Origin of the sequence: Limnohabitans sp. (genome assembly GCF_040401495.1) — a bacterium.
Lineage (GTDB): Bacteria > Pseudomonadota > Gammaproteobacteria > Burkholderiales > Burkholderiaceae_C > Limnohabitans.
This window is the reverse complement of the sequence record NZ_JBBAOI010000008.1, coordinates 1-54324: the sequence shown is the minus strand read 5'-3', so window position 1 is coordinate 54324 and position 54324 is coordinate 1. Positions and strand designations below refer to the sequence as shown.

The 54324-nt window shown below is 50.8% G+C and carries 63 protein-coding genes and 1 pseudogene (1 of these 64 only partly in view); 20 read left to right on the top strand and 44 right to left on the bottom strand.

Features of this window, described 5'->3' with window-relative positions; all coding sequences use genetic code 11:
• Nucleotides 1-654 carry the 5' end (the start) of a tRNA adenosine(34) deaminase TadA gene (gene tadA / locus AC9UEO_RS07495; RefSeq protein ID WP_509531641.1) on the bottom strand. The gene continues 732 nt to the left of window position 1, outside the view, so 654 of the gene's 1386 nt are visible here — the first part of the coding sequence; the start codon lies at nt 652-654; its stop codon lies beyond the left edge, outside the window.
• A gap of 59 nt (nt 655-713) precedes the next feature.
• On the opposite strand from tadA, the gene AC9UEO_RS07490 reads away from it, so the two are divergent.
• On the top strand, nt 714-1058 hold the full coding sequence (locus AC9UEO_RS07490; RefSeq protein ID WP_509531638.1) for a hypothetical protein: 345 nt from the start codon (nt 714-716) through the stop codon (nt 1056-1058).
• 32 nt (nt 1059-1090) lie between these two features.
• Here the strand turns inward: AC9UEO_RS07490 and AC9UEO_RS07485 are convergent, their stop codons facing one another.
• Together AC9UEO_RS07485 and AC9UEO_RS07480 are read right to left on the bottom strand one after the other, a co-directional pair.
• Nucleotides 1091-1525 carry a hypothetical protein gene (locus AC9UEO_RS07485; protein ID WP_509531635.1) on the bottom strand — a complete coding sequence of 145 codons (435 nt, stop codon included), beginning with the start codon at nt 1523-1525 and terminating at the stop codon, nt 1091-1093.
• Nucleotides 1526-1555: 30 nt separating this feature from the next.
• Nucleotides 1556-2065 (bottom strand): hypothetical protein, encoded by a 510-nt coding sequence (locus AC9UEO_RS07480; RefSeq protein ID WP_509531632.1) that lies wholly within the window; start codon nt 2063-2065, stop codon nt 1556-1558.
• A gap of 126 nt (nt 2066-2191) precedes the next feature.
• On the opposite strand from AC9UEO_RS07480, the gene AC9UEO_RS07475 reads away from it, so the two are divergent.
• From AC9UEO_RS07475 to AC9UEO_RS07465, 3 genes are read left to right on the top strand one after another with little or no spacing between them, the layout of a single operon-like run.
• The gene (locus AC9UEO_RS07475; protein WP_509531630.1) at nt 2192-3229 is read left to right on the top strand and encodes a thiamine pyrophosphate-dependent dehydrogenase E1 component subunit alpha; all 1038 of its coding nucleotides are present in this window, start codon (nt 2192-2194) and stop codon (nt 3227-3229) included.
• The gene (locus AC9UEO_RS07470; RefSeq protein WP_509531628.1) at nt 3226-4266 is read left to right on the top strand and encodes an alpha-ketoacid dehydrogenase subunit beta; all 1041 of its coding nucleotides are present in this window, start codon (nt 3226-3228) and stop codon (nt 4264-4266) included. Before AC9UEO_RS07475 ends, AC9UEO_RS07470 begins: the two co-directional genes overlap by 4 nt.
• Nucleotides 4263-4514 carry a biotin/lipoyl-containing protein gene (locus tag AC9UEO_RS07465; protein WP_509531625.1) on the top strand — a complete coding sequence of 84 codons (252 nt, stop codon included), beginning with the start codon at nt 4263-4265 and terminating at the stop codon, nt 4512-4514. Before AC9UEO_RS07470 ends, AC9UEO_RS07465 begins: the two co-directional genes overlap by 4 nt.
• A gap of 8 nt (nt 4515-4522) precedes the next feature.
• Here the strand turns inward: AC9UEO_RS07465 and AC9UEO_RS07460 are convergent, their stop codons facing one another.
• Genes AC9UEO_RS07460 through AC9UEO_RS07450 form a run of 3 tightly spaced genes read right to left on the bottom strand, consistent with a single transcriptional unit; the run spans nt 4523 to nt 5691 of the window.
• Nucleotides 4523-5206, bottom strand: coding sequence for a class I SAM-dependent methyltransferase (locus tag AC9UEO_RS07460; RefSeq protein ID WP_509531623.1), 684 nt, complete (start codon nt 5204-5206; stop codon nt 4523-4525).
• The gene (gene infA / locus AC9UEO_RS07455) at nt 5203-5460 is read right to left on the bottom strand and encodes a translation initiation factor IF-1 (RefSeq protein ID WP_509531620.1); all 258 of its coding nucleotides are present in this window, start codon (nt 5458-5460) and stop codon (nt 5203-5205) included. The genes AC9UEO_RS07460 and infA overlap by 4 nt, the downstream gene beginning before the upstream one ends.
• Before the next feature lie 24 nt (nt 5461-5484).
• Complete coding sequence (locus AC9UEO_RS07450) at nt 5485-5691, bottom strand: cold-shock protein (RefSeq protein WP_509531617.1); 207 nt, start codon at nt 5689-5691, stop codon at nt 5485-5487.
• Nucleotides 5692-5893: 202 nt separating this feature from the next.
• Here AC9UEO_RS07450 and AC9UEO_RS07445 point away from each other — a divergent pair, with 202 nt between their 5' ends.
• From AC9UEO_RS07445 to AC9UEO_RS07435, 3 genes are read left to right on the top strand one after another with little or no spacing between them, the layout of a single operon-like run.
• Nucleotides 5894-6361 carry a CoA-binding protein gene (locus AC9UEO_RS07445; RefSeq protein WP_509531615.1) on the top strand — a complete coding sequence of 156 codons (468 nt, stop codon included), beginning with the start codon at nt 5894-5896 and terminating at the stop codon, nt 6359-6361.
• Between the two features lie 6 nt (nt 6362-6367).
• Nucleotides 6368-7648: an O-acetylhomoserine aminocarboxypropyltransferase/cysteine synthase family protein gene (locus AC9UEO_RS07440; RefSeq protein WP_509531612.1), complete on the top strand. Its 1281-nt coding sequence runs from the start codon at nt 6368-6370 to the stop codon at nt 7646-7648.
• 58 nt (nt 7649-7706) lie between these two features.
• Nucleotides 7707-7997, top strand: a complete 291-nt coding sequence (locus AC9UEO_RS07435; protein WP_509531609.1) for a hypothetical protein — start codon at nt 7707-7709, stop codon at nt 7995-7997.
• Nucleotides 7998-8017: 20 nt separating this feature from the next.
• Here AC9UEO_RS07435 and AC9UEO_RS07430 read toward each other — a convergent pair whose 3' ends face one another.
• Nucleotides 8018-8800 (bottom strand): hypothetical protein, encoded by a 783-nt coding sequence (locus AC9UEO_RS07430; protein ID WP_509531606.1) that lies wholly within the window; start codon nt 8798-8800, stop codon nt 8018-8020.
• A gap of 35 nt (nt 8801-8835) precedes the next feature.
• Between AC9UEO_RS07430 and AC9UEO_RS07425 the strand changes: the two genes are divergently transcribed.
• Nucleotides 8836-9477 carry a 2-hydroxychromene-2-carboxylate isomerase gene (locus AC9UEO_RS07425; RefSeq protein ID WP_509531603.1) on the top strand — a complete coding sequence of 214 codons (642 nt, stop codon included), beginning with the start codon at nt 8836-8838 and terminating at the stop codon, nt 9475-9477.
• Between the two features lie 5 nt (nt 9478-9482).
• On the opposite strand, the gene AC9UEO_RS07420 is transcribed toward AC9UEO_RS07425, so the two are convergent.
• The 3 genes from AC9UEO_RS07420 to AC9UEO_RS07410 form a co-directional block, all read right to left on the bottom strand.
• Nucleotides 9483-10166 (bottom strand): cytochrome c3 family protein, encoded by a 684-nt coding sequence (locus tag AC9UEO_RS07420; protein WP_509531600.1) that lies wholly within the window; start codon nt 10164-10166, stop codon nt 9483-9485.
• Nucleotides 10163-10741: a hypothetical protein gene (locus tag AC9UEO_RS07415; RefSeq protein WP_509531597.1), complete on the bottom strand. Its 579-nt coding sequence runs from the start codon at nt 10739-10741 to the stop codon at nt 10163-10165. The genes AC9UEO_RS07420 and AC9UEO_RS07415 overlap by 4 nt, the downstream gene beginning before the upstream one ends.
• A gap of 151 nt (nt 10742-10892) precedes the next feature.
• Nucleotides 10893-11813 carry a delta(1)-pyrroline-2-carboxylate reductase family protein gene (locus tag AC9UEO_RS07410; RefSeq protein ID WP_509531594.1) on the bottom strand — a complete coding sequence of 307 codons (921 nt, stop codon included), beginning with the start codon at nt 11811-11813 and terminating at the stop codon, nt 10893-10895.
• A gap of 73 nt (nt 11814-11886) precedes the next feature.
• Here AC9UEO_RS07410 and AC9UEO_RS07405 point away from each other — a divergent pair, with 73 nt between their 5' ends.
• On the top strand, nt 11887-13539 hold the full coding sequence (locus AC9UEO_RS07405) for a flavin-containing monooxygenase (protein ID WP_509531591.1): 1653 nt from the start codon (nt 11887-11889) through the stop codon (nt 13537-13539).
• On the opposite strand, the gene AC9UEO_RS07400 is transcribed toward AC9UEO_RS07405, so the two are convergent.
• Genes AC9UEO_RS07400 through AC9UEO_RS07375 form a run of 6 tightly spaced genes read right to left on the bottom strand, consistent with a single transcriptional unit; the run spans nt 13524 to nt 18955 of the window.
• Nucleotides 13524-14234 (bottom strand): ABC transporter ATP-binding protein, encoded by a 711-nt coding sequence (locus AC9UEO_RS07400; protein WP_509531588.1) that lies wholly within the window; start codon nt 14232-14234, stop codon nt 13524-13526. The genes AC9UEO_RS07405 and AC9UEO_RS07400 overlap by 16 nt on opposite strands.
• A complete protein-coding gene (locus tag AC9UEO_RS07395) occupies nt 14218-14982 on the bottom strand; it encodes an ABC transporter ATP-binding protein (RefSeq protein WP_509531586.1) in 765 nt (254 codons plus the stop codon). The genes AC9UEO_RS07400 and AC9UEO_RS07395 overlap by 17 nt, the downstream gene beginning before the upstream one ends.
• On the bottom strand, nt 14982-15776 hold the full coding sequence (locus tag AC9UEO_RS07390; protein ID WP_509531583.1) for an SDR family NAD(P)-dependent oxidoreductase: 795 nt from the start codon (nt 15774-15776) through the stop codon (nt 14982-14984). The genes AC9UEO_RS07395 and AC9UEO_RS07390 overlap by 1 nt, the downstream gene beginning before the upstream one ends.
• On the bottom strand, nt 15773-16744 hold the full coding sequence (locus AC9UEO_RS07385; protein WP_509531580.1) for a branched-chain amino acid ABC transporter permease: 972 nt from the start codon (nt 16742-16744) through the stop codon (nt 15773-15775). Before AC9UEO_RS07385 ends, AC9UEO_RS07390 begins: the two co-directional genes overlap by 4 nt.
• Entirely contained in the window at nt 16741-17646 is a 906-nt protein-coding gene (locus AC9UEO_RS07380; RefSeq protein WP_509531577.1) for a branched-chain amino acid ABC transporter permease, read from the bottom strand. Before AC9UEO_RS07380 ends, AC9UEO_RS07385 begins: the two co-directional genes overlap by 4 nt.
• A gap of 34 nt (nt 17647-17680) precedes the next feature.
• Complete coding sequence (locus AC9UEO_RS07375; RefSeq protein ID WP_509531574.1) at nt 17681-18955, bottom strand: ABC transporter substrate-binding protein; 1275 nt, start codon at nt 18953-18955, stop codon at nt 17681-17683.
• Nucleotides 18956-19105: 150 nt separating this feature from the next.
• Here AC9UEO_RS07375 and AC9UEO_RS07370 point away from each other — a divergent pair, with 150 nt between their 5' ends.
• From AC9UEO_RS07370 to pgi, 5 genes and pseudogenes are all read left to right on the top strand, one after another.
• Nucleotides 19106-19393: a hypothetical protein gene (locus tag AC9UEO_RS07370; RefSeq protein ID WP_509531571.1), complete on the top strand. Its 288-nt coding sequence runs from the start codon at nt 19106-19108 to the stop codon at nt 19391-19393.
• Between the two features lie 207 nt (nt 19394-19600).
• Entirely contained in the window at nt 19601-20008 is a 408-nt protein-coding gene (locus AC9UEO_RS07365) for a BLUF domain-containing protein (protein ID WP_509531568.1), read from the top strand.
• Nucleotides 20009-20025: 17 nt separating this feature from the next.
• Nucleotides 20026-20157 (top strand): hypothetical protein, encoded by a 132-nt coding sequence (locus AC9UEO_RS07360; RefSeq protein ID WP_509531703.1) that lies wholly within the window; start codon nt 20026-20028, stop codon nt 20155-20157.
• Nucleotides 20105-20263: pseudogene (locus tag AC9UEO_RS07355) on the top strand (alpha/beta hydrolase); the annotation flags it as partial. The gene AC9UEO_RS07360 and the pseudogene AC9UEO_RS07355, both read left to right, overlap by 53 nt.
• A gap of 54 nt (nt 20264-20317) precedes the next feature.
• The gene (pgi, locus tag AC9UEO_RS07350) at nt 20318-21901 is read left to right on the top strand and encodes a glucose-6-phosphate isomerase (protein ID WP_509531565.1); all 1584 of its coding nucleotides are present in this window, start codon (nt 20318-20320) and stop codon (nt 21899-21901) included.
• A gap of 6 nt (nt 21902-21907) precedes the next feature.
• Here pgi and AC9UEO_RS07345 read toward each other — a convergent pair whose 3' ends face one another.
• On the bottom strand, nt 21908-22891 hold the full coding sequence (locus tag AC9UEO_RS07345) for a Bug family tripartite tricarboxylate transporter substrate binding protein (protein WP_509531563.1): 984 nt from the start codon (nt 22889-22891) through the stop codon (nt 21908-21910).
• Nucleotides 22892-22957: 66 nt separating this feature from the next.
• On the opposite strand from AC9UEO_RS07345, the gene AC9UEO_RS07340 reads away from it, so the two are divergent.
• Nucleotides 22958-25243, top strand: coding sequence for a cytochrome P450/oxidoreductase (locus AC9UEO_RS07340; RefSeq protein ID WP_509531560.1), 2286 nt, complete (start codon nt 22958-22960; stop codon nt 25241-25243).
• 11 nt (nt 25244-25254) lie between these two features.
• Here AC9UEO_RS07340 and AC9UEO_RS07335 read toward each other — a convergent pair whose 3' ends face one another.
• From AC9UEO_RS07335 to AC9UEO_RS07305, 7 genes are all read right to left on the bottom strand, one after another.
• A complete protein-coding gene (locus AC9UEO_RS07335; protein ID WP_509531557.1) occupies nt 25255-25617 on the bottom strand; it encodes a c-type cytochrome in 363 nt (120 codons plus the stop codon).
• 93 nt (nt 25618-25710) lie between these two features.
• Nucleotides 25711-26991: a PQQ-dependent sugar dehydrogenase gene (locus AC9UEO_RS07330; RefSeq protein WP_509531555.1), complete on the bottom strand. Its 1281-nt coding sequence runs from the start codon at nt 26989-26991 to the stop codon at nt 25711-25713.
• 239 nt (nt 26992-27230) lie between these two features.
• Nucleotides 27231-27875: a response regulator gene (locus AC9UEO_RS07325; protein ID WP_509531552.1), complete on the bottom strand. Its 645-nt coding sequence runs from the start codon at nt 27873-27875 to the stop codon at nt 27231-27233.
• 140 nt (nt 27876-28015) lie between these two features.
• Nucleotides 28016-29665, bottom strand: a complete 1650-nt coding sequence (gene guaA, locus AC9UEO_RS07320; protein WP_509531549.1) for a glutamine-hydrolyzing GMP synthase — start codon at nt 29663-29665, stop codon at nt 28016-28018.
• A gap of 24 nt (nt 29666-29689) precedes the next feature.
• Entirely contained in the window at nt 29690-31159 is a 1470-nt protein-coding gene (gene guaB, locus AC9UEO_RS07315) for an IMP dehydrogenase (protein ID WP_509531545.1), read from the bottom strand.
• Nucleotides 31160-31232: 73 nt separating this feature from the next.
• Nucleotides 31233-31562 carry an RnfH family protein gene (locus AC9UEO_RS07310; protein WP_509531543.1) on the bottom strand — a complete coding sequence of 110 codons (330 nt, stop codon included), beginning with the start codon at nt 31560-31562 and terminating at the stop codon, nt 31233-31235.
• On the bottom strand, nt 31559-31993 hold the full coding sequence (locus tag AC9UEO_RS07305; protein ID WP_509531541.1) for a type II toxin-antitoxin system RatA family toxin: 435 nt from the start codon (nt 31991-31993) through the stop codon (nt 31559-31561). The genes AC9UEO_RS07310 and AC9UEO_RS07305 overlap by 4 nt, the downstream gene beginning before the upstream one ends.
• A 71-nt stretch (nt 31994-32064) precedes the next feature.
• Here AC9UEO_RS07305 and smpB point away from each other — a divergent pair, with 71 nt between their 5' ends.
• Complete coding sequence (smpB, locus tag AC9UEO_RS07300) at nt 32065-32538, top strand: SsrA-binding protein SmpB (RefSeq protein ID WP_509531692.1); 474 nt, start codon at nt 32065-32067, stop codon at nt 32536-32538.
• On the opposite strand, the gene AC9UEO_RS07295 is transcribed toward smpB, so the two are convergent.
• The gene (locus AC9UEO_RS07295) at nt 32539-33228 is read right to left on the bottom strand and encodes an ABC transporter ATP-binding protein (RefSeq protein ID WP_509531539.1); all 690 of its coding nucleotides are present in this window, start codon (nt 33226-33228) and stop codon (nt 32539-32541) included.
• 32 nt (nt 33229-33260) lie between these two features.
• Between AC9UEO_RS07295 and AC9UEO_RS07290 the strand changes: the two genes are divergently transcribed.
• A complete protein-coding gene (locus tag AC9UEO_RS07290; RefSeq protein ID WP_509531537.1) occupies nt 33261-33863 on the top strand; it encodes an arylesterase in 603 nt (200 codons plus the stop codon).
• Nucleotides 33863-34945 (top strand): tRNA 2-selenouridine(34) synthase MnmH, encoded by a 1083-nt coding sequence (mnmH, locus tag AC9UEO_RS07285; protein WP_509531535.1) that lies wholly within the window; start codon nt 33863-33865, stop codon nt 34943-34945. Before AC9UEO_RS07290 ends, mnmH begins: the two co-directional genes overlap by 1 nt.
• Here the strand turns inward: mnmH and AC9UEO_RS07280 are convergent.
• From AC9UEO_RS07280 to AC9UEO_RS07235, 10 genes are all read right to left on the bottom strand, one after another.
• Complete coding sequence (locus AC9UEO_RS07280; RefSeq protein WP_509531533.1) at nt 34930-36165, bottom strand: aminotransferase class I/II-fold pyridoxal phosphate-dependent enzyme; 1236 nt, start codon at nt 36163-36165, stop codon at nt 34930-34932. The two genes, mnmH and AC9UEO_RS07280, sit on opposite strands and share 16 nt — an antisense overlap.
• A gap of 2 nt (nt 36166-36167) precedes the next feature.
• Entirely contained in the window at nt 36168-36692 is a 525-nt protein-coding gene (locus AC9UEO_RS07275; protein WP_509531531.1) for a phosphoribosyltransferase, read from the bottom strand.
• Between the two features lie 23 nt (nt 36693-36715).
• The gene (locus AC9UEO_RS07270) at nt 36716-38089 is read right to left on the bottom strand and encodes an adenylosuccinate synthase (RefSeq protein WP_509531529.1); all 1374 of its coding nucleotides are present in this window, start codon (nt 38087-38089) and stop codon (nt 36716-36718) included.
• An 11-nt stretch (nt 38090-38100) separates the two neighbouring features.
• Nucleotides 38101-39258, bottom strand: a complete 1158-nt coding sequence (locus AC9UEO_RS07265) for an ATP phosphoribosyltransferase regulatory subunit (protein ID WP_509531527.1) — start codon at nt 39256-39258, stop codon at nt 38101-38103.
• Between the two features lie 39 nt (nt 39259-39297).
• Complete coding sequence (locus AC9UEO_RS07260) at nt 39298-39486, bottom strand: DUF2065 domain-containing protein (protein ID WP_509531525.1); 189 nt, start codon at nt 39484-39486, stop codon at nt 39298-39300.
• Nucleotides 39487-39500: 14 nt separating this feature from the next.
• The gene (hflC, locus tag AC9UEO_RS07255) at nt 39501-40403 is read right to left on the bottom strand and encodes a protease modulator HflC (RefSeq protein ID WP_509531523.1); all 903 of its coding nucleotides are present in this window, start codon (nt 40401-40403) and stop codon (nt 39501-39503) included.
• 10 nt (nt 40404-40413) lie between these two features.
• A complete protein-coding gene (hflK, locus tag AC9UEO_RS07250; protein ID WP_509531521.1) occupies nt 40414-41784 on the bottom strand; it encodes an FtsH protease activity modulator HflK in 1371 nt (456 codons plus the stop codon).
• Nucleotides 41785-41848: 64 nt separating this feature from the next.
• Nucleotides 41849-43018: a GTPase HflX gene (hflX, locus tag AC9UEO_RS07245; RefSeq protein ID WP_509531519.1), complete on the bottom strand. Its 1170-nt coding sequence runs from the start codon at nt 43016-43018 to the stop codon at nt 41849-41851.
• A gap of 21 nt (nt 43019-43039) precedes the next feature.
• Nucleotides 43040-43291: an RNA chaperone Hfq gene (gene hfq, locus AC9UEO_RS07240; protein ID WP_509531517.1), complete on the bottom strand. Its 252-nt coding sequence runs from the start codon at nt 43289-43291 to the stop codon at nt 43040-43042.
• 66 nt (nt 43292-43357) lie between these two features.
• Nucleotides 43358-43882: a DUF2062 domain-containing protein gene (locus AC9UEO_RS07235; protein WP_509531515.1), complete on the bottom strand. Its 525-nt coding sequence runs from the start codon at nt 43880-43882 to the stop codon at nt 43358-43360.
• A gap of 144 nt (nt 43883-44026) precedes the next feature.
• Between AC9UEO_RS07235 and AC9UEO_RS07230 the strand changes: the two genes are divergently transcribed.
• On the top strand, nt 44027-44986 hold the full coding sequence (locus AC9UEO_RS07230) for a TerC family protein (protein WP_509531513.1): 960 nt from the start codon (nt 44027-44029) through the stop codon (nt 44984-44986).
• 23 nt (nt 44987-45009) lie between these two features.
• Here the strand turns inward: AC9UEO_RS07230 and AC9UEO_RS07225 are convergent, their stop codons facing one another.
• Nucleotides 45010-45891: a LysR family transcriptional regulator gene (locus AC9UEO_RS07225; protein WP_509531511.1), complete on the bottom strand. Its 882-nt coding sequence runs from the start codon at nt 45889-45891 to the stop codon at nt 45010-45012.
• Nucleotides 45892-45990: 99 nt separating this feature from the next.
• Between AC9UEO_RS07225 and AC9UEO_RS07220 the strand changes: the two genes are divergently transcribed.
• Complete coding sequence (locus tag AC9UEO_RS07220; protein WP_509531509.1) at nt 45991-46704, top strand: Bax inhibitor-1/YccA family protein; 714 nt, start codon at nt 45991-45993, stop codon at nt 46702-46704.
• 7 nt (nt 46705-46711) lie between these two features.
• On the opposite strand, the gene der is transcribed toward AC9UEO_RS07220, so the two are convergent.
• From der to AC9UEO_RS07180, 8 genes are all read right to left on the bottom strand, one after another.
• Entirely contained in the window at nt 46712-48046 is a 1335-nt protein-coding gene (gene der, locus AC9UEO_RS07215) for a ribosome biogenesis GTPase Der (RefSeq protein WP_509531507.1), read from the bottom strand.
• A gap of 15 nt (nt 48047-48061) precedes the next feature.
• Entirely contained in the window at nt 48062-49189 is a 1128-nt protein-coding gene (gene bamB / locus AC9UEO_RS07210; RefSeq protein ID WP_509531505.1) for an outer membrane protein assembly factor BamB, read from the bottom strand.
• Entirely contained in the window at nt 49186-49851 is a 666-nt protein-coding gene (locus AC9UEO_RS07205; RefSeq protein ID WP_509531503.1) for a YfgM family protein, read from the bottom strand. The genes bamB and AC9UEO_RS07205 overlap by 4 nt, the downstream gene beginning before the upstream one ends.
• Before the next feature lie 24 nt (nt 49852-49875).
• The gene (hisS, locus tag AC9UEO_RS07200; RefSeq protein ID WP_509531501.1) at nt 49876-51171 is read right to left on the bottom strand and encodes a histidine--tRNA ligase; all 1296 of its coding nucleotides are present in this window, start codon (nt 51169-51171) and stop codon (nt 49876-49878) included.
• A gap of 21 nt (nt 51172-51192) precedes the next feature.
• Complete coding sequence (gene ispG / locus AC9UEO_RS07195) at nt 51193-52455, bottom strand: flavodoxin-dependent (E)-4-hydroxy-3-methylbut-2-enyl-diphosphate synthase (RefSeq protein WP_509531499.1); 1263 nt, start codon at nt 52453-52455, stop codon at nt 51193-51195.
• Nucleotides 52456-52472: 17 nt separating this feature from the next.
• Nucleotides 52473-53582 (bottom strand): dual-specificity RNA methyltransferase RlmN, encoded by a 1110-nt coding sequence (gene rlmN / locus AC9UEO_RS07190; RefSeq protein ID WP_509531497.1) that lies wholly within the window; start codon nt 53580-53582, stop codon nt 52473-52475.
• A 22-nt stretch (nt 53583-53604) separates the two neighbouring features.
• Complete coding sequence (gene ndk / locus AC9UEO_RS07185) at nt 53605-54030, bottom strand: nucleoside-diphosphate kinase (RefSeq protein WP_509531495.1); 426 nt, start codon at nt 54028-54030, stop codon at nt 53605-53607.
• A gap of 50 nt (nt 54031-54080) precedes the next feature.
• Nucleotides 54081-54324 (bottom strand): hypothetical protein (locus AC9UEO_RS07180; RefSeq protein WP_509531493.1); only part of this gene is annotated, 244 nt, incomplete at its 5' end.

Below are 54324 nucleotides of genomic sequence, written 5' to 3'. Positions count from 1 at the left end.
CCACGCAGGGTTGCCATGTAAACACAGCCAAGTGACTGGGGCGTCCTTGGGGCCTACATCGAGGTAATGCAGTCGCAAGCCATTCAGGCTGGGCAAGTCGTTCATGTAGTTAGGCGGCCAAGGGTAGTCGGGCAGATCAGCAAAGCAAGCTTCAGGGGTGCGCAGAGCGTCGTCTCGCAAAGGCCAAGACAAAGCTTGTTTTTGGGTGGCTCGTTGCGATTGGAAAAACGCTTGCAGCAATGCGGTGGATTGATGTGCCAACACCCCGCCGAGCTGCTGCGTGTGGTGGTTGAGCTGCGCTTGGGCGAACACATTCAGCACCGAACCCGCTGCACCTGTTTTGGGTTCTGTCGCACCCCACACCACCCGAGGCAAGCGTGCATTCAACATCGCGCCCGCACACATGGCGCAGGGCTCTAGGGTGACATACAAGGTGCAGTCTTCCAAACGGTAGTTGCCCAAGTGCTGGGCTGCGGCACGCAGTGCCAACACCTCGGCATGGGCGGTAGGATCGTTCAAACCAATGGGTGCGTTGTGCGCTTGTGCCACCACTTGGCCTTGGTGAACCACCACTGCGCCCACTGGCACCTCGCCTTGGGCAGCGGCCAGTTCTGCTTGCGCCAATGCCAATTGCATGAAGTGTTCGTCATTCATGCGTGACAATGTAACCCATGCATTTAACTTTTCCTCGCACCTTTTTTGGGCTCGCTCTGGTGTCAGGAACGCTGCATCTCGCATGGGCTGCCAATCCGCAACCGCAGCTTCTCTATGCTTCGCAAGACAACTGCAAACTGATACGTGGCTACAGCCGCAACGACTTGGAGGGTGTGGCCAAAGAGTTTGGTGTGCCAGTCAGTAAAGTCAGCTACGTCAAGCCGGTTTGGGGCAAAGGCCCCGAAGGTCGGCCCCAATGCATGATGGTGTTCAACACACCCAAGGGAAAAATATCTTGCACAGTATTCAATATATTGAAAACCGATTTTGTGTTTGGGCAAGCAGTACCGGTCAAGGGAAATCCCGCTATTTGCATGGCACCATTGGGCACGACCAAGCCCTGATCAAATCGCTTACCCATTGTGCTTGGATGAACCTATTTCACACAATAAAAATTAACTTGTGCGAATTGCACTTCCGCGTGTGAACGAACAGGCGTAGGGTTGCGAGTGTCAGGCGACACCACTTGCCTGTCTGGCAAGGCCCAAAATAGATGGTCGAGTGATACACCACCGTTCCAGTCTCCCAAGATGGACAAATACTCATATTCTTTTTCTGTTGGCAAGCGAGCTTGCACCATCTGACAGGCTTCTTTGGCAATGCTTGGGTTGGGCGCTTGGTTGATGGAAGAACCCGGCGCCCCAACCAACACCAAGATGCGGTTGCCCATGATGATCATGGTGGGGAAACTGGTTTTTTGAAAATGCCTAACCATCTGCAGGCCGATTTTTTGCATCACACTCTCGGGCCTGCCTTGGTCTTGAAAACTGACCGACTCTCCCTTGGGCAAGACCACGTGGATGGTGACCAATACATCGCCCCTACAGCCCGGTGCATAACTTTAGGTTCCCCATACAAAGCCCTTGACTTTGCTGAGCATGGCCTCATTCGTGGTATCAAAGCGCTGGTTGTTTTTCACACCCTCCAAAATTTGGGAAGCGCTGCCAGGGTTGGCGAACTCCAGTCGCGTGTTTTGCGGATTGATATTTCGAGACAAGGAATTAACCGAGGCTTTCAGCGTGGCCTCTAGCGTGATGTCCATGCCCACGCCTTCGGTGGCCAAGGCCCTGTTTTTGTCTACCAACTCATCCATTTTTTTAATTGCGTACACCGCCTCAGGCGCATTCACCCCCAAAGAGATCAAGCCTTTCAAATGCCCCATGGCTTGGTTCACCATTTCATTGCGTGAACTGCCATAGGCATCTTGATACTGGCACAGGTCTTGACCGCGTAAAAAGAATACCGTCGGCCATAAAGTTAATTTTTCTACCGCCCATGCATGAGGAATGCATTGCATCAGCATGATGAACACACAGATGGCGGTGCCGCGTGGCCACCTGATGAAATTCATACGCTTACTCAAACTATTGTTGTTATGTGAATAAGCATAACTGTGATCATCATGCTTTGATTGATACAGATCAATTGCAAAGCACATAAGTCTCCTACATTGATCTCACCCTAACTGGAGAAGACAATGCAAATAGGCAAAGAAAAACTGCTGTGGATGCTTGAGAAGATGCACCAAATTCGTTTCTATGAAGAAACCATGGCGGCGGTCTATATGGAGGGGAAGTTACCGCCTGCCATCCAAAAGGGCTTGGCATTTGACATTGGCGCAGGACCTGTTCCTGGCGAAATGCACTTGGCAGCTGGTCAAGAGCCTGTCGCTGTTGGTGTTTGTGCCCATTTGAACGATGACGATACGGTGGTTGGTACACATCGCCCCCACCACTTTGCTATTGCCAAAGGTGTTCCCTTAGACGCCATGACGGCAGAAATGTTTGGCAAAGTTACAGGGTTGGGTAAGGGCAAGGGTGGTCATATGCATTTGTTTGACAACGCTCATAAATTCAGTTGCAGCGGCATTGTGGGTGCCAGTATGCCGATTGCCTGTGGTGCCGCACTGGCCGCTAAAAAAATGGGCAAGAACTGGGTATCGGTCGCGTTTTTTGGCGAAGGTGCTGCCAACCAAGGCTCATTTCACGAATCCATGAACTTGGCAGCGCTGTGGAAGTTGCCCGTGATTTTTGTCTGTGAAGACAACCAATGGGCTATCTCAGTACCCAAAGCCAAAGCCACCTCGGTAGATTGGGTCACAGACCGCGCCGCAGGCTATGGCATACCCGGCATTCGTGTCGCTGAAAACGATGCACTGCATGTGTTCGAGTCGATCGCCCCTGCCATCACACGAGCTCGGCATGGTGAAGGCCCTAGCTTGATTGAGGTAAAAACCGATCGCTACTTTGGTCACTTCCAAGGCGACCCAGAAACCTACCGTCCCAAAGACGAGGTCAGTCGCTTGCGTGTCAACGACCCGATTCCCAAATTGGCGCAAATGCTCAAAGACAAATCCTTTCTCACTGACCAAGAGGAAGCAGCTTTGGTCAAAAAAACCCACGAAGCGGTTACACAGGCATTCGAGTTCGCCAGAACCAGCGCCTATCCGCAAGCGGCAGACGCCCTGTTAGACGTTTTTGTGCAAGAGCATTCCCACAACTGGACACCAGCATGAAAACCAACCGCATATTGACCATGGCACAAGCCATCTCTGAGGCGATGGCGCAAGAGATGACGCGAAACGCTGACGTGTTCGTGATGGGCGAAGATATTGGCAGCTATGGCGGCATCTTTGGCGCGACTGGCGGATTGCTGGATAAATTTGGCAAAGACCGCGTGATGGACACGCCCATTTCCGAAACCGCTTTCATCGGGGCCGCCACAGGTGCAGCCGCAGCTGGTTTACGACCGATTGTCGAGCTGATGTTTGTCGACTTCTTTGGTGTTTGCATGGACCAGATCTACAACCACTTGGCTAAAATCACCTATATGTCGGGTGGCCATGTGAAGCTGCCTGTTGTCCTGACCACTGCCATTGGCGGGGGCTACAGCGATGCGGCGCAACACTCGCAATGTTTGTACGCCACGTTTGCACACATGCCAGGGCTGAAAATAGTCGTACCTTCCAACGCCTACGATGCCAAGGGCTTGATGATTCAAGCCATTCGTGACGACAACCCCGTGATGTTCATGTACCACAAGGGCATCATGGGTTTACCGTGGATGTCTTACTTGAGCGGCAGCAGCAACGCTGTCCCTGAGGACAGTTACACCATTCCTTTTGGGCAAGCCCATGTGATGAAAGAAGGGACAGACCTCACCATCGTCAGCATCAGCCAAATGGCGCAGAAATCAATGCTCGCCGCCAATGAGTTGGCCGAACAAGGCATTCATGCGGAGGTGATTGATTTGAGAACCCTTGTTCCCATGGACACCGAGACAGTGCTGAAGTCCGTTCGCAAGACAGGACGGTTGTTGGTCGCCGATGAAGACTACCTCGGTTTTGGTTTAACGGGTGAAATTGCAGGCTTGATTGCCGAAAACCTTGACACCATCAAGCTGAAAGCGCCCATCAAACGCTTGGCTGTCCCCAATGTACCCATTCCCTACAGCCGCCCCATGGAACAGTTTGTCATTCCCCAAGTGGGGGGCATCGTCAATGCTGCACTCAACTTGATGGACTCCATCACCTTGCAAAAGCAGGTTGCATGAGCGCAGTTATTTTGCTCGATGCGGCATGGGATGGTGTGGCCCCTGGGGTAGAAGCCTTGTTAGACTCATGGGCTGTAGGTGTGGGTGTACCTGTCGTGAAAGGACAGACACTCGCAACCGTGGTCTTGGTCAAGGCCTCCATAGATATCGAAGCGCCGGCCAATGGGCACTTGAGCGCTATCTATGTGAAAGCCGAAGAGTCATTTGTTGCAGGCAAGGTGTTGGCAGAATTTCAAGCGAATAGCTGAACGAGTATTCAATTGCGCTGGTAATTGAGCAAACTGCCTCGGTAAGGCGTCAGATCGCTCAGAGGTAAAAGAATATCGCTTTGCTTCAGTCCAAAGCCATGACTCGCCATGCATTTATTGAAGGCACTGCGTTGACCTCGGTTGGGGTCAATGATCAGCACTTGGGCATGGCTTGCGGCATGTCGCTGTATAAAGTCCGCCAGTTGCGCGGGATGGTTGCGCTCATACAGCACATCGCTGCCAATGATGAGATCAAACTCACCCAGTAAGGGGTTATCACGTTCCCAGTGACCTCTTTGGTAAGCCATCACGGGCAAGGCGTTCAAGACTAAATTGGCTTGTAAAAAACGCTCAGTGTAGGGGTGGTAGTCCGACGCGGTGACATTGCCCAAGCGCCTATGAATCACCAAACTGGCCAAGGCCAAGCCGCAGCCAATTTCAAGAATACGTAAATTCTCTAAAGGCCAAGTCTGCATGAGATCGGCCATTTTTTGCGCAGAAGGCCACACCAAACCAAACAAAGGCCAAGTGGCGGAGGACACACCCAGTGCCAAGGCCTCACCAAAGGGGTCATGCCATTGTTGTTTGTCTAGCAGGGAGCGAATATTCAAGTCTGCGCCGCCTGCAATAGCGACCATTTCGCGCTTAACCAAATAGCCCAAACCGCTTGAATCGGTTGGGCTTGAAGTCAAAATCGGCGTTTTCTGGGACCGCTGGGTCCTTTGCCTTCAATGTGTCGAAAGGTAATGCGACCCTTGGTCATGTCGTAAGGAGAAAGCTCCAATGTGACCTTGTCGCCCGCCAAGATGCGTATGTGGTGCATGCGCATTTTTCCGGCGGTGTAGGCCACGAGTTCGTGGCCGTTGTCCAAAGTGACACGGTAACGCGAGTCGGGAAGCACCTCGCGCACCATGCCGGACATTTCCAGCATTTCTTCTTTGGACATCTTCCGGCCTAAAGCGTCTGGCGCTTAATCGGCGGATTTGATGTTAGAAGCTTGCAAGCCTTTGGGGCCGGTGGTCACGTCGAAGCTGACGCGCTGACCTTCTGCCAAGGTCTTGAAACCTTGATTTTGGATTGCTGAAAAATGAGCGAACAAATCTTTGCCGCCGTCTTCGGGAGTAATAAAGCCAAAACCTTTGGACTCGTTAAACCATTTCACTGTACCTGTTGCCATGTATTGCATTTCTTTAAAAAAAAGGGAAGCCCCCCTCGGGGTCGAAGGTCAAGAAGGCGATGAGACGAAGGGAGAAATACCGTGTAAGGGGCAGAACTAGAAACGCGCTACAACGACAAAAACTTGATATCGAAGCAAAGGACTATGCCTTGTATTTGGAAATAAAGCAAATTTATTCTGTTTTTGGGCTAATATGACTCCTATGAGCGACATTCGAACTCTGCGCCACGTTTTGAACCAGCACCGTACTTTGGCAGTTGTCGGCCTCTCAGCCGACTGGTTTCGTCCCTCTTACTTTGCTGCCAAGTACATGCAAGAACACGGTTACCGCATCATCCCTGTCAACCCCAAATACCCCGAAATACTGGGGGAAAAGTGTTACCCCTCACTCAAAGACATTCCATACCCTGTAGATATCGTCGATGTGTTTCGCAGGCCTGCTGACACCCCAAACATTGCCCAAGAGGCCGCCGAGATCGGTGCCAAAGTGTTGTGGTTGCAACTTGGCGTGGTTAATGAAGAAGCACAGCGCATCGCCGGAAAAGCCGGTTTGACCGTCATCATGGACCGCTGTGTGAAGATTGAACATGCCCGTTTGTTTGGTGGACTGGGCTGGTTTGGCGTCAACACCGGTGTCATTTCCGCTCGCCGCCCTCTACCTCCACATTGACACACCATGGCTGATCGCAAGTTTGGTTTTGATACTTTGAGCCTTCATGCGGGGCAAATTCCCGATGCCGCAACCGGCAGCCGAGCTGTCCCCATTTACCAAACCAGCTCCTATGTGTTTGACAGCCCAGAGCACGCAGCAAGCCTCTTTAACTTGCAAACCTTTGGCAATGTCTACTCCCGCTTGTCCAATCCTACGGTAGCGGTATTGGAAGAACGCATTGCGGCACTCGAAGGTGGCAGAGCCGCTGTAGCCACAGGCAGCGGCATGGCTGCGCAAATGATTGCCTTGCTAAACGTGTGCCAAGCCGGCGACCACATAGTGGCCGCTCGTACGCTTTATGGCGGCACGCACACACAGCTTGGTGTGAACTTCAAAAAGCTGGGCATAGAAACCACTTTTGTTGACAGCACAGACCCAGAGAACTTCGCCCGTGCCATCACACCGCAAACCAAGGCTGTATATGCCGAGACCATGGGCAACCCCTCACTGAATGTGCTGGATATCGAGCCTGTCGCCAAGTTATGCAACCAAGCCGGTGTGCCCCTTTTTATTGACAATACATTTGCCAGCCCTTACCTTTGCCAACCCTTGTCGTGGGGAGCAGCCATCAGCTTGCATTCGGCAACCAAGTTCATTGGTGGCCACGGCACAACCATGGGCGGCATCATTGTGGAGTCGGGCAAGTTTCCATGGGACAACGGGCGCTTTGCCACCATGACCGAGCCGTCCCCTGGCTACCACGGTGTGCGTTTTTACGAGACCTTTGGCGACTTTGGTTTCACCATGAAATGCCGCATGGAGGGTATGCGTACCTTCGGCCCAGCGCTCTCCCCCTTCAATGCGTTTTTGCTGCTGCAAGGCGTGGAAACTTTATCCCTGCGCATGGATCGCCATTGCAGCAATGCGTTAGCTGTTGCCAAACACTTGCAGCAACACCCCAAAGTAGCGTGGGTCAATTACCCAGGCTTGTCAGACCACCCCGACCATGCTTTGGTGCAAAAGTACATGCCCAAGGGTGCAGGTGCGGTGTTGAGCTTTGGTATCAAAGGTGGCGCAGCAGCTGGGCAAAGCTTTATCAACAACGTTGAGTTTTTGTCGCACTTGGCCAATATCGGGGACGCTAAAACCTTGGTGATTCACCCGGCTTCCACCACCCACAGACAACTGAACGAAGAGCAGCAAATTGCGGCAGGCGTACCTCCCGATTTGATTCGTTTGAGTGTGGGCTTAGAAACCTTGGACGATATATTGTGGGACATTAACCAAGCCCTTGCAGCAAGTTAATACAAAGGTGTCTTTTTTGTACCCATTCATGCATACTCGAATCGACAAACGTTTGTTCATGACTTTGGCTTTTATATCTTTAACGGCAAACAGCCAGCATTTATTCGGCAACCCCAGTTGTGCAAACTGGCTGAAGTTGCCGCATACAGAAAAGACAACTTGGCTCAATGCTTTTCTTGTTCCATTGAATTTAACCAATGTTTCAAGAAAAAAACCCAAAGAAGATAAATTTTCCAAGCTGCAATCTATGGATTCAGTCGTTGTATATGTGGATGGTTTCTGTGATGCAAACATTGAAGAATTTGCCTCCGTGGGGGCAATTAAGATCTTAGATGAATTGACCAAGTAACAAATTACACAAAAGCCGTGTCACAGGCTGAGCCATGTCGAGATGCCCCAAAGCATCAGGTATAAAGATGAGCCTATAAGTAGCCCAGTATTTGCAAAAGTACCCATGAATTTTGCGGCAATAAGACCCCACAGAGGTATCAACTGCTGGGCATGGACGCCAAGGAAATGGGCAGGCCGAATGTCCTTGTACAAATGCCACCCGACAAGGGGAATACCTTGACCAGCTGGAGGCTGATTTCCACCCAGCATGAACTCACTGATGGTTGAGAGCACAAAGGTCATGGTCAATCCAATGATCACGCCCAGCGTTTCAACCCGCAGGTCTGCGCCTTTTTGTTCTTGCCAAATTTCCCAAGCCAACCAAGCTTGTGAAAAGGTCAAACCAACAGCAGCGACTGCCATCACGCCAAACATGAAGGCATGGAAGGGGTCGCTGACGTTGTAGTGCGATGCAGACGCTTGAGACGCTTGATAGCTGATGTAGACCACTTCAAACAGTGAAGTCGATACCAGCAGCGCCACTATCCAAGGGTAGACAGGCATATGATCAAGGTGAGAGTTAGCTACCTTGAGGACCCAAACTGTTGTCAATGCAAACAAGGCCGTTGACAACATGAACTTCATGGGTTTGACCCAGACGCCAACCTCACGAATAAGCCTGTGGTCGCTAAGTGACCACGCGTAGCTAAGTACCAAAGCAACAAGCATGATCAGCCCATAGCTCACCAAGAACTTAGAAGCCCAGCTAAGAGACTGCCACTCTAAAGCCATCCCATTTTGAATTTGGTACCACTGGTTCATATGCGTTAAATTACATCACTGAAAATGGAATTGAGATGAAACAACTGACTTTTTATTTCGACTTTATCAGTCCTTATGCCTACTTGGCTTTTCATCAATTGCCTGAGGTTTTGAAGGGCTTTGACTATCAGGTTCGCTACCAGCCTGTGTTGTTTGGCGGACTGCTGCAACACCACGGACAACTCGGTCCTGTAGAGGTCGTTGGTAAGCGAGAGTGGACTTACCGCCAATGCTTGTGGCTGGGGCGGCAACTCGGCATAGATTTGCAATTACCAGCTGCTCATCCTTTCAACCCATTGCCACTGATGCGGCTTGCCATTGCCACCAGTGCTGAAGGTTATCCCAGCCGACGTGTTTGTGACACCTTGTTCAAGTTTGTCTGGGCAAGCGGTAACAATGTTTCTGATCCAGCAAAACTGGAGGAGTTAAGAGCGATGCTGAATCCGACGCGCTCTCCCGAGGCCGAGGATGTGAAGTTACAGTTGCGAAAGTTCACCGAACAAGCCATCACCAATGGTGTGTTCGGGGTGCCAGCGATTCAGGCGGACAGCGAAGTTTTCTGGGGCTTTGATTCACTTCCTATGTTGCGACAGTATCTTGAAGGCGATAGCTGGTTCAAAGAACGAGTTTGGACTGAAGCTGGAAAGCTTCCCGTAGGTATTGAACGAAAGCGTTAGTACGCCTAGTCTGCATCGCCACTGCGATGGCACTCCACACATTGGTCAAATTGTTTGATGCCTTCTTCCTCATGCTCTCTGCGGATTTTTTCAAGCGAATGTTCATGACAGCCATAGCATGTGTAGCGCTTGTAATCATTTGCAATGTGACAGGTTGAACATGCGGCTGAATGCTTTGTGTCAAGCGCGAAAAATTTACCATGATCGAATGTGGCTGGTGTCCACTTGGTCAGCGCATGGCATTGGGCGCAGTTTCCTTTGATTTTTTCATGCAGAAAGTCGCTTGGAACTTGATGGCAAGTCTGGCAGTTCTCTCTTGCCGCTGCCTTGATCAACGAGTGATCAAATTTTCTTGTCTGCTGGTAACGGATGACGCCCTCACGATCACTGTGACACGAAACACAGCTTTCACGACTTAGATCTTTATGAAAAGTTGCAGAAGTTAAAGGTTTGGCAAGTGGCAAGCCCTTGCTGGTCAATCGACCAATATCTGATAGATGGTGACAAGACGTACATTTTTTAGAGTCAATCCCTTGAAATACAGTGTGGCAAGCAAAGCAATCACCATTCAATGCTTGATGCTCTTTGATTAAGCGTCCTGGCGCAATCATCAGATGCGCATAGGTGAAAGAAAGAAAAGCAATCACCAACAAAATGACGAGCACAATTATTTTGAGAGTACGGCTCATACCCATTCCCAAAAAAAGAATATGCTGAAAATATGCCCCAAGGCCAATACCGCAAAGACAATAAAAATTGGAATATGGACCAGACGCCATTGCGCCATGGCCTTCACAGCCAGAGAATCCCAATAAATTGAACGCTCAATTTCAACGGGTGATAAACCTTGCGCAGCAAAATTCTCTCGCTCAGCCTGAACAAATTGCTTTGACTGTTTCAACAGCATTTTTCCAACAAGTCCACTCACCACATTTATCCCCATGGCAAAAGTTGCCAGCCATGGCAAGATGGCATTGAAGTGAATGCCAGAATGAATCAAAACCATGGCAGACCCCAGCCAGGTTCCAAACTCATGCAACCTGAGAAGTGTTTGAGGATTGCCAGATGTCACCCACTTTCGCTTGCGAGCAGAGTAATAAAGTGACACCAATATCAAAAGCGCTCCAGGAATTCCCAGATAGCGACCCACCCATACCAAATGGAACTGATGCAGTACATAGTCACCCGCAAGGGTGGCAACTGCAAGCAAACCTAACATCAGACCAAAAGGCAGCACATGTCTTTGCCAGAGTGAGTAATTCATCTATGCATACACAGCAAAGTCTGAGGCTATCGAGAAAAAAAGTGGAAACCTTGTCATTGGTATTGAGCATAGGGACAATGGCCGCGCTCAATTTGACATACATCAAGGAATGCCTAAAGCAGTCCAGATGGATATAAAAATATTTATCTCTTTACCCTAGACCCAACGAGCTCACCACGCATCTGGCGGCAGCCAAGTCCCAACCTGCCCAGCCACAGCTTTTAAAAAAGACTGGTTTATTTTTGTCATAAGCCCCTGAAACTTCACCGCGCACCAGTGCTTGCAAGGTTGGGAAAGTCGTCACATCCAATCCTGCTTGCAACAAGTCCCCAGCTTCATGGTCTGCGTCGCGGGTATCCACAAACACTTGCCCATGCTGGGCCATATAGACACATACCTCGGGTGCCCACTCAACCATAGCGGGTGTGAATGCACCGATAGCACAAACAAATGCATCCTCTCGAGTAAGAGTTCGTAAAGCAACCTCTTGGGCACTGGTTGCGCTCACCACCAAACTGCACTCAGCTAATGCATCGTCAGCGCTTTGTGCGATTTGTGCACTTAAACCCATTGAATGAGCCTCGTCAACCAATGCCTGTGCACTGGCGCGTGTTCGCGAGGACACCATGACATCTTTCACACCCAAACCCTCTGCAAACGCATGTAAATGCGCGCGTGCCTGAATGCCTGCACCCACCAACAGCAATTTACCAGCGGGATTGGGGGCAAGCTTTTGCGCAGCCAGTAAAGACACCGCAGCGGTTCTGTGCGCCGTCATGGTAGGACCATCGAGCGAGCACAAAAGTCGACCATCACGAACATCAAACACCATCACCTCGCCCTGTATGGCAGGCAAGCCACGTGAGGGGTTGTCTGCTACCCAAGTAATGAGTTTGGTGATAGCGAGTTTCGTATCAGACGCTGGCATAACAAATAAACTGCTTTGGTCTGACAATCGCTGCACCAAGCGCGGCGGCACCACGACCGAGGTGTCACACAATAAACGTTCTATCTCCTGCGCTAGCAACTGATAGGGCAATGCGTCTGCAGTCTGTTGAGCGTCGAGTTTCATCGTGACTTTCCCTTTAAGCAAATTTTGACAGATCTGTGACTGGCAGTTTTAAACTACAGGCAAAATACCCAATATGAACGCGCCCCCTTTGACGCCCTACTCTCCCGTATTGCTCGACGCTGTCGTTGTTGGAGCAGGCTTTTCTGGCCTTTACCAATTACTCCTTTTACGCGACAAACTGGGTTTATCAGTCAAAGTTTTGGATACTGCGCAAGGAGTTGGAGGTACCTGGTACTGGAACCGGTACCCCGGAGCACGGTGTGATTCTGAAAGCCACTCTTACGCCTACTATTTTTCAAAAGAACTGCTAGATGAATGGGAATGGTCAGAGCGGTATCCGCAGCAACCGGAAATTTTGCGCTACCTCAACCATGTCGCTGACCGGTTCGAACTTCGACCCGATATTGTTCTTGGCATCAGAGTCCAAAGCGCTCATTATTCAGACACAGATAACCGATGGCATATCACGACCGATACAGGTCAAACATACATCGCCAAGTATTTCATCACGGCTGTTGGCTGTTTGTCTTCTGCCAATATTCCCACCATTTCAGGGCTTGACTCATTTTCGGGTCAATGGTTTCACACGGGGGAGTGGCCCCATGTAGGCGTTGATTTCACGGGTAAAAATGTGGGTGTCGTCGGCACAGGATCGACCGGCATTCAAGTCATTCCCGTGATTGCAGAGCAAGCCAAGCATTTGACGGTATTTCAGCGAACTGCCAACTACAGCATTCCTGCGCGAAACAAGCCGCTGGATGATTCCTTTAAGCGTTACGCAAAAGAAAATGCCGATCACTTTCGTGAAGTGATGACAAGCAATACCAATGCACACCCGTTTCGTATTTCAGAACGCTTAGTCCATGACGTGAGCGATGAAGAGCGCAACCAAATTTACGAAGCAGCATGGCTTAAAGGCGGCCTGCAATTTCGCGCCACATTCAAGGATTTGCTACAAAACCCTGATTCAAATCGAACTGCGGCTGATTTCATTCGAAACAAAATTCGCCAGACAGTTACCGACCCCATTAAAGCAGAGCAACTCAGCGATATTGACCATCCTTTTGCGGCTAAGCGCCCGCCCATCGACAGCGGTTATTTTGAGACCTTCAACGCTGACCATGTGGATTTGGTCAACCTTCGTGAGACTCCCATTGAGTGCATCACTCCCCAAGGCATCAAAACCAGCACTGCTGATTTCAATTTAGACATTATTGTTTTTGCCACGGGCTTTGATGCCATGACGGGCTCTTTGTTGAAGATGGATATCCAAGGCCGAAATGACGTGACCTTGCAAAAAGCTTGGCAGGCAGGCCCCTTGAATTACCTCGGTCTTCAGGTGCCAGGCTTTCCCAATATGTTCACTGTTACCGGTCCTGGCAGCCCCTCGGTTTTATGCAATATGCCGCCAGCCATTGAACATCATGTTGAATGGATCACGAACTGCATAGAGTATCTGCATACAAATAAGATTGATTCCATTGAGGCCAGCCAAGAAGCAAGTGAAAGCTGGGTTGCCACTGTCAACGCAGCTGCCAGTGAAACCCTTTTGCCGCAGGCCACGCATTCTTGGTATTTAGGTGCCAATGTGCCTGGCAAACCCCGTGTCTTCATGCCCTACCCTGGGGGCTTCTTGCGCTACCGCACTATTTGTGAAGAGATCGTCAATAAGGGTTATGCTGGTTTTATGGTGGGACGTGAACCAGCAAGTCAAACAGACAAGTAGCGCTTTTTGATATCGGCATTGTTATTGAGCTCGGCAATACTCCCCTCGAACACGTCGCAGCCTTTATCAATCACTACGGCACGGTCAGCCAAACCCAAACAAAAATGCAAGTTTTGCTCTGCCAAAACGATGGTGGTTCCGTGTTGACGCAAATTTTCAATCAAGTCACCAATTTTTTGAACCATGATGGGTGCCAACCCCTCACTGGGCTCATCAAGAAGCAATAAGCTTGGGTTCCCCATCAAAGCTCGTCCTATGGTCAGCATTTGCTGCTCACCACCCGACAGCAAACCTCCCATGCGTTGCCTCAAGGGATATAACAGGGGCAACATCTCATAGACACGCTCAAGCGTCCAAACCTGCTCCCCCTGTTGCCCAAGCTTGGCTGCGATGATCAAGTTATCTTGAACGGACAATCCCGTAAAAATTTGTCTGTCCTCAGGAACAAAACCAATACCGATCCTGGCAATCTGGTGTGAGGGCATGCCAGTGATGTCTTTTCCATTCAACTGTACGCGGCCAGCACTCGCTGCAATAACCCCTGCAATAGCTTTCATACTCGTGCTTTTGCCAGCACCGTTTCGCCCCAGCAGTGCCAAAGTTTCGCCGCGGTGCACTTTCAGCTTCAGGCCAAACAAAACCTGACTGCTGCCGTAACGGACATCCAATCCAACAACATCAAGCATGACGTTCATGCGCAAGCTCTTTGGGAGTGCCTAAGTAGGCCTCGATCACATCGGGATTGTTGCGAATTTGCTCGGCAGAACCTTGCGCAAGTAACTTTCCATAGGACAAAACATAAATATGCTGAGCGATACGGAAAACCACATCCATATCGTGTTCAATCAAAACGATGGTGAGTCCACCTTTTTGCCAAAGCGAGTACACCGTGTCAATCATCTGGGTTCTCTCTTCTGGACCCATACCCGCCACAGGCTCATCGAGCAGCAAAACTTTGGGCCGCAGCACCAAAGCCAGCGCAATATCAAGGAGTTTTTGATCGCCATGGGACAGATTGCCGCTAACCACATTGGCCTTGTGGTGCAGTCCCAAAAGTTCCATTACCTCCATGGCTCTGTCACGGGTTTGAGCAAGCGGAAAACTGCCGTGCATTTGTGCTGATTTCCCCAAAGGCGATTGAAGAGCCCCTCTTAAGGATTCTTCCACCGTCAAAGTTTTAAAGAGTTTTGCAACTTGAAAGGCTCTGCCAATTCCCTTGCGGATAATTTCACTGCTGGACAAGCCCACAATATTTTCATCCTCGAGCAACATCTTGCCCGCATCTGGCTGCAAAGCACCAGAGATGAGGTTGAAAAAAGTGGTTTTACCCGCACCGTTGGGGCCAATCACTGCCGATAAAGAGCCGCGGGGAAAACTCATAGAAACATCTGATGTGGCAGTCACGCCACCAAAGGATTTGCTTAAGTGTTCAATGCGCAGCATCAGCTGGCACCATCCAAGGTTCGAGCAGGTGGAACACCGCCATAGGTTTGCCAGGTTGAGCCAGCCAGCCAGCCACAATCAACAGGCAGATTGATGCCCGTGACAGCAGAAGCTGCGGGTGAAAGCAAAAAACCAATGGCATCCGCCACCTCTTCAGGCCTGACCATGCGGCCCATGGCTGCTTGGGCATGAAGATCCGAGGGGTTACGGTCACCCCTGTCAATGGCCGCTTGCAAGCCTTCAGTCAAGGTGTAGCCAGGCGAGACCGCATTGACTCTGACCCCAGAGCGACCCCATTCAGCAGCCAAACAGGCAGTGATAGATATGACAGCAGCCTTGGCGGGCGCATATGCATGCAAAGGAATCGAACGCGAACCAGTGATAGACGCAATATTGACAATGGCACCATGACCTTGCTCTGCCATTCGAGTACCGAAAACAGCACAACAAAGGTATGTTCCGCGTTGATCAACCGCAATCACTTTGTCCCATTCAGCCATGCTCAGTTGTTCGGGTGGCAATTTACGTTGCAAGATACCCGCACTGTTGACCAAGCCAGACACAGCCCCATGGTTTTGAAAAATCAATGCCTCAACTTCACGAACCATGGCTTCTTCCAACACATCACAGGCATAAAAAGCAGCAACGCCAGTTCTTTGTGTTGTGGCTTCAGACCAAGTGCCCGGTAGATCGAGGGCTACAACAGTGTCACCTCGGGCAACCAAGTGGCGCACGCAGGCCGCGCCAATACCACTCGCCGCACCGGTGACAACGCTTAATTTTTGTGGGTTCATGTCTTGCTACCCTTTCGTTTAATTTTTTGGAACAGATCAAGAGAAAAATCAGTGATACCGCGTTTGAACCCTAGCGCAAACAAAAGTACCACCAAGCCCAAAGCTAAGCCGTGGTACTCGGTTGTGCGAGTGATGATGTCATTGAACAACAGCAGCAAAGCAGCACCTACGACAGGACCGATGAACACATGCAAGCCACCCATCATGATCATGAAAATAGCGTCACCTGACATGGTCCAGTAACCAAAATCAGGGAATGCACCCGATACAAAGAGCGCCATCAAGACGCCACCGATACTGGCCATGCAACTCGACAAAATAAATGCATACAGTTTGATTCGCCAAACGTCGATACCCAAGAATGCTGCACGCTCAGAACTGTCGCGCACCATTCGCAGAGTTGCACCAAAAGGCGACTGCAAAATAATTCGCATCAGCAACAAGCACATTACACCCAGCACACATGAAAACCAATACAAAGTGGTGTGGTCAGACAAGTTAATGCCTAAAAAGGGAGGGCGAGGAATGCCTCCCATCAAGCCTTGGTCACCGCCGGTCAGGGAAGTCCATGTCAGGATTACGCTATGTATCAGCATTTGAAAAGCCAGGGTTAAAAAAGAAAAATAGATTTCTTTCAAACGCACACAGATTGCACCAATGAGCAATCCCAATATGCCACTGAATGCAACAGCCCCAAGAATGGCAACAGGAATAGAGACTTGTGTTTTTTGCATCAGCAAACCAAACACATAGGCACCGCTGCCAAAAAACATCGCATGGCCAAACGACACCATGCCGCCATAACCCACCAAAATATTCAGCGAACTTGCAAAAATACCCAAGGCAGCTAAACGGATGACGAAATCTTGGGTAACCCTAGACTGGGTTAGCAGGGGCAGCAAAGACAAAAGCACCAGTGCAGCCAAAGCCCAGCCGAGGTCATATCGTAAGGTGTTGTGCGATCTCATGTGCGAGATTCCTTACCGAGCAAACCATTGGGTCGCAAAATCAAGATAAGCACCATCGCTAAAAACATCAAGCCCTCTACAAAAAGAGGAAAGCCTATGGTGCCAAATGAACGTATGAGCCCAATCAACAAAGCGCCTACTAAAGCTCCACTGACAGAGCCCATGCCGCCAATGACTGTGACAATGAATGACTCAATCAGAATGGAAAAACCCATGCCGGGTGACATGGAACGCACAGGTGCTGCCAGACCGCCAGCCAAACCAGCAAGTACCCCACCAAAAGCAAATACAGCCGCGTAAATGAGGCTGGTATTAATGCCCAATGCAGAAGTCATGGTCGGATTTTGAGCCGCTGCACGAATAATCTTGCCAGTGCGAGAGAAGGTCAAAATACCCCATAGCGCTAACGCAATCAACATGGCTGCAGCGATGAGGTAGACATAAAAGACAGGCACCACCCCACCCGCAATGAAAAATGGGGGGGCTTGAAACGCCTCAGGCATTCCCATGGATAAAAATTCAGCACCCCAAACAATTTTGACGACGTCGTCCATGATCAGCACAACCGCATAACAAACTAGCAGTTGCATTAGCACGTCGGCCTTGTAGACACGCCGCATGAGAAATCGTTCAAAAAGAAAGCCAAACAAACCAACACCAATGCCCGCCGCCACCACGGCCAACGCAAAATTACCAGTCAGTCTGTAAGCAGTCAGGGCAAGGTAAGCGCCCAACATGTAAAAAGAACCGTGCGCAAAATTGACCACACCCAGCACGCCAAAAATAAGGGTTAATCCTGCTGCAACCAAAAAAAGCAAAGAACCAACGATCAGACCAGTACCCATTTGGGTAACGATGCAAGACGCAGACGAAAAGCACTCAAGGAGGGCTTGAGGATTCACGCTACGCACCTAGTGGAATACAAGGTGCAAAACATCAGGCAAAGCCTTTGCGCTTTTTCCACTCTGTTTCCAATTCGGTAATTTGTTTCCAACTGCCAGGGACTGGGCTTTTCATATAAGGCTCTTTACCCGTCAACTCTCCCCATGCGAGCGCATAGTCAACCACGGTATGGTCCTCTGAGCGCATGGTCAATTTGCCATTTGCACCAAACGCAGAGTCAATGCTGAGACCCTCTAATGCTTGTGCAATTTTTTTGCCGTCAGTGCTCTTGGCTTTCTTGATTGCTGTGGTCAAAAATTGCACACTGGCGGCGTTTTGCCAAGCCCAATTCAAGGGTAAGTCCTTGAACTTGTTCTGGTAACTGCTGGCCCAGTTTGTATTGGCAGGGGTATTGGGGAAACTTTGCAAATAGCGGTTACCCGAGTGAAGACCTAGCGGAACATTTTTGACGTTGGTCAGTACCGCATAGTCGGCAGCATTGACAGAGAAAAATTGTTTCCCACTGAAAAGTGCATAGATGTTTGACTGATCAATGAAGGAAGTTAAGTCTCCACCCCAAAGGCATGAATAGATTGCCTGCGGGTTGACCTGTAATAACCGCGTGATGACTTCACTGTAATCAGCCTGAAAAAGCTTGGGCCATGCTTCTCCAACCACCTCAACGTCTTTATTGAAATACTTCAGGTACTCTGCAAACTCTGCAGTGGTGTCACGCCCATAGGCGTAATCAGGAGAACAGGTCATCCAACGACGCAAATTCTTTTCTTTTGCTACTTTGGCCGCGTAAGCGCCTCCAATGATGGCGTCATGCACACCTTGTCTGGCACAACGAAATGCCAATGGGTTACGTAGTTTGGGGTCAGCGGTAAGCGACGATGTCTCTGAGCAAGTGTGTATAACCAACACACCCAAATCTCGGGCAACTTCGTGAACAGCAAATGCACCAGATGAAGCCTCGGCATCGATCAAAATTTCACAGCCATCAGCAGTCACGAGTTCTCGTGCGACACGGGCGGCCTCCTGCGGTTGGCCCTTGGAATCACGAACAACAAGTTCAATTTTGCGGCCACCAAAGCCGCCACTGGCATTGAATTTTTCAATTTCCATATTGGCAGCATTGCTTGAAGCCTGCCCCAACATGGCCACCCTGCCCGACAAAATGGTCGGCATACCGACCCGAATGGGTTTGTTTTGGGCCAAGGATATGGCAGGAAAACCAAGGCTACTAACAGCCGCAATGGAAGTAGCGCTTTGAATTAAGTGGCGACGCTTGGGGGACGCCAAAACTTTACTGACTTTTGAATCCATGCTGTTGTCTCCATGTCTTGTCGTTAATTTTCGTTTTAAGTATAGAGTAACACCCATAGCGCAGTAAGAGCTAAAACGCAGGGTACAGCCAAAGCCAAAATGGCATTAGCATCAGGGTTTATCAATATTTAATATGGAGTTAAAAGATCGATGCAACAGTTATTACTTTGGCTTGGACTTCTTTTCCACATCGCCTTGTTCGCTCAAACCACCAAGGAATGCGAGTTAATGCAACAAAGGATTTCTGGGACAGGAAATGTCAACACCGTTTGCTCTGCCATTTACCAAGAGTGTTCAACTGAATCGGCCAAAAAAACAGAGCCTAAAGAAGCTCAAAACCAATGTCTGAAAAGTCTTGGTGACTGTCAAATGGCTGGTCAATTGAGTGGGGCAGACCTACAAAGAGTTATCGATCAATACAAAAAGATTTGTAACTAATATTATATTATTGATATTCTAAGAAGGTTATAGCCATTCTTAACTAAATTTGTTGAACCTTCGTAAATCCCTATTGCATCCCTATTTAGTAGTTTTGTTAAAATCAAAAAAAATTTTTGGTTGTATGGACAAATATTTCAAAGCTTTCCAATCGGCATTACCTTCAAAAAAAGCAAGCCTTGCTAACCACCTAATTCAATAGAAACCATGCTGGTACGACTACTTTATGTAAGCAAGGAAATTGCGACTCAACCCTCAAACTTTGCTGATTTAAATTTAAAAAAATTCAGAATAAATAATCAACTAAACGAAATCACTGGTGTTTTGTGCAGCGGTGATGGAATTTTTTTGCAAGTTCTGGAAGGCTATCGAAACAAAGTTAATAAACTTTATGCAAATATCCATAGGGATGACAGACACACAAATATTGAGTTACTTCACTATGAAGAAATTACGCAGCGAGCCTTTTATGCTTGGTCTATGGATTACATACCTATTTCAACTTTATACAAATTGATCAAAGTTGAAAATCCTGATTTCGATCCCTATCTGTCCTCGGGAAAAATTATTATCAGTTGTGTTCTAGAGTACCTTCGACTCAATGAAGAGCATTAGAAACCTGAGGAGAGACGATGTCAGATACATATGTTTTGATTCATGGCGCATGGCACACGGGCGAACTCCTCGAACCTGTTGCCCAAGCTATTCGTGCAACAGGACGCTGCGTTACCTCACAGCCACCCTTGGCACCCAAGATTGTCTGAGCGTCTTGGTTTGTTCCGCCTGGTTGAGGGACAGGGTAGCCATGAAGTTTGCTTTACAAATCCCAGGCTTCTTGGAGAAAAAATCATCGAAGCTGGCAGGGACTAGTTCACGCCTTTTAGCTTCGACGTTTGGGGTGTAAATTGCAGGACAATCAACACCATGAGCACCTTTACCCCTGTTCACCTTTTCCCAGCTTGGCAATTGTTGCAAAGCTTGGCGACAGGCAACTTTCCTTCCCTGCGTGAACTGCTGTCAGACGCTACACGCACTTCATCGCTGCACCTGCATGCCTGTGGCATTCAGATGGACTACACAAACCAGCGGGTGAATTCATCCGTTTTGCAAGCTTTGCAAGCGCTGGCAAAGGAGAGTCAAGTCGATGATCAACTTCACGCCATGTTCAGTGCCCAAGCAATCAACGCTACCGAGCACCGTAACGTGCTGCATGTCGCTCTGCGCGGCAGCCACTTGAGAAATCCACCATGGGGCTCAGCTATTTCTGCGCAAGTTGCAACGCAGCTAGACAAAGTGTGTTCGTTTGCCCAGCAGATGCGCTCGGGTGGCTGTTTGGGCTTTGATGGCAAGGCCATCACAGATGTGGTCAATATTGGCATAGGCGGCTCGGATTTGGGGCCACGCATGGCGACACTCGCTTTACAAAACCCGGACAACACATCAGTGCGTGTTCATTTTGTGTCTAACGTTGACGCGTGGAGCTTGCAACATACCTTGCAGTCTTTGCAGCCTGCCACCACCGCCTTTGTGGTGCAAAGCAAATCATTTACCACCCAAGAGACCATGACGATTGCCGCTTCCGCGCGGCGCTGGTTGGGCGATGGAGGTTGTTCTACAAGTTTGATGCCACGCCACCTGATGGCAGTCACCGCCAAGCCCGAGTTAGCCTTGGCGCAAGGTTTTGATGCAGCGCATATTTTTGAGTTGTGGGACTGGGTGGGTGGGCGCTATTCCATTTGGTCGGCGATTGGTTTGCCTTTGGCCATCGCCGTGGGTGAGACCGCTTTTCGAGAGTTGTTGCAAGGCGCTTTTGATATGGATGCACATGTTCAAAATGCAACGCCTGACAGCAATATGCCACTGCTCATAGCCTTGCTTGGCATTTGGAACCGCAATTTCTTAGGCGCACAGTCGCTGCACATTGCGCCTTATGCCTCAAGCTTAGGTATGTTGGTGCCGTACTTACAGCAATTGGACATGGAGTCCAACGGCAAATCCACACACACCGATGGTTCTGCTGTTCAAGTGGGTACCTCGCCCCTGCTGTGGGGTGGCTTAGGCATAGACGGGCAACACGCTTATTTTCAAATGATTCACCAAGGTACGCACTTGGTGGCCACCGATTTCATTGGCGTCAAAACTCAAGCATCTGATTTACCTTTGGCAGCCGAACACCAGCGCGTGGTGCTGCTGAATATGCAAGCCCAAGCTCAGGCCTTGGCCGAGGGCAGAACTGTGCAAGAAACCAAAACTTTGCTCATGAATGAAGGCATGAACGAGAGTGAAGCTAGCCAGCTGGCACCTCACCGCAGCTATGCAGGCAACCGACCCAGTACAACACTATGGCTTGAGGCCATCACGCCGCGCAGTTTGGGGGCGCTCATGGCCATGTATGAACACAAGGTGTTTTACCAAGCGGCCATCTGGGGCATACATGCTTATGACCAGTGGGGTGTGGAATTGGGTAAAACTTTGGCTAGTCAGATGGAAAAAGCCCATTCACGCTAGCCGCTGTCAATCCAAAGAAATACCTTGCTGCTTGATGATTTTGTGCCACAGCACAGTTTCTTTGCGCAACAACTCGGCATACTGATCAGGCGTGCTGGCCACGGGTTCAATACCGAAATCAATCAGTTTTTGACGCACAGCAGGATGGTTGATGGCTTCAGCTACTTGTTTGTGCAAAGCCTCTACCACCTCGGGCGGGGTAGCTGCTGGCGCCACAATGCCCACTTGCGCAGATGCCTCTATCTGCTTGTAGCCCAGTTCGGCGAATGTCGGCACATCGGGGAGTTGCGGCAAGCGTACCGAATTTGCCACCGCCAAAGCTCGGATTTTCCCGCTCTTGATAAAGCTTGAACCTGCAGCCAAGTCCACCATCATGACGGGTATTTGTCCTCCTGCTAAATCGACCAATGCAGGTGCTGCGCCTCGGTACGGTATGTGAACCATGAACAACCCCGCATGGACTTTCAACAATTCCATCGCCAAATGGTGCGGGCTGCCTGCACCCGCCGAGGCAAAACTCACACTGCCTGGCTTGGCTTTGGCCTTGGCGATGAAGTCCTTGGCGTCTTTGGCGTCGGATGCCGGGCCGACCACCAAAATCATGGGGAACTTGCCCATCAAAGTCACAGGTGTGAGGTCTTTATGGGGGTTGTAAGCAAGCTTGGTATACAAGGCCGGGTTGAACACCATGGTGCCGTTATCCGCCGACATGAAGGTGTGGCCGTCAGGCGCTGCTTTAGCCACGTCGACCGCCGCAATGGCTGTGTTGGCTCCTGGCTTGTTGTCAATCACGATCGTTGGCTTCACCTGTGTTGCCATTTGCTGGCTGATGGTTCGGGCTAAGAAATCTGAGCCACCACCAGCAGGGTAAGGTACCACCCAACGAAGGGTCTTACTCGGATAAGCCACAGTTTGCGCCTGCAACAAACAAGAGGCGCCACACAGTAGGATCAGGGCCAATGCGGCACATTTGCTTTTTGGTTGACTCATAAGGGCTCCTTGTGCTGAGCAAAATGACCAGCGGTATCTTTTTTTCATTGTAGGGTGACCTCCACCATGACTTCAGATCCTTTGGGCTGTCCCATCAGCCATCAAGCACAGGACTTCAATCCGTTTGAAGAAGCCTATCTTCAAGACCCGCCTGAGTACCTGCGCTGGGCCAGAGAAAAGGAACCAGTTTTCTTTAGCCCTGAGTTGGGCTATTGGGTAGTAGCCCGCTATGACGATATCAAGGCCATCTTTCGAGATCATGCGAATTTCAGTCCTGCCAATGCTTTAGAAAAAATCACCCCCCCCAGCCCTGCGGTATTGGATGTCTTGGCGTCTTACAACTACGCCATGGGAAGAACCTTGGTCAACGAGGATGAACCTGCTCACATGGCACGGCGTCGTTTGTTGCTGGAGCCTTTCACCCCCGAGGCTTTGAAGCAGCACGAACCCATGGTGAGAAAACTTTGCCGCTCGTATGTGGATGCCTTCATCAACGCTGGCCAAGCCGATTTGGTAGAACAAATGCTGTGGGAAGTCACACTCACCATCGCTTTACATTTTTTAGGCGTTGACGAAGAAGACATGCCTTTGCTGCGCCAATACTCCATTGCCCATACTGTCAATACCTGGGGTCGCCCAGAGGAAACAGAACAACTCAAAGTAGCCCACGCTGTCGGTAATTTTTGGCAACTGGCTGGAAAAATTCTACAGAAGATGCGGCAAGATCCGTCTGGGCCAGGATGGATGAAATTTGGCATACGTATGCAAGCTCAACATCCTGATGTGGTTACCGATTCGTATTTGCACTCCATGATGATGGCAGGCATAGTGGCTGCACATGAAACCACTGCCAATGCCACAGCCAACGCACTGCGACTGCTGCTAGAGCATCCCAGCGCTTGGGCGGAGTTGGTTGAAGACCCTGAACTCATACCCAATGCCATCGAGGAGTGTTTGCGGTTTTCAGGCTCTATTATTTCTTGGCGACGCGTGGCTTTGTCTGACGTGAATGTCGGTGGGTTGTCATTACCAGCAGGTAGCAAATTTCTCATGGTGATGACATCGGGCAATCACGATGAATCACATTTCAAAGATGCAGACCTGCTCGATATCCACCGCTCGAACGCCAACAACCATTTGTCTTTTGGCTATGGTGCACACCAGTGCATGGGTAAAAACTTGGCCCGTTTGGAATTGCAAATATTCATTGAAGAATTGACACGACGTTTGCCGCATATGCGCTTAAAAGCGCAAAGTTTTAGCTATCTCTCCAATATGTCTTTTCGCGGCCCAGAACACTTATGGATTGAATGGGACCCCACAGACAACCCTGAACGCCATGACCCCGGCCTTTTAGACAAAGTGCAAGCTGTTCGTATTGGGGAGTCGACTCGCAAATTGTCCACTTTTTCTGCAGGTGTACATGCCCTGCGTCACGAAACTAAAAACATTGTGTCCCTGCAACTCAAACCCTTGGATGGAAAAACATTCCCAACATGGGCAGCAGGTGCGCATGTAGATGTAGTATGTGGCACCACAGGCATAGCACGGCAATACTCTTTATGTGGAGACCCTAGTCACCCCGATGAATGGAAATTGGCTGTATTCAAAGAGCCGCACAGCCGAGGTGGCTCACAATGGATACACCATTCGGTCAGCCAAGGGGATGTGTTGCATTTGCGAGGCCCTAGAAACCATTTCCCCTTTGATGAGACTGCAGGCCAGGTGGTTTTTGTGGCGGCGGGAATTGGTATCACACCATTGATGCCTATGGCACTCAAGGCCAAACAATTGGGTATCGACTATGCGCTCCATTACAGCGGAAAGTCTCGCAAAGACATGGCATTTGTGGACAGCTTGTTGGGAATACATGGCCAGAGACTTGCGTTGCACATCAGCGATGAAGGTGGCCGCGCAAATTACGGACAGGTCTTGCGTGACTTCAGTACCGAAGTACAAGTCTATGCATGTGGTCCTCAAGGTTTATTGGCTGAACTCGAAATCCTTTGTGACAGCTTGCCTCAAGCTATTTTGAAAGTCGAGTATTTCCAAAGCTCAACGAATGGCTTAGAGCCGCTTGAAGAACATGCTTTTGAAATAGAACTCAAAGACTCCGGCTTGGTGGTTCAAGTACCGCATAACCGAACCGTGATGGAAGCCTTACGCTCTGTCAATATCGACGTGCAAAGCGATTGCGCAGAGGGTCTATGTGGATCGTGCGAAGTGCGGGTTTTATCTGGCAACATAGACCACCGCGACAAAGTCTTGACAGCCAAAGAGCGTCAGTCGAATTCCAAGATGATGGTGTGCTGCTCAAGAGCTCATGGCGATCGACTGGTGCTTGAGCTTTGAGTAATCTATGCTTAAGGTTTGAGCAACAAGATCAATTGAGCCAAGCTTTTGGCGTCCGCATCAGACACCTGCGGTTGAGGGGGCATCATGTCTTCACCCCATACGCCAGAACCACCGGCTTTGATTTTGGCTGCAAGTTTCCCAACAGCCTCTTTGTCGCTTGAATATTTTTCAGCTACCTCTATGAACTGTGGTCCATATTTGCGCTTTTCAATTTGATGGCAGGCCATGCAATTATTGGCTTGCATCAGCTTTTTCAGCTGCTCGGTATCTGCATAAGCATGATGGGTGAAAGTCCCCATGCTTGCAAACAGCACCAAACAAGAGAAGAAACTAGAAATAGGGGTTTTGCTATCGCAGAGTAATGTGTACATTTTTTTAAAATTTGACCATGCGCTATTGCGCTTTGAAAAAAACCGCGCTGCTCGAAAGCAGCGCGGTTGAGCCTAACGATTAAAACGTTGACATTAGTTAGCAGGCATCACACGGTAGATGTTGCCACTGGCTTCATCAGCAACATACAAAGCGCCATCTGGGCCTTGTGAGATGTGACGGAAGCGACCAGCAAATGTGGGCCACAACAATTCTTCACGCGTGGCGGAAGTTCCGTCCTTGGTGATGTCAAGAATGTCAATACGGTTGCCTGTGGGTGTGCCGTGGATACCAATTCCTGCGTATCCAACAGCCAGGCGGCCTTCCCATTCTTTCCATTGTTTACCCACAATGAATACGCTGCCACACATGCCTTGGGACAAACCGTTGTTGTTCCAAGCTGGTTTCAATGCATTGGGGTAGGCTTTCAAGTCGGTCATGGGCATGAATGCAGCACGCTCTTTTTGTGGCAATGCGCCCATTTGGTTGGGCGAGTAACCGCAGTAGCCATCTGGACATGCGGGTCGACCGTTCACGTTATCGCGTGGATCCCAGCCACCATTACCGCCATTAACGACTTTGGTCACTTCATCGCTGTGCCATGGGCCGTTTTCAGACAGGTAAACGTCACCGGAGCCAGGGCGAAAGGCAATACCTTGGGGATTGCGAAAGCCATATGCAAACACGCGCTTGTCAAAGCCAGCAGGAGGGTTGTTACCAGCTGCAGCTTTGCCGTCACGGTCAACACGCAACAATTTGCCGCGCAGCTCTGTTGGGCTTTGAGGTCCGGCACCGTTGTGGTTGTCGCCAATGGTCACATACAAGAAACCATCAGGACCGAAGCGAACACGACCGCCGTTGTGGGCACCAGGTCCACCAAAGGGGTGGTTGGATTTCATGGGTTTGTAGCCAAGGTCGTTGATGATTTCAGTAACATCAGAAACACTGCTCAAAGAATTGACTTTCATTCTCATGAGAATGTTGTTGTAACCGCCGTAGGTGCGGTTGCTGCCCTTAGAGCTGGAGTAGAGGTAAACCAAGCCGTTTTTGGCAAAGTCGGGGTCAACTGCAACACCTTGCACACCAGCTTGGCCGTCGCAAAACAAATCGTTCTTGGTGGCAGAGTAACCTGAACTGCCGCCCACACCCAGCAATTTGTTCACACTGCCAGATGGCAAGCGCACGGACAAACCACCACATTTCTCTGTGAAAAACATAGTCCCATCAGGCAAGAACGCCATGTCCCATGGATCCTTGGATGTTTGAAAAACTTCGGCAGTGACGTTCAGGGCCAGTGCGGCTTGAGAAGCCATCAGTCCTGCTGCTGCCATACCCGCAGCGATCATTCCTGATTTCATTTTTGTTGAAAATTTCATTCTTTCTCCATGTTGTGCAATAGCCAACTCTTAAAACCTAAGAGCGACCTGAGGGTTTGTGCAAATTCACGAATTCCAATTCACCAAAACAACCAATAAAAAATTGACTGTCAAAAATTGAGATCCGCACAAATTTTTAACTTGAAACTTGAACGAATGCCTAGTAGAACTACCTAGAGAATTAATGTTGTGAATATTTCCCATGAGAATTCGCGTGGTCAAGACCTCACATAAAAACACTATGCAATAAAGTTGGGGTCGATGATGTTGTGGCGTTGGGCTAAGTGAACAAAACCAGCCAAAGTATCAACTTTGAGTTTTTCTCTGATCTTGGTTTGACGGTTATAGACCGTCTTTTCATTCAAATTCATAACATTTGCGCAGTAGCTGATCGTCTTGCCTTGCGCTAGCAATCGAAACAACTCTAGCTCGCGCAAAGTAAGCGAGTCGATGCGGGCCAATTCTTCATCTGCATCACTTTGGCTAAGGGACGATGCAGCGTCCGAATCAATAAATTCTTCTCCTACATAAGCAGCATGAATAGAAAGTAGCAATTTCTCAGGCGCAACATTCTTGGATACAAATGCTTTAGCGCCCTCTTGCAAGGCTTTTTTCCTGATCGAGTGCGAGTCGTACATAGAGCAAATCAGTACTTTTGCATTGGGGTCACGCATAAGCAACTTCTGCAACAAACTCAAGCCACTGACACCGGGCATTGACAAATCCAATACGGTGACATCCGGGTGGTAAACCACAAATGCCATGTAAGCGGAGTCAGCGTCACTCGCCTCGGCTGCTACCTCAATGTTTGAATCGGATTCGAGCAAGCGCTTATAGCCAGCTCGAACAACAGGATGGTCATCAACCAATAAAACTCTGATCATAGAAAATGAATTACGTGTTTAAAAACTTCGAAAAGCATCTAGGCAAATAAAGCCCGTATGTTGAAGCAAACACGTTGATGGGAAAAATTCCCATCTGTAAAAATAGGTAATTTATAGGGCTTTATAAATATAAGGGAATCCTACTCCCACTCAATGGTCGCAGGAGGCTTGCTACTCACATCCATCACCACCCTGTTGATACCACGAACTTCATTGATGATGCGACCCGATGCCTTTTTTAATAAGGCATAGGGCAATTCGGCCCAGTCTGCCGTCATGAAATCGCTTGTCACTACGGCTCTCAAAGCCACCACATAGTCGTAGGTGCGGCCATCTCCCATAACCCCTACGCTTTTCACGGGTAAGAACACCACAAATGCTTGGCTGGTGGCTTCATACCAATTGCGCGGGGCTTGGGTGCCGCCAAAGGCCACAGAAGTTGCGTCGCCTTCAAAAGGCGTGTTGCGCAGTTCTTCGATGAAGATGGCGTCTGCTCTGCGCAGCAAGTCTGCGTATTCCTTTTTCACTTCACCCAAGATGCGAACACCCAAGCCAGGACCTGGGAAGGGATGGCGGTACACCATGTCGTGCGGCAAACCCAGCGCAACGCCAAGTTCTCGCACCTCGTCTTTGAACAAATCGCGTAGGGGTTCTAGCAACTTCAGACCCAGTTGCTCGGGCAGTCCACCCACGTTGTGGTGGCTTTTGATGGTGACGGCTTTTTTGCTTTTGGCGCCACCACTTTCAATCACATCGGGATAGATAGTGCCTTGCGCTAAAAAGGTGGCCCCCTTATGACCGCCAGTTCCTGCTTTGAGTTTGGCAGCTTCTTGTTTGAAAACGGTGACAAACTCTGCACCAATGATTTTGCGCTTGGCCTCGGGGTCTGCAACACCTGCCAACTTCCCCAAGAACAAGTCGCTGGCATCAACGCGCACAACTTTAGCGTGAAGCTTGCCCGCAAACATCTCCATCACCGCATCGCCTTCGTTCAAGCGAAGCAGTCCATGGTCGACAAACACGCAAGTGAGTTGGTCGCCTATGGCGCGGTGTATGAGTGCGGCAGCAACAGACGAATCTACGCCGCCTGACAAGCCCAAAATCACCTCTTCGCTACCTACTTGTTCACGGATACGCGCAACCGCTTCTTCGACGTAGTTGCCCATCACCCAGTCAGGGGATGCCTTGCAAATATCCAGCACAAAACGGTTCAGCATGGCCCTGCCCTGCACCGTATGGGTCACTTCAGGGTGAAACTGCACACCGTAAAAATGTCGCGCCTCATCAGCAAAACCTGCTATTGGGCAACTCTCGGTGCTAGCCATCAATTTAAAGCCTGCAGGCAATTGAGTCACCTTGTCACCGTGACTCATCCATACTTTCAGCATGCCATGACCTTCAGGCGTGGTGAAGTCGGCAATGTCTTTGAGCAAGGCTGTGTGGCCTCTGGCTCTCACCTCAGCGTAGCCAAACTCTCGGGTATGCCCAGCTTCCACCTTGCCACCGAGTTGCTGCGCCATGGTTTGCATGCCATAGCAAATACCCAAAACAGGGATGCCTAATTCAAACACCGCGTCTGGTGCACGGTCGTCCACTTCATACACACTGGCGTGGCTGCCCGACAAGATGATGCCCTTGAGCTTGCCGTCTTTGGCGAACTCACGTATCCAATCGTCGCTGACATCACAGGGATGCACTTCGCAATACACATGGGCTTCGCGCACACGGCGCGCAATCAGCTGGGTGACTTGCGAGCCAAAATCAAGAATCAAAATAGTGTCATGTGACATGGTAGTTACCTGCGCAAAGGCAAATTATTCAGCGCGGTAATTCGGCGCTTCTTTGGTGATTTGCACATCGTGCACATGGCTCTCACGCATACCGGCGGTGGATATTTCAACGAACTCAGCGCGGTTACGCATGTCTTCAATGCTTGCACACCCGCAATAGCCCATGGCCGCACGCACACCACCAGCCATTTGGTAGACGATGCTGACCATAGAGCCTTTGTAAGGCACTCGGCCTTCGATGCCTTCGGGTACCAATTTATCGGCGTTCGGGTTACCTGTGGTGGCTTCTTGGAAATATCGGTCTGCACTGCCCTGCTGCATGGCACCAATGCTGCCCATGCCACGGTAGCTTTTGTAGCTGCGGCCTTGGTACAAAATCACTTCGCCGGGCGCCTCTTCGGTACCCGCAAACATGCCGCCCATCATCACGCAAGAGGCGCCCGCAGCAATGGCCTTGGCGATGTCACCGCTGTAGCGTATGCCCCCATCAGCAATCAAGGGCACACCTGAGCCTTGCAATGCAATAGCCACGTTATCAATGGCAGTAATTTGTGGCACACCTACACCTGCAACGATACGTGTGGTGCAGATGGAGCCTGGTCCAATGCCTACCTTCACGCCATCTGCGCCCGCCTCTACCAAGGCCAAAGCGGCAGCACCTGTCGCAATATTGCCCCCCACCACATCAATATGGGGGTAGTTGCTTTTTACCCAACGAACACGCTCAATCACGCCGTGGCTGTGTCCATGCGCTGTATCGACCACGATGGCATCTACACCCGCTTTGACCAGTGCGGCCACACGCTCCTCGGTACCAGGGCCCACGCCCACCGCCGCACCGACTCGCAAGCGACCCGAAGCGTCCCGCGCGGCATTGGGGAAACTGGTTTGCTTGGTGATGTCTTTGACAGTGATGAGACCTTTGAGTTCAAAAGCGTCATTGACTACCAATAAACGCTCCAACTTGTGTTTGTTAAGCAAGGCTTTGGCTTGTTCGGGTGTGGTGCCTTCGGGCACTGTAATCAAACGCTCACGCGGGGTCATGATTTCCTTGACCTTGACTTCGTAGCGTGTTTCAAAACGCAAATCCCGTCCTGAGACGATGCCCACCACTTTGCCGCCATCGCACACTGGAAAACCAGAGATGCCCATTTGTTCAGACATCACCATGACTTGTCTCACCGTGTGATCGGGCGTGATGACCACCGGGTCTAGCAAAACGCCACTTTCGTAACGCTTGACTTTGGCGACCTCTGCGGCCTGTTGCTCAGCAGTAAGGTTTTTATGAACGATACCCATGCCGCCTTCTTGAGCGATGGCAATGGCCAAGCGGGCCTCTGTGACTGTGTCCATGGCAGCCGACACCAAGGGCAAATTCAAAGCGATATGGCGTGAAAACTGGGTAGAGAGTTGGGTGTCCTTAGGCAGGACCTGTGAATAGGCGGGGACCAGCAACACATCGTCGAAGGTCAGCGCTTTGCCGAGCAGGCGCATGGTATGTCTCCAAAAACACGATCATACTGGCACTGCAAAGCGCAGGGATTCGCTCCCCCTGTGCGCCAAGAACTCAGTAACCGGCTTTCGCGCCTGGTCGGCGTTGGGCAAATAAGCCCGCAGCACGGCTGCCTTGCTGGTTAAAGCGCAAGCGACGTGCCTCTTTGGGGTCCACTTTCAAGGGACGCAGCAACTCAAGGCGGTCACCCTGCACAAGTGGCGTGTCCATTTGCACAGCTTTACCCCAAACGGCAGTGCGCCATGCAGAAAATGATTCTGTCGTTAAACCAAGTTGCTGCAGGGCGATGGCTTTTGCATGAACTGCGGTCGAACCCTCATTACAGTCCACAAGTGTGCAAACCACTTGGCGCGGACCCATGGAGATCACGACTTCAATTTTCATGAGGCGTAAATCACTTCAGCGCGATTGACAAAAGAGTCAATCAACGTGGCCGCTATGCGGTCAAACACAGGACCCACCAAGGCGCCAAAGACAGAATCAAAACTGTAGGAGAGTTTTAACTCCACTCGGCAAGCACGCTCCTCGCCTAGCGGGATGAAATTCCACTCGCCTTGCAAGTGCTTGAATGGACCGTCCACCAAATCGAGCCGAACCTGTTGAGGCATAACATGGGTGTTGTGCGTGGTAAAGCTTTTATGCAATCCGCCGAAAGTCATCCCTATGCGGGCGGTCATGGAGTCGGGCGTTTCATCCAGAATTTCAGTCTTGTCGCACCACGGCAGAAAACGAGGATAGCTCTTGACATCAACGACCAAATTGAACATCTCTTGTGCACTAAACCAGATAAGGACAGACTTCTCGATGGTTTTCATAGAATGGGGGCTCTGCCAAGTTGGCGGTTGTGGCGATTGTAAAGACCTCGCCTTTCTCTGTTTACCCCTTTATGGCCACCAAAACCGACGCTTCTACCCGTATTGCCGACAATAAAAAAGCGGCCTTCAACTACTTTTTCGAAGAACGTCTTGAGGCTGGGATGGTCTTAGAAGGCTGGGAAGTCAAAGCTGCGCGTGAGGGCAAGGTTCAGCTGACAGACGGCTACGTGGTCATACGCAACGGCGAGATGTATGTGATTGGTTGCCAAATCAACCCATTGAAAACCGCCTCCACCCACGTCAACCCAGATGCAGTGCGGTCACGCAAACTGCTGCTACACAAAGAGGAAATACGCCGCTTGATCGGCAAAGTGGAACAAAAAGGTTACACCTTGGTACCCTTGAATTTACATTGGAAAAATGGGCGTATCAAATGCGAAATTGCCTTGGCTAAAGGCAAGGCAGAGCATGACAAACGCGACACCATCAAAGACCGTGAAGGTAAACGCGAGGTTGAACGTGCAATGAAGAGCCGTACCCGCTGATTAACTGATCAGTTGAGCCTGTCCAGCTTCTATCAACAAGCGCTGATCGCAACGCTGGCTTAAAGCGACATCATGGGTCACCAATACCAAAGTAGTCCCCAACTCTTTGTTAAGTTCAAGCATCAGCGCCATGACTTTTTCGCCTGTGGCATGGTCCAAACTGCCGGTTGGCTCGTCTGCCAGCAAGACGTCTGGCTTGACCACAAATGCCCGAGCCAATGCCACTCGTTGCTGCTCACCGCCACTCATCACTTTGGGGTAATGATTCAAGCGCTCTGCAAGGCCCACACGCGCAAGCATCTCTTTGGCCACGGGTTTAGGGGTGGGGTGACCCGATAACTCAAGGGGCAACATGACATTTTCGAGAGCTGTCAGGGGTGCCAACAATTGAAAACTTTGAAAGACAAAACCAATGTGCTTGGCGCGTAATGCAGCACGCTGGTCTTCATCCAAGGCGAACAGATCTTGTCCCGCGATATGCACTGTTCCCTGGGTTGGGGTATCTAAACCCGCCATGATGGCCAGCAAAGTACTTTTCCCCGAGCCAGAAGCTCCCACAATAGCCAAGGTTTGTCGGGCATTTAAAGAAAAATCGATATCGCGGAGAATGTCGAGGGTGCCAGTGGCATCTGTGACAGATTTGTAGACATGAGAGACGGCAATCAGGCTGGAGGACATACGCAGTGGCATTGTGGAGACGACGTTACTTTAACTTGCTCGCCTTGAGCCTGTTCACTCAAGGTGTATTTGCCCCTTTGGCATTGGCGCAAGATCGTTCATTGCTGGTTGTTGGCGACTCCCTCAGTGCTGAATATGGCTTGCCTCGGGGCAGCGGTTGGGTTGCTTTGCTGTCGCAACAATTGGCCCAAGAGAAGTTAACTTGGCGAGTGGTCAACGCCAGCATCAGTGGTGACACAACAGCAGGCGGTCGCTCCAGAATACCTGCGCTTTTGCGACAACACCAACCTGACATTGTCATCATTGAACTGGGTGGCAATGATGCATTGCGGGGATTTTCAATGAAAATGACCGAGGAAAATTTACAAGAGATGATCTTGGCATGTCAATCGATCAAAGCCAAAGTACTCTTGGTGGGCATGCAAGTGCCGCCTAACTATGGGGCAGACTATGCTGCACAGTTTTCACAAGTTTTTATTCGTTTGAGTAAGACCCACAAAACAGCCGTGGTTCCTTTTTTGCTGAAAGGAATCGCGGACGCACCCAATGCCGCTGAGTGGTTTCAAGCCGATCGTATTCACCCCAACGCCACTGCACACCCACGAATGCTTGCCAATGTGTGGCCAGTGTTGAAGAAATTGCTCTGATGCCTGTTGAACTTGTCAGCGCACAAGAGACCATGAGCTTGATGACGCAAAACGCGCGCTTGAGTTGCATCATTGATGCTCGCAGCGAAGATGAGTTCGCCCTAGACCATTTGCCCTTGGCATTGAATTGGCCTTCTCTGACAAATGAAGAACGCATTAAGGTAGGCACACTCTATAAACAAGTTGGCGCTTTCGAGGCAAACAAGCTTGGCGCATCATTGGTCGCTGCCAATATTGCAAGGCATATTGAAAACCATGTGATGGATCTGCCAAAAACATGGCGGCCATTGCTTTACTGCTGGAGAGGCGGAAAACGTAGCGGTTCTTTGGCCTTGGTGCTTGGACAAATTGGCTTTAAAGTCAGCGTGATTGAAGGTGGCTACAAAGCCTTTCGAGCGGCAGTTGTTATGCACACCAGTCAATTGGCTTTAAGTCTTCACTTTAAGGTCATCACTGGCCCCACCGGCTCTGGCAAAACTCGCCTCCTTCATACCTTAGCTGCGCAGGGTGCGCAGGTTTTAGACCTTGAAGCGCTAGCAGTGCATCGCAGTTCGGTATTGGGTCGCATCCCTGGCCAAGCCCAACCCAGTCAAAAGCAATTCGATATGCGGATTTGGAATACGCTAAGTCAGTTTGACCCTGCCAAAGTGGTCTTTGTAGAAGCAGAAAGCAAAAAAGTCGGCAATGTCAGCGTCCCCGAAACTCTCATAGATACCATGCGAGCGAGCGAATGTGTCGACTTGTCATTGCCATTGCAAGCAAGAGTGGAACTGTTGATGGAGGACTATGCGTTCTTTGTGCAAGAGCCCGAGAAGTTTTGCGACAGGTTAAGCACCCTGATTGAAGCCCGTGGCAAAGTTGTGATTGAGCAATGGCAGTTGCTTGTTCGCTCTGGTCATATTCGCCAAGTGGTTCAGGAGTTGTTGTTGCATCACTATGACCCCACTTATGCGCGGTCCGTAGAGCGCAATTTTCGCCGCTGGCCTGATGCCTTCAAGGCAGAGCTGAAAGACCATCATGCAGCTTCGCTGCAAGCATTGGCGAAACAATTGATCGCACAGTCAACTCAGATACCCGCTTGATTAAGCGCTTGAGACAAATCGTCAATCAAGTCCTCGGTGGCCTCCAACCCGACAGATAAACGCACAAAGCCGCCTTGCAACAAATCTGGGTTTGTGAACTGCCTCAACTCAAGTAAGCGGTAAGGAACCACCAAGCTCATGGGACCGCCCCAGCTAAAGCCCAATTTAAACAGCCGCAGAGAATCGCAAAAGGTATCGAGTTGCGCTTGACTGATGGTCGGGTCTAAACGCAAGCCAAGCAAAGCTGCTGCAAGACCTGAAGAATGAACTGGCCCATGTGCAGGTTGATCAGCTGCACACAGCCGCCGCCAGTTGGCGTGACCAGGTGAGGCCACCAAAGCGGGGTGCAGCACCTGCGCAAACGCAGGCTGCTGCAAGCACCATGCAGCCAATGCCCGTGCTGAGTTGTCCTGCTGCCTGTAACGCAATTCCATGCTGGGCAGTGAACGCAAAACCAGTTCAGCGTCATTAGCCCCAACACCCAGGCCAAGACGCATATGGCTGAGTTTGAGTTGCTTGGCCAAATGGTCATCACAAGTGGTGACGCTACCCATCAGCACATCACCTCCTCCGCTGGGGAATTTGGTCAATGCGTGAATGCTGATGTCTACCCCTAATGACCTTGCACCTTGTTCTGGCTCGAGATCAAACGGGGCAAATGCCAAACCCGCACCCCAGGTGTTGTCAAGCGCGGTTAACACGCCCTTGGTCCGCGCCAATCTGACCATCTCGACAACATCGGGAAACTCCAGCGTTACAGATCCAGCTGCTTCTATCCAAATCAAACGGGTTTGTGAGGTGATGCGGGAAGACAAATCAGCAAGATCCATGGGGTCATAAAGTTGGTAGCTGATACCCCATTGCTTTAACTCGCCCTCGGCAAACGCTTTGTGAGGCCCATAAACATTGTCAGGTAATAAAACTTCGTCCCCATGCTTGAGCAAGGCCATGTTTACCAAGGCGATCGCGGCAAGGCCACTGGGTACCAACACAGCGTGTAGAGCGCCCTCTAGTTGGCAAATGCGCTCCTCTAAGGTAAATGTCGTGGGTGTCCCATGAAGACCATAGGTATAACCCTTTTTATCAAGCCAGGTGCGATCTCGCATGGCTTGAACATTTGGAAAAATAACTGTGGAAGCTTTGTGTACTGCAATTTGCGGCGCCTCAAAGTCAGGGGGCGCTTTGTAGCTATGGTGAATAAGCGCAGTAACAGGCTTCATCGCTAAACCCGCCACTTCTCCAGTAACTTGGCAGGACGCGTCGTATCGTAGGCCTCAAAAGGTTGGTGGATCCAAGGGTTGGTTGATAGGTATTCCACAGAAAAATCAGGCGTGAAACTCGATACGCCTTTGGTCCAAATCACCGCACTGCGCAACTCTGTGATGGGCGAATAATTGTTGCGCAGCATATCGATGACGGCGTTCAAAGTGTGTCCAGAATCAGCCAAGTCGTCGACCAGCAATACGCGACCGGCAATTTCACCTTTAGGGGTGGTGATGTAACGCGCAATGTCTAAATGACCTTGAACAGTGCCACCTTCCGAACGGTAAGAACTGGTGGACATGATGGCCAAGGGCTTATCAAAAATGCGCGAAAGCACGTCGCCAGGGCGCATTCCGCCTCGGGCCAAGCACAAAATAGTGTCGAACTCCCACCCAGATTGGTGAATCTTGATGGCAAGCTTCTCAATGAGGTTGTGGTACTCGTCATAAGACACATACAAATGCTTGCCGTCTTCAGTCAACATGGCTGTACTTTCTTGGGGGGCGATCAGTCGTGAAAAGGATGGCGAACCATGATGGTGTGGTCACGGTCCGGGCTGGTAGAGATTAAATGGATAGGAACACCTGTAACCGTCGCAATGCGTTCCAAATACGCACGTGCTTGAGGCGGGAGTTTGGCGTATTCGGTAATGCCCACGGTGCTATCAGTCCAACCTGGCATGGTTTCGTACACCGGCTTGCATCTGGCGATGTCATCTGCGCCCATAGGCAAAATGTCTATGGTGCTGCCGTCTAATTCGTAAGCGGTGCAGAGTTTGAGTTCATGCAGACCATCTAACACATCGAGCTTGGTGATGCACAGACCGCTCAATCCATTGACTTGCGCGCTTCTCTTGAGCAGCGCTGCATCAAACCAACCGCAACGTCTAAAGCGCCCTGTGGTGGTGCCTTTTTCTGCGCCGACGGTACTCATGTGCCAACCTGGTGTCCCTTGCACATCCCAGTCGAGTTCAGTGGGGAAAGGTCCGCCGCCTACGCGGGTGCAATAGGCCTTGGTGATACCCAAGATGTAATGCAAGAGGCCTGGTCCTACCCCAGAACCAGCGGCAGCATTCCCAGCGACGCAGTTGCTTGAGGTTACAAAAGGGTAAGTGCCGTGATCGACATCAAGCAAAGTACCTTGGGCACCTTCAAACAACAAGTTAGAACCAGCATGGTGCGCATCATTGAGTTCACGAGAGACATCCGCCACCATGGGCAAGATTTGCTTGGCATGGTCCATGGCTTCATCAAAGACGGCTTGGAATTGCACCTTACCGTTACTGATAAAAGTTTTCAGGGCATCGGGAAAAATAAATTTATCAGAGCCCAAGAAAGTTGTCAGCACATGGTTGTGTAAATCGAGGAGTTCACGTAACTTGCTGGCGAAGCGTTCAGGGTGCTTGAGATCTTGCACGCGCAAAGCACGTCGTGCAATTTTGTCTTCATAAGCAGGGCCAATGCCGCGCCCTGTAGTGCCAATTTTCTCAACACCACCTTGTTCACGGGCGGCTTCTCTCGCCACATCCAAAGCAGCATGAAAAGGCAAAATCAGCGGACAGGCTTCACTGATGCGCAAGCGCGAACGCACCTCCACACCCGCCTTTTCTAATCCTTGGATTTCTTCTAACAATTTGCCGCAAGAAAGCACCACACCGTTGCCGATATAGCACTTTACACCTGCTCGCATGATGCCACTGGGTATGAGATGCAGGGCAGTTTTGACGCCATTGATGACCAGCGTATGGCCTGCATTGTGTCCGCCTTGGAAGCGCACCACGCCTTGCGAAAATTCGGTCAACCAATCGACCAATTTACCTTTACCTTCATCGCCCCACTGGGTGCCTACGACGACGACATGACGTCCGTGTTGTTTACTCATGGTTTAGGAATTCAAGTTGAGGCTAAGGGTTGGAGCGTCCATTGCCCCTTGAGAAGAACAAGCTCTCGATCACAGTGAAATTCATCAACTTCGCTGTCATGTCCAGGCAGCATACAGACTACCGTATGTCCTTGTTCGCGTAATTTGGCAATCGCTTGATGCAAGCCTGCATCTTCTCCCCAAGGAGCGCGAATCGCGGCTTGTGGAACTGGGCGTTGAATCAAACTGACCAAAGCTTTGATGTCTAGGCTAAAGCCCGCCGCAGGGCGTTTGCGCCCAAACAAGGCACCCACTTCGTCATAGCGCCCACCCCGCACCAGTGCGTCACTGGCCTCGGGCACAAATACAGCAAAACGTGGACCGCTGTAGTAGGCAGCTCCTCGCAAATCTGCCAAATCGATACTGACTTGATGACCGTTCACATGTGTCGCCAACCAACGCAATTGCGACAAGGCCAACAAGACCTCAGGCCAGTCCTTAAATACCACCTCGGCACGATCTAGAACATCCAAGCCACCGTAAAGCTGAACCAAGGCCACCAAAGCATCACCCAATGAAACTGGCAATGATGCAGCTAGGCTGCGCATGGCGCTGATATCTTTGTTCGTCAGGGCTTGAGCAACAGCTTCATACTGCGAAACCGTCAAGCTGGTGTTTTGCAGCAATGCGGGGAGAATGCGTGCATCGCTTAAATCGACATGAAAAGAAGAAATAGCACTGGACTGCAAACACTGCAAGGTAAGTTGCAAAATTTCTAAATCGGCCTCCAAGCCCGCATGGCCATAAATTTCCGCACCAAACTGCAAGGGTTCACGGGTGGCATAAGGACCTGGCGCACGGGTGTGAAGCGTAGGGCCGCAGTAGCAAAGACGGGTGACGCCCGCGCGGTTGAGCAAGTGAGCGTCAATGCGAGCGACCTGTGGCGTGGTGTCGACCCTCAGCCCCAAAGTGCGCCCTGACAACTGGTCAACCATCTTGAAGGTTTGCAAGTCGAGTGAGCTGCCAGTGCCGGACAAAAGCGATTCAATATGCTCCATTAAAGGGGGAATGACAAGCTCGTAGCCAAAAACTCGCGCAGTGTCTAAGCACAAACGCCTGAGCTCTTCGATGTGCCTAGCTTCAGAGGGCAAAACATCGGCAATATGATCTGGCAAGACCCAAGCAGTCATGAGGGGGATAGCTGTTAAAAAAGGGATTCTACTGGGACACTAGAGCAGCCACCAAAGCAGCAACATGCCAGCCACAATGCAGCTCAATCCAATAAACCTAACTTGCCCATCGTCCATTTGCATCAAAGCAAAAAACGCACGCTTCCAAGCCTGCGGAGATGCGAAGGGAAACAAGCCCTCGATGATGAGCACCAAGGCCAGCGCAACCCACAAGATGTGGCTGTCCATCGCAAAAGGAAAACTTATTTTTTGGCCGCGCCTGCGTTGGCAGCACCGCTGCCACGCATGGCTTTGAAGAAATCGGTGCTGGGGTCTAAAACCATCACATCCGACTTTTTATTGAAGCTGGCTTTGTAGGCTTCTATGCTTTGGTAGAACTGCGCAAACTGCGGGTCTTTGCCGAATGCATCAGCATACAAACGGGCGGCTTCGGCGTCTCCCTCGCCTTTGATTTTTTGCGCATCACGGTAAGCATTGGCCAAGGTGACTTCACGTTGGCGATCGGCATCAGCACGGATTTTTTCGCCTTCAGCGCCACCGGTTGATCGCAATTCATTGGCCACACGTTTACGCTCGGCCTCCATTCGGCGATAAACCGACTCGGTGATGGTGTCTACATAATCGGCACGGGTGATGCGAACATCCACCACGTCAATACCCCAAGGCTTCTCGCCTTTGACAATTTCTATCACCTCACGCTTGACGTCCACCATCAAAGCTTCACGCTTGAGCGACAGTAAGTCTTTGACTGTTCGTTTATTGATTTCTTCTTGGAAAGCATTGCGCACCACACGCGTTAGTTGTTGGGCACCAGCTTTTTCATCCAAACCCACGTTACGGATGTACTGAGATGGGTCGGAAATACGCCAACGAACATACCAGTCAATCACCATGCGCTGCTTTTCTGCTGTGAGCATGGGTTCGGAGTCCACGTTATCCAAGGTCAGCAAGCGCTTGTCGATGAAGTTGACGTTTTGGAAAGGCGGAGGCAATTTAAAGTTCAGGCCAGGTTCGGTGATGACTTTTTTGATCTGCCCCAATGAATACACCACACCAAATTGGCGTTGATCAACCACAAAAATTGTTGAGCTCAGCAGCAGCAAAGCAAGCATGGCGGAAGAAATGTAAAGACCTATTTTGTTCATGGCTGGCAATTCATCGCAAATCGCGGTCACGTTGACGGCTGTCACGACCACGGCTATCGGAGGAGGGAGAAGGCATGGCGGGACTGGGAACCGATCCATTACCCTCGAGCGTATTGCTAGGATTCACCGCGGCGTTGGCAGCAGCATTGGCTGGCGAGCCATTGAGTTGCATGATTTTGTCCAGGGGGAGGTACAACATATTGGACCCTTGTTTGGACTCGACCAATACCTTGGTAACGCTGCTGTATATCTCTTGCATGGCATTGATATACAAACGATCACGAGTGACTTGGGGCGCTTTTTGGTATTCCGAATACAAAGACTTGAAGCGTTGCGCATCACCTTGGGCCTGCGCCACGATACGGGACTTGTAGGCATCAGCCTCTTGTTTTAGGCGAGAGGCGGATCCAACGGCGCGAGGAATCACATCGTTGGCATAAGCCTCAGCTTCATTCTTTGCACGTTCTCGCTCTTGACCGGCTTTAAGAACATCGTCAAAAGCGGCCTGCACTTGTTCGGGTGGGCGAACACCGCCTTGTTGCAAATTGATACCTACCACCTCAATACCAACGTTGTAATGGTCTAAGACGGTTTGCATGATTTTTCGCACACGCGGGGCGATTTGCTCACGGTCTTCCGACAGTGCCGCGTCCATGCGCATTTTGCCCACCACTTCCCGTACCGCGGTTTCCGCTGCTTGAACTACTGCGTCTGTTGGGTTTTTGCTTTCAAACAAATAAGCACGCGCATCGGTGAGTCGGTATTGCACCGCAAACTTGATTTCAACGATGTTTTCATCTTCGGTCAACATCGCTGATTCACGCAAACCAGTGGCCTTGATAATCGCATCGCGTCCAATGTCGAGCGAGCGAATCTGGGTGACAAACACCACTTCGTGACGTTGAATGGGGTATGGCACACGCCAATTGAAACCTGCACCTGCTGTGCTGTGGTATTGCCCAAATTGAGTGATAACTGCTTGCTGACCCTCTTGGACAATAAAGAAGCCTGTGCCAAGCCAAACCAAGACCACAACACCCGCAACCAAGCCCAGCAAACCACGGGCTTGCTTGAAATCAGGATTGAAACCGCCGCCTCCGCTGGGTGGTTGATTGCCACCACCTCGGTTTTGACCCAAAAATTTGTTCAATTTTCGGTTGAGTTCTCGCCAAAGTTCATCTAAATCGGGCGGCCCATTAGATGACGAGGGGCGTGGGCGTTTTCCATCGTCAGCGGGGGGCGGTTGAGGGCCTTCTGGAGGCGGTGTTGAACCGTTGTTTTGCGGATTGGCGTCATCGCCTCTGCCCCAACGGCCATCGTTCAAATTGAACATACCCGCCAAGCGTCGTCGTATGGGCCAAAGCCAAGTTGAAAAGTTCATTCGCAGTCAATCAAAAAAAGTGGCAAGCCGCCATTGTGCCTAAACCTGAAGTGATACTTTGGCATCAAGCATTTAACTGTGAAATGCTAAGGGATAAGGGTCGCGCCATCGCCTGCATTGCGGTCTGCAGCAAGCGTTGGCGAAGACTTTCAAGATTGGCCCCGCTTTGAGCACTGACAAAAATACGCGGTACCGCCAGACCGTCAATGATGAAAACATCTTGAAATATTCTGGGTTGTTGGTCGCTGGGCAAGGCATCAACCTTGTTAAAAACCAGCAACTGGGCAACATCTATGGCACCAATATCCTCCAAAACAGATTGCACCTGAGCGATTTGCTCTGGGTAATTGGGGTGTGAACAGTCCACCACATGCAGCAATAAGTCGGCACTGGTGGCCTCTTGCAGCGTGGCGGCAAAAGCGTCTACCAAGCCGTGCGGTAAATCACGGATAAAGCCCACAGTGTCTGAAATGGAGATTTGGCACCCTTGGTCTTGCCCATCTGACAAATACAGTTGACGCGTGGTGGTGTCTAAGGTGGCAAACAGTTGGTCTGCCGCATACGCTCTCGCCTTGACCAATGCATTAAACAAGGTGGATTTGCCCGCATTGGTGTAGCCCACCAATGAAACATTGAATACTTGGTTGCGCTCTCGTTGGCGGCGCTGTGTATGGCGCTGTTTTTTTACCTTGTCTAGGCGCTCTTTGGTGCGCTTGATGGACTCACCAATCATGCGCCTGTCGAGCTCGATTTGGGTCTCCCCTGGGCCACCACGGTTGCCAATACCGCCGCGCTGACGCTCCAAATGGGACCAACGGCGCACCAAACGGGTGCTGAGGTACTGTAAACGCGCCAATTCCACTTGCAACTTACCCTCATGGCTGCGGGCACGCTGGGCAAATATTTGCAAAATCAACATGGTTCGATCGTTGACCGGCATCTCTAACAAGCGTTCCAAATTGCGTTGCTGAGCAGGGCTTAAGGCCTGGTCAAACAATATTTCAGAGGCGCCATGTAGAACAGCCATTTCTTTAATTTCCTGCGCTTTGCCAGATCCCACAAACAAAGCAGCATCGGGAGCGCGTCGTTTGCAAGTCATACGCGCCACAGGTACCAAGCCAGCTGTGCTTGCCAGCTGTGCCAGTTCGTCCAAATCTTCATCGAAATGAGGAAGACCCAAATCTACGCCCACCAACAAGGTGTTTGCTTGAATATCCGGCGAAGACTTAGACAAAGGGGGGGGGAATGGTGGTCGTTATTGTTCAGACCCAGCGTCTTCACCATCAGCTTGTGCAAAATTCACAGGGCGAGCAGGCACAATGGTCGAAATAGCGTGCTTGTAAACCATTTGGGTGACAGTATTGCGAAGAAGAACAACATATTGATCAAACGACTCAATCTGCCCCTGCAATTTAATGCCATTGACCAAATAGATGGACACAGGCACATGTTCCTTGCGCAGGATATTAAGAAACGGGTCTTGTAAAAGTTGCCCTTTTTGGTTCACGATATTCTCCGTGTTGGTAGATATTCATAACATACCATAGTCAAACCCCCACTTATTCCATCAACTTCAAAAGTTTTGTTTTCTCTTTAGTCTCTTGAAGACCAAATTCAAACGCCAAAAAAATTTCACCAGTAGGTAACCGCTTACCGCTGCTCCAACAGCAAACAATCCCATACCAACCAGCGTAGGCAAGCCATACTCTCTCAACCACTGGGCCGGCATGAGAGACATCGAAACATCTGCCTGCACTTCATTCCCTAATACCCTAGAGCCAAGTTGGTAGCCCAACCAAAGCCAAAAACCAATGGTCAGGGGGTTGGTCACCATGGTCATGAGAGCCGCAACTGGAATATTGGCACGCCATTTCACGCAATGAATTGCGGCGACCAAAAGCTGAGCAGCAGGAATAGCAAACCCCCAAAACAAACCCACAGCAACACCTCGTGCGACGGCCTCATGCTGCAGACGCCATAGCTGCTGGTCGGATAGTTTGTCCGCATAGGGCTTTAGGCGTAGGTGCTCAGCCCAAAATTCTTTGCTCGGCACCCAACGTTGCAAAGTTTTTTTCCAGAACCCATAGGATTGCGTCATTTATGCATACTGCCTTCAAAGGCGCATGAAACAAAGCAGGAATTCTCGACTCAACGTTCAGTTTTAACCGAAGTAAATACGGAAAATATTCAGATAAATATGGTTTAAATTGTCCACTTAACCATTTTTGATCACACCTTTTATATGGAAACTATTGCTCCCCTTTGGCTCTGGGCCACGTTTGTCGCCATTGTGGGGGTGTCATTGTTTGTCGATTTTGTGGTTTTGAAAAAACAAGGCGCTCACGACATTGGCGTCAAAGAAGCGCTCCACTGGTCATTGATTTGGATCGCACTGAGTTTTTTATTCAATGGTTTTTTTTGGTGGGCTGTCAAAGACACCACGGGATCGACAGAAATAGCCAACACCAAGTCTTTGGAGTTTTTGGCAGGCTATTTGATTGAAAAATCTTTAGCGATAGACAACATTTTTGTCTTCCTCACGATCTTTACTTACTTTTCAGTCCCCTTGAAATTTCAAAAACGGGTGCTGATGATTGGCATCATTGGGGCCATTCTTTTACGCACTGTGATGATTTTGGCAGGCGGCTGGTTGCTGTCCGAGTTTCACTGGATTCTTTATGTGTTTGGCGCATTTTTGATCTTGACGGGCGTCAAAATGTGGTTGGCCGCTGGCAAAGAGCCCGACCTCAATGACAATCCCGCTTTAAAACTTTTGCGAAATTTTTTGCCCGTCAGCCAAGATTTTGACGGGGAGAAGTTCATGACTGTTGAAAACGGCAAAAAAATTGCCACCCCTCTTTTCATGGTGATCTGCTTGATTGCACTCACCGATATCATCTTTGCGGTGGACTCAATCCCTGCCATCTTTGCCATCACCAGCGACCCCTTCATCGTTTTAACCAGCAATGTGTTGGCCATCTTGGGCTTACGAGCGATGTATTTTTTGCTGGCTGCAGTCGCAGATAAATTTCATTTGCTCAGCTACGGTCTGTCCATCATCTTGATTTTTATCGGAGTCAAGATGTGTCTGATTGACGTCTACAAAATGCCAGTTACGGTGTCTTTGGGCGTGGTCGTTGCAGTCTTGGCTGTCACCATGATCTGGAGTGTTCGTACCGCCAAACAGCAAGCCAAACCATAAACAGAAGTTTGAGCAAAAGCGCTTTAGGCAGATTGCAGTAAAAGCTGAACAAGCGGGTGTTGAACTTTTTTCTCCGTACCTATGGCATAGAAATGTTCAGTCACCCCCTCGCAAGCACCTAAGCGCTGAACGCCGTATTGGGAAATCAAATTCTCATGCCCCCACTCAACTGCTGGAAAAACACCCATGCCACTGGCACCAAAGGTTTTCAGCAAAGCGCTGTCCTCGAACTCTCCCACGATGCGGGGCCGAATGCCCAGCTGTTCAAACCACATGTCCATTCTGTCTCGGCTGGCTGTGTGAACCGTTGGCAGCAATACAGGCAAAGTGGCCAGACACGCAGGAAACTCTGCAGTGATTTTTTGCAACAACGCAGGCGAACCATACCAAGCGATGCTGGAAGAGCCAAGTGCATGGCTGTAGAGTTTGATATTGGGATTGGGTGCTGCTGGCCGGTCTGAGATGACGATATCCAACTTGTGAATTGCCAAGTCCCCAAGCAAGTCATTGAACTGCCCCTCAAGACAAAGCAAACGTAAGTTCTGTTGGTTCATCACAGGTTTGAGTAAATGATGTGCCACCAATTTGGATAAACCGTCGCTGATCCCTACCCATAAACGCACCGAAGGCGAACTGACTGCATCGCGAACCAGTAAGGGCAAATCTTCACCAAGCTGAAAAATAAGGTCGGCTTGTTTCATGGCTGCCAAACCGGCATCGGTCAAAACCAAACCTCGTCCAGCAGGTTTAAGTAACTCGCACCCTAAAGATCGCTCGAGTTCACGCACTTGAGCGCTGACGGTTTGAACCGCCATGTGCAGCTTGTCGGCAGCGCGAGAGATCCCCCCTTCCTTGGCAACCACCCAAAAATAATAAAGATGCTTGTAATTAAAGGGTACGCTCATATTCAGTTTTTTAAGGAATATAAATAACAAATTATCTGCTTTTACATGATGGCGTCAAGCCCTATGGTTCAAGCCTTGTCATTCAAAGGAGTAATCCACATGGGAAATCGTTTTGGCTATTCCACCACCGCCTCACAGCACCCTCAGTCCGCGGCATATGCCGAGGACCGTTCAGCCCTCATCCAAGATGATCAGGTCAAAAAGGTGCTGCGAAACACCTATGCCTTGTTGGCCATGACTTTGTTGTTCAGCGCAGCCATTGCCACTGCCTCTGTCAGCTTTCAATGGAAAGCACCAGGCCTGATCTTGACCTTGCTGGGGTTTTTTGGTTTGCTGTTCGCCATTCATAAGCTGCAAAACAGCGCATGGGCCTTACCTGCTGTTTTTGCATTGACGGGCTTTATGGGCTACACCTTGGGCCCCTTGCTCACCCACTCGCTGGCGTTACCTGGTGGCGCTCAAACCGTGTCCCTCGCGCTGGGGGCTACTGGAACAACGTTTATCGCACTGTCTGCGTATGCATTGATCACCAAGCGAGACCTGAGCTTCATGGGCGGCTTCTTGTTTTGCGGCATGGTCATCGCCTTGATCGGGGGCATTGCTGCAACGGTTTTTGAAATCCCAGCCTTGGGCTTGGCTATTTCCGCTATGGTGGCCTTGCTATCTGCAGGACTTATCTTGTTTGAGACAAGCCGTATCGTCAACGGGGGCGAAAGCAACTACGTGCTGGCCACTGTCAGCCTGTATGTGACAGTGTTCAATCTGTTCACCAGTCTTTTGACACTGTTTGGCATCGGCGGATCCAATGACTGACAGCGAGTTAATCCTTATCTACATAAGGGTTACTGGCTGTTTTCATCTCGATGCGCAAAGGCGTGCCTTCCAGCGCAAAGGCTTTGCGAAAGCGGCCCTCTAAAAAACGCTTGTAAGCATCGGTGACGTGTTCCAACGAGTTGCCATGGATGACGATCACGGGCGGGTTCATACCGCCTTGGTGGGCATAGCGCAATTTGGGGCGGAACATACCAGCGCGTTTGGGCGACTGAAATTGAACCGCTTCCAACAGCAAACGTGTCAAGATGGGCGTGCTCATTTTGCACATGGCAGCTGAGTGGGCTTGCGCTATCGACTTCCAAACGGGCCCCAAGCCTTGGCGTTTTTGAGCCGATATATGGTGCAGTTTGGCGAACTTTAAAAACGCTAAACGACTCTCGATGGAGCGCTCAAGCAAATCGCGCTGGTAAGCGTCTACCGCATCCCATTTGTTGACGGCCAACACCACCGCCCTGCCCGTCTCGAGAATGTAACCAGCGATATGCGCATCTTGGTCGGTCACGCCTTGGGTGGCGTCAAGCAACAGCAAAGCCACATTGGCAGATTCAATGGCTTGCAAGGTTTTAACCACAGAGAATTTTTCAATGGCCTCAAACACCTTGCCCTTGCGACGCAGTCCCGCAGTGTCAATCAGTTCAAACTGTTGACCTTCGCGTTCAAAGGGAATATGGATAGCGTCTCTGGTGGTGCCTGGCAGGTCGAAGGCCACCAAGCGCTCTTCACCCAACCAAGTATTGATCAAGGTAGATTTGCCCACATTGGGACGGCCCACCACAGCCAGCTTTAAGGGCTTGGGAGAGCCGTCGTCTTCTTCGTCCTCGTCGGGCAGGTGCAACGCTCCCAAGGATGAATCCAACATGCTGCGGATGCCTTGTCCATGGGCTGCAGACACGGGCATGACCTCACCCAAGCCAAGCTCGAAAAACTCCACCAATCGGTGGCCCTCTTGCATGCCTTCAGCTTTGTTGGCCACTAACAAACAAGGTTTGCCCAATCGTCGCAAATAATTAGCGATGTCATGGTCTTGGGCACTGATGCCTTGGCGGGCATCAACCACAAAAATCACTGCATCGGACTCGGCCACGGCTTGGCGAGTTTGTTTGGCCATTTCCTTAAAGATGCCGCTCTCGGCTGTAGGCTCAAAACCACCGGTATCAATGACGATAAATTCTTGCTTACCGTGCTTGGCATTGCCGTAGTGGCGGTCCCGTGTGAGGCCAGCGTAATCGGCCACGATAGCGTCACGGGTCTTGGTGATGCGGTTAAACAGAGTGGATTTACCCACATTGGGGCGGCCCACCAAAGCAATCACCGGTTTCACAGCGAGCCCCTTTGATCAGGGAAGCTGGTAGGCCTGCAGCAAGCCGTCGCGTGTCAAAACCACAAAGCCTCCGTCGGCCAAAGCGGTGGGCGTAGACGCAAAACCATCCGAAGAGGTTTGCACACGGTTAATCAAACTGCCGTCAGCCGAGGAAAGCAGGTAGAGCCAACCACCGCTGTCGCCGATGACGATGCCTCTGGAGGTGAACATTGGACCGGTTAACTCACGGTACTTCAAACGGTCAGAGTCCCACAACCTGTCGCCGGTCGTTCGGTTCCAAGCTTGCACCATGCCGTTGGACTCGGTGCCAATCAAGGTCTTGGCGTCGCCGTCAACGCCGTGCGAGCCGATAGAAGCTCGGGTCCACAACACACTGCCGCGAAAAGCATCCACGCAACCGACCTGCGATTGAAAAGCCCGCACACAAACGGAGTTGTTCACGCGGGAAGGTTTTGCGACCAAGTCAACCAAGCGTTCAAGGTCGTTAATGCCTCGCGGATTGGCAATTGGCACATCCCATTTCACTTGACCGTTGTCTGGGTTGATGGCAGTTAAGCGGCCACCCAAACCCACCAACAAGGTATTTTGGAACGACATGAGAACGCCGTTTTGCTTGAGCACCAAGGGCTCGCCAGGACGCTGCTGCACCCACAAGCGCACCCCAGTGGCCAAGTCAAAAGCCAAAACCGAACGGTCGGCCATCATCATGAAGACACGCTCACCAGCGACCAAAGGGTGGGTATACGACTGAGAAGTTAGACGGTTACGCCACAAAACCTTACCGTCTTGCAGCATCAACAGTTCGTTATTCAGGGTGACCACCGCCAAATGCTCACCGTCAAAACCGGCCCCCGTGTTTAGCGCAGTTTTAAGCTCATGGCGCCATACAACTTGACCATTGCGAACATTGACCACGGCAATCTTGCCATCGTCCGAGGTGAGAGCCATGCGTTCTTGCACGGCTTGCAAGTTTTGAACGAATGAAACATCGCCACCAAGCTTGAACTGCCACAAGGCTTGTATGGGCTTATCGGCTTTGATGGCTGGGATTTGTGAAGGTTTGGGCTTAGAGGCTGAGCAGGCAGCGAGGAAGAAACCCAAAAAAACCAGCAGAATCCAACGATTAAGGGCAACAGCCTTCATTTTTTGAACTCAGGCGAACCGACATCAACACCCAAGGTGCCCAACTTGACCTCAATCAAGCGGCGGTATTCGGTGGATTCGTCCATGCCTTTGAAGGCACTGCTGAAACGGGTTTTGGCTTCATCATTTTTGCCTTCGATCAAAGCTATATCGCCCATTCGGTCATCAAAGAGTGGCTGAAATCCAGGGGGTACAGTTTTCCCTTCCACCAAACTTCGGGCTTTGGCCATGTCTTTTTTCTCAATAGCCAAGGAGGAAAGACGCAGGCGAGCCAAGGCGACATAGGCTTGGTCTGAGGCGTGTTCGACTACCCACTCAAGAGGTTTTTCCGCGTCAGCCGCTTTGTCTTTGTCAAAAAAAGTTTTAGCGGCCAACATTGACGCTTGGGCCGTCAATGTAGCGCGGGGGAACTGATCCTGCAAGTCGCTGAGCGATCTGGTCAAAAGCGCTAAATCACCCTGCTTGCTGGCCTCTTCAAAGGTATCAAACAACACTGCGGCCTGAGTAGCCTGACGCTGCTGCCAATAGAGCCAACCATTCCAAGCGGCGAAACATACCAAGGCTAAGGTGACCACGCCGGTGATGAGGTTGCCCCATTGGTTCCAAAAGGATTTGATTTGGTCGAGTTGCTCTTGTTCTTCAAGGTCGAGATGCGAAGCCATGATTTTCCTGATAATGCAGTAAAACTAAAGAGCGGATTGTAGGCTGTGGCCCCAATCGCTGACATTACCCAAGGACTCGGTACGTTGAGCACCCTGCCCATCGCGTAAGTTCTTGATGGTCACTTGGTTTTGGGCCAACTCATCTGGGCCAAAAACCAGTGCAAAACTGGCGCCACTGCTATCAGCCTTTTTGAACTGCGATTTCATACTGCCCATGCCCTCCATGCTGTTGGCAGGCGCATGCATTTGAATCGAGATCGCCATCGCACGCAACTGCTGCAAAACAGGCCAAACCTTTGACAAAGAAGCAGCATCAGGCACGATGGCATAGACATCGGGCGCCCCAACGGACGATGAAGCACCTTGCTCTTTGAGCAACTCGAGTACACGCTCCACACCCAAAGCCCAGCCCACTGCAGGGGCGGGTTTGCCACCAATTTGCTCGATCAGGTAGTCGTAACGCCCACCGCCACAAACGGTTCCCTGCGACCCCAGTTGGTCAGTGATGAACTCGAACACGGTGAGGTTGTAGTAGTCCATACCACGCACCAAACGCGGATTGATGGTGTAAGACACACAATTAGCATCCAAAATAACTTTGACTGCATTGAAATGCGCCAAGCTGTCTGGACCCAAAAAGTCCAACAACTTAGGCGCCGCATCATTCAAGGCTTTCATGGCGGGGTTTTTACTGTCCAAAATTCGCAAAGGGTTGCTGTGCAAACGACGCTTTGCGTCTTCGTCGAGTTGATCGGTGTGTTGCTCAAAATAAGCAATCAAGGCGGCACGGTGCTGCAAACGCTCAGGTGGCTGTCCCAAACTGTTGAGTTCCAAGCGGACTTGCTTGAGCCCCAAGGCTTGCCACAGCGCATGCGCTAGCAAAATCAGCTCAGCGTCTAGCTCAGGCCCGCCAAAACCCAGTGCTTCAGCACCAATTTGATGGAACTGCCTGTACCTGCCCCGCTGTGGACGCTCATGACGGAACATGGGACCCATGTAATACAAGCGCTTGCCGCCTTCATAAAGCATGTTGTGCTCAACCACAGCCCGAACCACACCCGCTGTGGCCTCAGGACGAAGAGTGAGTTGCTCGCCGTTTAAGCGGTCTTCAAAGGAATACATTTCCTTTTCTACGATGTCAGTTACCTCACCCAAGCCGCGAACAAACAAAGCGGTGGGCTCAACGATGGGCGTACGAATATTGCGATAAGCATGCACACGCATGACCTCGCGCACGGTGGCTTCCAGCGCCTCCCAACGTGCGGAGTCGGGCGGCAATATATCGTTCATGCCTTTGACGGCGCTTAATTTGTCTGCCATGGTGTTTAAAGGCGGTGCGCTTTAGGCGCTGACCGCAAATTTTTTGTGTATGTAGTTCTCGACAATATCGTGAAATTCTTTGGCGATATTGTCACCGCGCAGGGTAAGCGCTTTTTCGCCATCAATAAAGACTGGGGCCGCAGGCGCTTCGCCGTTGCCAGGCAAGCTGATGCCGATGTCGGCGTGTTTGCTTTCACCTGGGCCATTAACTATGCAACCCATGACCGCCACTTTCAGCCCCTCTACCCCGGGGTATTGCTTGCGCCAGACCGGCATTTTGTCGCGCAAAAACACATCAATTTCTTGCGCTAATTCTTGGAAAGTGGTGCTGGTGGTGCGTCCACAGCCAGGACATGCGGTGACGCTGGGCACAAAAGTTCGCAGCCCCAAAGCTTGCAAAATTTCGGTAGCGATCAATACCTCCTGGGTGCGAGCTTCACCAGGTTGGGGCGTGAGAGAGACGCGGATGGTGTCGCCTATGCCTTCTTGCAGCAGCAAACCCAAAGCCACACTGGACGCAGCGGTGCCTTTGGTGCCCATACCGGCTTCGGTCAAACCCAAATGCAGGGGGTGGTTGCTGTGCTTGGCCAACTCACGGTAGACCGCCACGAGGTCTTGTACGCCGCTCATCTTGCAGCTGAGGATGATTTGCTGACGCGGCAGGCCTAGACGCTCAGCTAGCTCGGCAGACTCCAGCGCCGAGGTGACCAAGGCTTGGTACATCACCTGCTTGGCGTCCCAAGGGTTGGTGCGCAAAGCGTTGTCATCCATGAGTTTGGCCAGTAATTCTTGGTCAAGACTGCCCCAATTCACGCCAATGCGAACGGCTTTGTCGTACTTGACGGCGGCCTCGATCATTTGAGCAAACTGCTTGTCGTGTTTGTCACCCTTGCCCACATTGCCAGGGTTGATGCGGTACTTGGACAACGCTTTGGCGCAGTCTGGAAATTCGGTCAACAACCTGTGTCCGTTGTAGTGAAAGTCGCCAATCAGCGGCACATGAATGCCCATTTTGTCGAGCTGCTCGCGTATATAGGGCACAGCCTTGGCGGATTCGGGGGTATCCACTGTGATGCGAACCAATTCTGAGCCTGCCAGCGCCAGTTCTTTCACCTGAATGGCGGTACCAATGGCATCTCCTGTGTCGGTGTTGGTCATCGATTGCACCCGCACAGGTGCGTCGCCACCCAAAGTGACCACATGGTCGCCCCAACTCACCTTGGCTTGGAGGCTGTGGTGCCGCGCGGGTATGGAAAAAGGAATGGCTTGGTCAGTTAAGTTCATGGTTTGATTTTGCCGTATCAAGCATGAATACGAATGGTCTTGGCGCGTCTACCCGACACATCTGTGCGGTCTTGGACTTCGCCTGCCAATTGGCCGCAGGCCGCCGCAATATCGTCGCCGCGGGTTTTGCGAATAGTGGTGACGATACCAGCTTGACTCAAAATGGCGGCGAAAGCTTTGACCCGATCGGGCGCAGATCGAGTCAAGCCAGAGGCGGGATAGGGGTTGAAGGGAATGAGGTTGAACTTACACGGCAAGGGCTCTGCGTTTGGGGGGCGTACCAAGTCGACCACGGCATTGGCATGGACATCCGTGTCGTTAACGCCGTCGAGCATGCAGTATTCAAACGTGATGAAGTCTCGCGGGGCATGGTCTAAATAGTCACGGCAGGCTTGCAACAACTCCGCCAATGGGTACTTTATATTTAAAGGCACCAACTCATCACGCAAGGCGTCGGAGGGTGCATGCAAAGACACCGCCAAAGCCACAGGACAGTCAAGGCCTAGGCGCTGCATCATCGGCACTACACCAGAGGTGGAAACCGTCACTCGGCGGCGCGACAGGCCATAGCCGTGATCGTCGAGCATGGTTTTGAGCGCTGGCACCAAGGCAGCGAAGTTTTGCAAAGGCTCACCCATGCCCATCATCACTACATTGGAGATGACCCGCTCGTCAAGACCGCGTTCAAGGCGCAAAGTCCGCTCGGCAAACCAGAGCTGGGCAGTGATTTCTGCGGTACTTAAGTTACGGCTAAAGCCCTGTGCACCGGTTGAGCAAAACGTGCACCCCACGGCGCAACCGGCTTGGGAAGAAATACACAAGGTACCGCGGTCGGTTTCGGGAATAAACACCGTCTCAATGGCATTACCCTGCCCCACATCAAACATCCATTTGATAGTGCCGTCCGCCGAATCGTGTCGACTGACAACCGGCAAAGGCAAGACGATGGCGCTGTCTTGCAACTTGTTGCGCAGGCTCTGCGCCAAGTCGCTCATTTGCGCAAAGTCAGACACGCCTTTTTGGTGGATCCAGCGAAAAAGCTGAACCGCGCGAAATTTTTTTTCCCCCTGCGCCAAGCACCAAGTGACCAAACCGTCTAGATCAAAATCGAGTAGGTTGGTCTTCATGGCTTAGCGGTGGAAACGCCTATCAATGACCAAAGACATTCATGCCAGCAAAAAAGAAGGCGATTTCTTGAGCGGCGGTGTCAGGCCCATCGGAGCCGTGAACCGCATTGGCGTCGATGCTGTCAGCAAAATCGGCGCGGATGGTACCTTTGTCTGCCTTCTTAGGGTCGGTGGCACCCATGAGATCACGGTTTTTCAGGATGGCATTCTCACCTTCAAGCACTTGAATCATGACGGGGCCAGAGATCATGAAATCGACCAAATCTTTGAAGAAAGGACGTGCTTTGTGCACACCGTAAAAAGCTTCGGCTTCGCCACGGCTGAGATGCGCCATGCGAGAGGCGATGACTTTGAGGCCAGCGCCTTCAAAACGTGAATAAATTTGGCCGATGACGTTTTTGGCCACTGCGTCGGGTTTGATGATGGAGAGGGTGCGTTCAATTGCCATGGTTAAGTTTCCAAAAGTTATCAAAAAATGGGTAGGCTGAGCCAGAAATGTCAGATTTTAGCCTTGCGAGGCTTGGGCTTAGATCGAGCAATTGCGGTTTTTTGGTCGCGCCTCTGACGGGCCAAGCTGTCGGCACCTATAAACAACTCGCGCGAGGGCGTGGGTTTGCCGGTTTTGGCGGGTGTTCGCCTAGGCAGGCTGGGCTTGGTAACCGTGGCTTGGTGCGGCGTTTTAGCCGCTCCCAGTTGGGATGCGCCTGCGCTTCGGGTCAGTTGGTCGATGTCAGCGGCATCT

Excerpts from the sequence above, each read along its gene's own strand:
- AC9UEO_RS07470 (WP_509531628.1), top strand. The coding sequence starts at position 3,226 with ATGAAAACCAACCGCATATTGACCATGGCACAAGCCATCTCTGAGGCG.
- AC9UEO_RS07310 (WP_509531543.1), bottom strand. The coding sequence starts at position 31,562 with ATGAAAATTGAAGTCGTGATCTCCATGGGTCCGCGCCAAGTGGTTTGC.
- smpB (WP_509531692.1), top strand. The coding sequence starts at position 32,065 with ATGGCCACCAAAACCGACGCTTCTACCCGTATTGCCGACAATAAAAAA.
- AC9UEO_RS07265 (WP_509531527.1), bottom strand. The coding sequence starts at position 39,258 with ATGACTGCTTGGGTCTTGCCAGATCATATTGCCGATGTTTTGCCCTCT.
- AC9UEO_RS07370 (WP_509531571.1), top strand. The coding sequence starts at position 19,106 with ATGCAACAGTTATTACTTTGGCTTGGACTTCTTTTCCACATCGCCTTG.
- rlmN (WP_509531497.1), bottom strand. The coding sequence starts at position 53,582 with ATGAAGACCAACCTACTCGATTTTGATCTAGACGGTTTGGTCACTTGG.
- AC9UEO_RS07340 (WP_509531560.1), top strand. The coding sequence starts at position 22,958 with ATGACTTCAGATCCTTTGGGCTGTCCCATCAGCCATCAAGCACAGGAC.
- AC9UEO_RS07335 (WP_509531557.1), bottom strand. The coding sequence starts at position 25,617 with ATGTACACATTACTCTGCGATAGCAAAACCCCTATTTCTAGTTTCTTC.
- AC9UEO_RS07205 (WP_509531503.1), bottom strand. The coding sequence starts at position 49,851 with ATGGCTTCGCATCTCGACCTTGAAGAACAAGAGCAACTCGACCAAATC.
- AC9UEO_RS07420 (WP_509531600.1), bottom strand. The coding sequence starts at position 10,166 with ATGAGCCGTACTCTCAAAATAATTGTGCTCGTCATTTTGTTGGTGATT.
- mnmH (WP_509531535.1), top strand. The coding sequence starts at position 33,863 with ATGCCTGTTGAACTTGTCAGCGCACAAGAGACCATGAGCTTGATGACG.
- ispG (WP_509531499.1), bottom strand. The coding sequence starts at position 52,455 with ATGAACTTAACTGACCAAGCCATTCCTTTTTCCATACCCGCGCGGCAC.
- AC9UEO_RS07450 (WP_509531617.1), bottom strand. The coding sequence starts at position 5,691 with ATGGCAACAGGTACAGTGAAATGGTTTAACGAGTCCAAAGGTTTTGGC.
- AC9UEO_RS07440 (WP_509531612.1), top strand. The coding sequence starts at position 6,368 with ATGGCTGATCGCAAGTTTGGTTTTGATACTTTGAGCCTTCATGCGGGG.
- AC9UEO_RS07375 (WP_509531574.1), bottom strand. The coding sequence starts at position 18,955 with ATGGATTCAAAAGTCAGTAAAGTTTTGGCGTCCCCCAAGCGTCGCCAC.
- bamB (WP_509531505.1), bottom strand. The coding sequence starts at position 49,189 with ATGAAGGCTGTTGCCCTTAATCGTTGGATTCTGCTGGTTTTTTTGGGT.
- AC9UEO_RS07435 (WP_509531609.1), top strand. The coding sequence starts at position 7,707 with ATGACTTTGGCTTTTATATCTTTAACGGCAAACAGCCAGCATTTATTC.
- AC9UEO_RS07365 (WP_509531568.1), top strand. The coding sequence starts at position 19,601 with ATGCTGGTACGACTACTTTATGTAAGCAAGGAAATTGCGACTCAACCC.
- infA (WP_509531620.1), bottom strand. The coding sequence starts at position 5,460 with ATGTCCAAAGAAGAAATGCTGGAAATGTCCGGCATGGTGCGCGAGGTG.
- AC9UEO_RS07325 (WP_509531552.1), bottom strand. The coding sequence starts at position 27,875 with ATGATCAGAGTTTTATTGGTTGATGACCATCCTGTTGTTCGAGCTGGC.
- guaB (WP_509531545.1), bottom strand. The coding sequence starts at position 31,159 with ATGCGCCTGCTCGGCAAAGCGCTGACCTTCGACGATGTGTTGCTGGTC.
- AC9UEO_RS07260 (WP_509531525.1), bottom strand. The coding sequence starts at position 39,486 with ATGGACAGCCACATCTTGTGGGTTGCGCTGGCCTTGGTGCTCATCATC.
- AC9UEO_RS07295 (WP_509531539.1), bottom strand. The coding sequence starts at position 33,228 with ATGCCACTGCGTATGTCCTCCAGCCTGATTGCCGTCTCTCATGTCTAC.
- AC9UEO_RS07385 (WP_509531580.1), bottom strand. The coding sequence starts at position 16,744 with ATGAGATCGCACAACACCTTACGATATGACCTCGGCTGGGCTTTGGCT.
- hisS (WP_509531501.1), bottom strand. The coding sequence starts at position 51,171 with ATGGCAGACAAATTAAGCGCCGTCAAAGGCATGAACGATATATTGCCG.
- AC9UEO_RS07360 (WP_509531703.1), top strand. The coding sequence starts at position 20,026 with ATGTCAGATACATATGTTTTGATTCATGGCGCATGGCACACGGGCGAA.
- AC9UEO_RS07430 (WP_509531606.1), bottom strand. The coding sequence starts at position 8,800 with ATGAACCAGTGGTACCAAATTCAAAATGGGATGGCTTTAGAGTGGCAG.
- AC9UEO_RS07230 (WP_509531513.1), top strand. The coding sequence starts at position 44,027 with ATGGAAACTATTGCTCCCCTTTGGCTCTGGGCCACGTTTGTCGCCATT.
- AC9UEO_RS07395 (WP_509531586.1), bottom strand. The coding sequence starts at position 14,982 with ATGCTGCGCATTGAACACTTAAGCAAATCCTTTGGTGGCGTGACTGCC.
- AC9UEO_RS07390 (WP_509531583.1), bottom strand. The coding sequence starts at position 15,776 with ATGAACCCACAAAAATTAAGCGTTGTCACCGGTGCGGCGAGTGGTATT.
- AC9UEO_RS07480 (WP_509531632.1), bottom strand. The coding sequence starts at position 2,065 with ATGAATTTCATCAGGTGGCCACGCGGCACCGCCATCTGTGTGTTCATC.
- AC9UEO_RS07270 (WP_509531529.1), bottom strand. The coding sequence starts at position 38,089 with ATGAGTAAACAACACGGACGTCATGTCGTCGTCGTAGGCACCCAGTGG.
- AC9UEO_RS07415 (WP_509531597.1), bottom strand. The coding sequence starts at position 10,741 with ATGAATTACTCACTCTGGCAAAGACATGTGCTGCCTTTTGGTCTGATG.
- ndk (WP_509531495.1), bottom strand. The coding sequence starts at position 54,030 with ATGGCAATTGAACGCACCCTCTCCATCATCAAACCCGACGCAGTGGCC.
- AC9UEO_RS07220 (WP_509531509.1), top strand. The coding sequence starts at position 45,991 with ATGGGAAATCGTTTTGGCTATTCCACCACCGCCTCACAGCACCCTCAG.
- AC9UEO_RS07445 (WP_509531615.1), top strand. The coding sequence starts at position 5,894 with ATGAGCGACATTCGAACTCTGCGCCACGTTTTGAACCAGCACCGTACT.
- guaA (WP_509531549.1), bottom strand. The coding sequence starts at position 29,665 with ATGTCACATGACACTATTTTGATTCTTGATTTTGGCTCGCAAGTCACC.
- AC9UEO_RS07465 (WP_509531625.1), top strand. The coding sequence starts at position 4,263 with ATGAGCGCAGTTATTTTGCTCGATGCGGCATGGGATGGTGTGGCCCCT.
- pgi (WP_509531565.1), top strand. The coding sequence starts at position 20,318 with ATGAGCACCTTTACCCCTGTTCACCTTTTCCCAGCTTGGCAATTGTTG.
- AC9UEO_RS07400 (WP_509531588.1), bottom strand. The coding sequence starts at position 14,234 with ATGAACGTCATGCTTGATGTTGTTGGATTGGATGTCCGTTACGGCAGC.
- AC9UEO_RS07225 (WP_509531511.1), bottom strand. The coding sequence starts at position 45,891 with ATGAGCGTACCCTTTAATTACAAGCATCTTTATTATTTTTGGGTGGTT.
- AC9UEO_RS07235 (WP_509531515.1), bottom strand. The coding sequence starts at position 43,882 with ATGACGCAATCCTATGGGTTCTGGAAAAAAACTTTGCAACGTTGGGTG.
- AC9UEO_RS07330 (WP_509531555.1), bottom strand. The coding sequence starts at position 26,991 with ATGAAATTTTCAACAAAAATGAAATCAGGAATGATCGCTGCGGGTATG.
- AC9UEO_RS07345 (WP_509531563.1), bottom strand. The coding sequence starts at position 22,891 with ATGAGTCAACCAAAAAGCAAATGTGCCGCATTGGCCCTGATCCTACTG.
- AC9UEO_RS07410 (WP_509531594.1), bottom strand. The coding sequence starts at position 11,813 with ATGAAACTCGACGCTCAACAGACTGCAGACGCATTGCCCTATCAGTTG.
- hflK (WP_509531521.1), bottom strand. The coding sequence starts at position 41,784 with ATGAACTTTTCAACTTGGCTTTGGCCCATACGACGACGCTTGGCGGGT.
- AC9UEO_RS07425 (WP_509531603.1), top strand. The coding sequence starts at position 8,836 with ATGAAACAACTGACTTTTTATTTCGACTTTATCAGTCCTTATGCCTAC.
- hflC (WP_509531523.1), bottom strand. The coding sequence starts at position 40,403 with ATGAACAAAATAGGTCTTTACATTTCTTCCGCCATGCTTGCTTTGCTG.
- AC9UEO_RS07275 (WP_509531531.1), bottom strand. The coding sequence starts at position 36,692 with ATGTTGACTGAAGACGGCAAGCATTTGTATGTGTCTTATGACGAGTAC.
- AC9UEO_RS07305 (WP_509531541.1), bottom strand. The coding sequence starts at position 31,993 with ATGAAAACCATCGAGAAGTCTGTCCTTATCTGGTTTAGTGCACAAGAG.
- AC9UEO_RS07405 (WP_509531591.1), top strand. The coding sequence starts at position 11,887 with ATGAACGCGCCCCCTTTGACGCCCTACTCTCCCGTATTGCTCGACGCT.
- AC9UEO_RS07475 (WP_509531630.1), top strand. The coding sequence starts at position 2,192 with ATGCAAATAGGCAAAGAAAAACTGCTGTGGATGCTTGAGAAGATGCAC.
- AC9UEO_RS07280 (WP_509531533.1), bottom strand. The coding sequence starts at position 36,165 with ATGAAGCCTGTTACTGCGCTTATTCACCATAGCTACAAAGCGCCCCCT.